Raw genomic sequence first — 57,074 nt, 5'->3', positions numbered from 1 at the left:
ATTGTCCCTGGTGGTGATGCTGGCCGTATTTCTCGGCAAGACCCTGGCCACGTCCATCACCTTGGGTTCGGGCATGAGCGGCGGGATGTTCGCCCCGGCCCTGTTCGTGGGTGGGATGTGCGGCGGGGTGGTGGGGCAGGTCGGCCATTTCCTGCTTCCAGGCGTGGTCACGCAGCCCGGAGGCTACGTCCTAGTGGGCATGGCCGCGTTTTTCGCCGGGGTGGCCAACGCCGCGGTGGGCCCGCTGATCATGGTCTGCGAGATCACCCAAAGCTACGGCCTGCTGGCCCCGCTGATGCTGGCCTCGGCCCTGTGCCTGGTCATCAACCGCGACGTCTCGCTCTACGAGCACCAGGCCGAGAACAAGTTCGACTCCCCCGCGCACCGGGAGGACGCCACCATCAACGTCCTGGAGGAACTGCGCGTTCAGGACCATTTCCGGCCCGGCCGGGTGATCATTCTGGAGGAAGGGACGACCTGGAGGGTCTTGATGGACGTCATCGCCAACACCAGCCAGTTCAACTTTCCAGTGCGCGGCCGCGACGACCGCATCACCGGCATCTTGTCCATCCAGGACGTGCGAACGATCCTTTACGAACAGGATCTGTGCGATCTGCTGGTGGTCAAGGACGTGGCCCGCAAACCCGTGCTGCTCCGGCCCGAGGACTCTTTGTATACGGCCCTGATGGCCTTCGTGGAGGCGGACGTGGACCAGATTCCCGTGGTCCGGGACGAAATCAGGCCCGAAACGCCGGAGGACGCCGCCCATCACGTGCTGGGCCTGATCAACCGCGAGGACGTCTTTCAGGCCTACGCCCAGGCCATTCCGGAGGAAAAGCGCCGTGGATGCTCACTTTGGCGACCATAGACATCGTCCGCCCTTGACCGTGGCCCAGCCCAGGGGCAAACCGCGCCAGTACAGCCCGATCCGTCCCCCGAAAGATCTCCCGGCACGTTTCGAAAGTCCGGTCGCGGCTTCCGAGGGCAAGTCCAGGCTCTGGCCCTGCAGCAGCTTTCTCAGGTCGCGAACGTCGTCCAGGCTCATCCCTTGACCGGACCGGTATTCCGGCAACAGCAGCCGTAACCGGGGATTGAGCCGCAAGGTTCCACCAGTCAGTCGGCCCATGTCGAATCCTCGCCAACCCAGAGAAAGCGGCAATGCCAAGCCTTGAGACAAGGCCCGTTCCGGCAAGAAGACCACTCGTCCGTTGAAGTCCCGAAGTTCTCCCGGAGGCAGATGTTCCCAGGCCGCGTCTTCCAGGCCGGAAAACTCGCCGGGTCGGATCACCGCTCCGAAGGAGTTGTCCTTTTTCCGCCCTCTGCCCCCATGGGGCCGTCCGACCGATTCCAACGAAGCGGATCGTTCCTGTCGTACTCCTTCGGAGGTTGCCGGAGGGGTATTGGAACGGGCTTCGGAACATGTCAGGGCGGCGAAAAAAAAGCCCTGGCCTTCGCCTGCCTCGGTATGAACATATAAGCAGCCGTCGTCCTCACCCAGGGCATCGGACCGGGCATGGGACAAGTCGAAGCCCGGCAGGGGATGCAACGGGACGGACGTCAGGCCGAGGTGTTCCTCGGCCCAACGGACCTGCTCCCGGTTCTCCGCCGGATTGGTGGTGCAGGTGGAGTAGAGCAGCCGCCCTCCGGGAGCCAGCAGGGCCGCGGCCCTGCGCAACAGCTCGCGTTGCAGGGCGACCAGCGGTCCGAGTTTGTGCTCCGGCCACATTTCCAGAACCCGGGGGTTGCGCTCCACGGTCCCCCATCCACTGCACGGAGGGTCCAACTGGATATGGGTGAACGAGGCTTCGGGCAAAGGCAATTCCTGTCCGGGGCGGCCGCAGGTGGTCACCTGGATCAGGTTCAGGGCCGTCAGGTTCTGGCGCAACGTAGCCAGTCGCCGCGGATTGGGCTCGTTGGCCAGCACCATGCCCGCGGGGCCAACGAGTTGGGCCAACAGGCCGGTTTTGCTGCCCGGACTGGCGCACATGTCCAGGACCGTTCCGCCTTGAGGCGGTTGCAGCAAGAGCGGTGCGAGCATGGAGGAACGGTCCTGGATGTAGATCAGACCGAATGCCGCCGCGGCGGATGCGCCCAGCGGGGTCGGTTCCTCCTCCACCCGGTGGGCCAGGGGGAAAAAAGGCTCCGGGGTGAAGACATGGCCTTCGGCCCGCAGCAGTTCTTCCACCAGCCCGACGTGCTCAGGTTGGCAGACGATGCGAAAACTTCTCGGCATGAGACCCGTTCGCTCCCGTATGCGCGCAAATCATCATTTGCGTTGGTGAATGAAAGCGTCTAAAATGAACTTTTCGACTTTCAGACAACAATGGACCGTTGCCGTTGATCGACCCATTATCCGAGACGTTACCCGATCCTCTTGTCGGCATGCCTTCCGATTCGCCTTCCACTTGTTCAGACCGTCCCCTGACGGTTTCCGGAAACGATTCGCGAGACATTTCGGCCGCGTTGTTCGCCGCTCTGTTCCAAGCCTTGAGGCACTGTCCCCCGAGCCGGCGCTCCGCCGTACTCGACGCTCTGGAGTCCAGGCTGGGCGAGGTGGTGGACGATCTCTCCGCGAAGCTGGAATCGTTGCTGGCGCCCGGAACGCCTGAGCGTGACCGGATCCAGGGCTTGTGGCTGCTGTATCTTTCGCTTGTATCCCAATCCCAGGGAGACGTGCAAATGTGGATCGGACCGGATTTGTTCAGCGACGACGCTGAAAGCCATCTCCGACTGCACCTTCCGGAGGGCGGAGCCTCCGCCTTCCGGCCCAGACTTCCCGAGGAACTGGAAATCCTGGCTCAAACTGTCAACAACGCCGCCCGGGTCACGCTGAATCGTCCCGGTCCCGGACAACTCGTCGTGGTTTTGCGCGACGCGACCAGCCCGACATGATGTCCCTCCCCGCCAATGTCAAGGAGACCCCCATGCGTCATTTCTTTCGTTTTGTGCTAATGGCCGTTATTTTGTTCACCTGCGCTACCCCGCCCAGTGCGGCCCTGGCCGAGGACGCGCTGAAGCGCTTCGCCGTGCTGCCCTTCACCGTGCACGGTCCGGACCAGTACGCCTACCTTGGGCAGGGCGTGCAGACCATGCTGGCCTCGCGGCTGAAGTGGGTCGGCCGCTTCGAAGACGTGGACAGGCCCGTCATCACCCGGACTGTGCCCACGACTCCGGCCTCATTGGACCAGGCTCAGGAGGCGTTGAACGCTCTGGGCACGGACTACCTGATCTTCGGCAGCGTAACCATTCTCGGCGACCAGGCCAGCCTGGACGCTCATGTTCTGGACGCTCAGGGCAACGATTTCCCGTACTCCGCCCAGGTTCCGCTCAACGACTTGATTCCCGCGTTGGAAGGTGTGGCCCGGGAAATCAACGCCCAGGTCTTCGGCAGGCGCCAGGAACAGGCCGACCAGCCCCAAACGGGCCGACCGGCCCGGGCCGCCGTTCCGAGCCATCCGGACCTGATTTACAACGAGTACGGTCCGGAGCGCACCCCGTACCATCTGAACCCGGAAATACTCTACACCGGTTCGGCTGACGCGCCCGGCCGCTGGCGCAGCCAGGCCCTGCCCTTCCCCTCCCTGGGCATGGTGGTCGGCGACGCAAACGGCGACGGCAAAAACGAGATATTCATCCTTACTGACAACAAAATCCTGGCCTACCACGTAATGGACAACAGGCTGATGCCTCTGGCCGAATACGCGGCGCCAGCCCGGATTCAATGCCTGAACATCAATCTGCTGGACATCAACCGGGACGGATTTCAGGAAATTATCGTCTCGGCGATACTTGAGGAAGCACCCCGGTCGTTCATTTTGAATTTTATCGATGGCCGCTTCACACTTCTTGAGGATCGCATCCCCCTGTACATGAATGTGGTACGCCACCCCCCGGACTACCGTTCCGTCCTGATCGGCCAGCGCCAGGGCCGCAACCGGCTGTTTGATTCCAGCGTCCACGAGGTAGTGCGCATGGACGGACGTCTGGAGCCTGGCACGGCTCTGAACCTGCCCCGTGAAGCCAACGTCTTTAATTTCACCTTTCTGCCCCAGGACAACGACTTCAAGATCGTCATCGCTGACCATCGCGACAAACTGCGCGTCTTTTCCTCCACTAGCAGTTTTCAGTCGGTCACCGAGGAGTCCTATGGCGGTTCGGCTCTTGGCCTGGAGGTTGTCGATGGGTTGCCGGGCCTCGGCCAGGACAAGGACGAGGAGATGCGGGACTACTACTACATTCCCTCGCGTCTGGTTCCGGTCCGGCTGGGCAGGGACACGGCCTGGAACCTGTTGGTCAATCGAAACATCTCCGTTTCGGCCCAATTCTTCGCCCGCTATCGGTATTTCCCCCAGGGAGAAATTCACTCTCTTTTCTGGGACGGCATCAACCTGAACATCAACTGGAAGACCCGGCGCATTCGCGGCACGGTGGTGGATTACGGCCTGGAAGACGTGATGAACGACGGACGCACCGAGCTTTTCGTGCTGGTGAACACCCACCCCGGAGTGACCGGGTTCACCCAGCGCCGCACCGTGTTGCTGACCTACGCCCTGGACCTGGACACCGTGCCGGATGCCGGGACCACGCTGGACATCGGCCTGGAATAGTACCGAACTAGCCGTGCCGGGGGTCCAAGTCTGGACGGTGAGCGCGCCCGAGGCCGGGCAGAAGCTGCTTCAGTTCCTCCAGCGCCGCTTGGCTGGCGCGGTCCCGGCTTCGGCATTGCAGCGTTGGATCCGTACCGGCCAAGTTCGTGTGAACGGGTCCCGGGCCAAGCCCGGGACCCGTCTTGAAGCGAACCACCGCGTCCGTATCCCGCCCCACGATCTTCCTGAACCCGGGCCGCCCGCCGCACCGGCTCTCGACAGTCCCGAAGATCGCCTTCTCCATGTGGTGCATGAAGACTACGACCTGCTCGTGCTGGCCAAACCCAAGGGCCTTCCGGTCCACGCCGGGACCGGCCACCAGGACAGCGTTGCGGATCGTCTGCGTTCCCGTTTCGCGGACCACCCCTGGAAGCCCGCCCTGGTTCATCGCCTGGACCGGGATACCTCCGGCCTGTTGATTGTTGCCAAGACCTACGCCCGGCTCCAGGCCTTGCAATTTCTGTGGCGCAAGGGGGAGGTCCGCAAAACCTATCTGGTCTGGGTCCATGGACGCCCCCCATGGCGCGAGCCGGTGTTGTTGCGAGACGAGACGGCCAAGGTCCGGACGGACTTCGGTGAAAAAATGCGCGTCGGCGCGGGCAAGCCCTCCCGCACCTTGGTCCGAACCCTCTTTCAGTCCAAGGACGCCGCCCTGGTCCTGGTCGCGCCGCTGACCGGGCGCACCCACCAGATTAGAGTGCAGCTTGCCTCCCGCGGACATCCCCTGATCGGAGACGTTAAGTACGGCGGCCCGCCACGCCCCGGCGGAATGCTGCTCCATGCCTGGCACATCGCCTGGCCTGGTCAAGAATTTCATCTGCTCCCGAACTGGTCTCCCCCCGGGGCATTGCCGCCCGAACTCTCCATGAAGGCGCTGTCCGATGCGACCCGCGAGTTGGCTGGGGACCGGTCGGTCAACGACATTCCCGCTCTCTAAAATACTCTTCATGGATCACGATACGCCATGGATCTTTTTCTCTTAACGACGATCATCGCGGCGGCCCTGGTGGTGTTCATCGCCGGGTGGCTGCGGGTGGATCTGGTGGGGTTGCTGGTGCTGTCCGCCCTGGCCCTGACCGGCCTCGTCTCTCCGCAAGACGCTCTGGCCGGTTTTAGCAGCCCGGCAGTGGTCACGGTTTGGGCCATGTTCATCCTGTCCGCCGGACTGACCCGCACCGGCGTGGCCCACCAGCTTGGCCAACCGTTGCAACGCTTTGCCAAAGGCAGCGAGGCCGTTTTGATCATCGCCCTGATGGTGGCCGCGAGCTTGCTTTCCGCCCTGATCAACACGGTCACCGTGGCCGCGATTTTGTTGCCCGCAACCATGGAACTGGCCCGGCGCAGCGGTCGTCCTCCGTCAAGGCTGTTGATGCCTCTGGCCCTGGGCTGTCTGCTGGGCGGGCCGTTCACCGGGATATCCACCCCGCCCAACATTCTGGCAACGGACGCCCTGCGCAACGCCGGTTACGCACCCTTCGCCCTGCTGGACTTTACGCCCATCACCGCGGTCATCGTCGCGGCCGGGATCACCTTCGTGGTGCTTATCGGCCGCCGGATGCTGCCGACCCACAAACCCGGACCATCCGCGGCGGGACAACGGGAACGGTCTTCCGGGGCTTCCTATGAGATGGACTCCCATGTCTTCGCCATCACCATCCCGGCCGACTCCCCCCTGGATGGGCGCACCTTGGCCGAAAGCCGGATCGGCTCGGCCCTGTTTTTGACCGTGGTGGCCCTGCGACGCAAGGGCTTGCTAATGCTGGCCCCCAGGGCCACGGACGTGCTTGAGGCCGGAGACACCGTCATCGTCCATGGTCAACCGGAACAGCTTCAACGATTCCACGGCGACCAACATCTGCGAGTGGAGCCGCTTGGCCGCTTGGACGCCCTGTTTTGCGAGCGCACGGCCATTGTCGAGGCCCATGTCGGCGAGCAGTCCCCTCTGGTCGGAACGACCCTGGCCCAAAGCGGCCTGCGCCGGGAGCATCTGGTCCAGGTGCTGCGCGTCCGCACGGCCGAGGGCCGAACCCTCAAGCATCCGCAGTATCACCGATTCACTCCGGGAGACCGCCTCTTGCTCCAAGGGGAGCGGGAGCCTCTGAAGAAGCTGGTTCAAAGCGGGATCGTCACGGACCCGATTTCGATTCAGACCGGCCCATTGCAAAATTTGAGAGCAGCTTCCAAAGAAAAATCGGGCGCACTTCCGGGCGGCGACGTCCACTTTCTGGCCGTGCGGGTGCCGGAGGGCTCCGTACTGGCCGGACGCGACCTGATGGACAGCCGACTGGGCAACGCTTTCGGCCTGACCGTGGTCAGCATCCTGCGGGACGACGCCATGGTCTGCATGCCCGCGGCCAGTGAAATCGTCCGCTCCGGAGACCTGCTCGTGCTGCAGGGCACGGAACGAGATCTGGAACTGCTGAAGGGGTTGCAGGAACTGACCATCGCCGAGCAGGATCCGGAGTTGCTGGCCGAGCTGGAATCCCAACAGGTGGCCGTGACCGAAGTCCTGCTTTCCCCCCGGACCTCCTTGGCCGGAAAGACCCTGGCCGATTTGATGTTTCGGGATCAATACGGGGTCAGCGTCCTGGCCGTCTGGCGCAAGGGTCGGGCCCATCGGACCGGGTTGCAGGATTTGCCTCTTCAATTCGGAGACGCCCTGCTGGTCCACGGCCCCCGGCGCAGCCTGGAGGCCATTGCCCGCAATCCGGACTTTCTCGTGCTCGATCAGGCCGCGGCCCAGGCTCCGCGTATGGAAAAGGCTCCCGTCGCCGTGTTGATCATGCTTTGCGTGGTGCTCAGCGCCGTTTTCGGGCTGTTGCCCATTGCCATCGCCGCGCTGGTGGGCTCGACCCTGATGGTTCTCCTTAAATGCATCAGTATGGACGAGGCCTACCGGGCCATCGAGTGGAAAGTCGTCTTCCTGATCGCCTGCATGCTGCCCCTGGGCGTGGCCGTGGAGAACACCGGCGCGGCTCAAGTGGGAGCCCAAGCCCTGATCTCCGTGGTCGGAGACCTCGGCCCCCGCTGGGTGGTCGCGGCCCTGTTTCTGGTCACGGTGCTCGGCACCCAGGTCATCCCCACGGCGGCCCTGGTGGTCCTGATGGCCCCGGTGGCCTTGACCACCGCCGAGACAATGGCCATTTCCCCCCAACTCCTGATGATGACCGTGGCCATGTCCGCTTCGTCCAGTTATGCCAGTCCGTTGTCCCACCCAGCCCATCTGCTGGTGATGAGTCCCGGCGGATACCGTTTCGTGGACTACATGAAACTGGGCGTCCCCCTGACCATCATCTCCATGTTGGTCTGCGTCTGGCTGCTGCCGGTTCTCTTCCCGGCGTAGATTCCACTCAGGGCGCAAACTGTTGCGCCGCATGAAGGCAGGCAAACGGATTGACTCCGGGGTTCATGGAAAAAACCACCTTTGCCCATCAACTACTTGAGATCGTTGATGTCGATCTGTCTGCCGCAGTTGGGGCAATGCATCAGCTTGGTCATTCTGGCCCTGGGTTGATACAGATGCCGGACGCCCTTCTTCGTGATCACATACGCCACCATCACCGGATGGCCGCATTCGCAATAGCGTTGCTGCATGGGGTTCTCCTTGTGTTTACAAAAGTAAATCAGCGGGGCAAAAAAATATCAGGCGTAGTTCCGACTGCTCCACAACACCCGGCCAATGATTCGCAGGGTCTCGATCTCATCGCCCTGGAGGGTGACCGGTTCATAGCGCTGATTGGCGCTGTAGAGCGTGACCAGGCCGGAGCGGGCCTGGACCCTCTTGACCTGGAGCACGTCCGCCAGGCCGATGACGTAGAGTTTGTTGCTCTGGATCTCGGTCTGACTCTGGTCAAGCAAAATACTGTCGCCGGGTTCCAGTTCCGGAGACATGCTGTCGCCGACCACGTCCATGACCACCATGCTTTCCGGCCGGCCTAGCTGGCTGAGCCAGGAACGACCAAAGGGCATCTCGCCAATGATGTTGTCCCGCACGTCCAGCGAGCCGGAACCGGCACAGACTCTGGCGGAAACCTTGGGAATGAAGATGGTCCTGGCCTTGCTGGATTGATAAACCGGACCTGTACCTGTTTTCAGCCATTCCAGGCTTACCCCGAACATGTTGGAAATGGTCAGCGCCCAGTTCTTGGGAACGCCCCGTGTCTTGGCCAGGGTGATGGCCGGGGGTTCGATGCCCAGGAGATTGGCCAGGTCTTTCTGACTGCCGATCTCGGTGACCTGGGATGCGCGTTTGAAGAAGTCGTCGAATTTCATGGGGTGGCTCCGGGGCTGGACTGTTTACGAAAGTTAATCGATTGTCAAGCCCCTTGGAATTTTTCATATTCCTGTCATCTACCGGACAGCATATATCAGCCGGCAACCGGGGTGTTTTGTTGAAAAAGGAGGGACGCGCGTGGTGATTATTTCCAGGGGCAGGTTGGAGGCGATGAAGTTGTATTGGAAAAGCTACCTTTTTCAGTGTATAGCTGCATCAGCCACCATATTCGCCATTCTATTGCTGGTCAGCATTCACAGGAAGCCCATCATCATCGCGTCTCTCGCGGCTTCAACCTTTATCGTGTTCACGATCCCCACCTATCTCACCGCCCGACCAAGAAATCTGATTTGCGGGCACCTTGTGGGCCTGCTCTGCGGTATTTTCGTTGCCGAGTTGATTATGCCGTATTTCAGCCCGAGCATGATTGTCTCTGAATTTTGGTATGCCTTTGCCGTTGGGTTGTCCATTTTCATCATGGTCGCAACCGACACGGAGCATCCACCAGCAGCCGGGACGGCACTTGGCGTGGTGACTCTTGGGTTTTCCCTAAAACTGCTTTTCACAGTTTTGATCAGCATATCCTTTCTCGCCGGCGTACATTATTTTTTCAGAAACAGACTGCGAGACCTCACTTTGTGAGTATTCGATAACACTACAGCGAAACTTCTGCTTTGATCAGCAATACGCCTTGAGAATGGCCCACGGAACACGCGGAAAAGCACGGAAAACCATGGGCGAGGGCATCTTGCCCTCGGCGTTTTTTCGAGTTTCGGTGAAAGTTTCGCTGCAGTGATAATTGCCTTTCCTGGATATGCGTGGGGGACTTTTGCAGGCTCCCCCGCACTACGCGGAAACCATATCCGGAATTGCCGCAACTCATCGCCGCAACCGGCTCTCCGGTGCTTCGGACGCCAGGGCTTTCCAGATGTTGTAGCACATGAACAGCAGAATGAAATTGAACGGCAATGCCGCGGTGATGGCCATGCGCTGCAGGGCGGTCAGGCCTCCGGAAACGAGCAGGATGGCGGCAACGGAGGATTGCGTGATTCCCCATGTGATTTTCTTGGCCAGGGAGGGGTTGGGCGATCCTTTACTGGTCATGATGCCCAGGACAAAGGTGGCCGAGTCCGCCGAAGTCACGAAAAAGACGATCAGCAGCACCAAGGCGGCGTTGGACAGGATCAGCGCACCGGGAAAGTGGTCGAAGACCAGAAAGAGGCCCGTGGACACGTCGCTTTGGACCGCCAGGCCGATGTTCGTTCCTTGTTCCAGTTCCAGGAATAAAGAGGCGCCCCCGAACACGCTGAACCAGACAAAGGTCAGCAAGGTCGGCACAAGCAGGGCTCCGCTGATGAACTCCCGGATGGTCCGGCCACGGGAAATCCTGGCCACGAAGATGCCCACGAAGGGCGACCAGGCGATCCACCAAGCCCAGTAGAACAGGGTCCAGTTCTTGTACCATTCCTGTCCCAGGAACGGATTCACCGCCAGGCTCATTTCCAGCATGTTGCCCATGTATCCGCCGATGGTGTCGGTAAACACGTTGAGTATGTACGAGGTCGGCCCGGCGACCAGCATGAATAGGAGCAGGGCAAAGGCCAGGAGGATATTCGTCTTGCTCAGGGTCTGAATGCCCTTGTCCAGCCCCACCGCGGCGGAAATCATGAAGAGAAGCGTCGTCACCAGGATGATCAGCAGCGTGAAACCGGTGGAGGAAGGCAGGCCGTAGAGGTGCTCCAGGCCGCTGTTGATCTGGATCGCGCCGAGCCCCAGGGAGGTGGCGATTCCGAAAATGGTGGCGAAAACAGCCATGATGTCGATGAAATTGCCGATGGGGCCGTAGATGCGGTTGCCGAGCATGGGGTAGAAGCAGGAGCTGATCAGGGGCGGCATGCCGCGGCGGAAGGAAAAATAGGCGATGCCCAGGCTCATCACGATATAGATCGCCCAGGGGTGCAGCCCCCAATGGAAAAAGCTGTAGCGCATGGCGAACGTCGCCGCCTGTCCGGTTTCCGGCTGGATGAATTCCGGCGGGTCCATGTAGTGGCTGAGGGGTTCGGCCACGCCCCAGAAAATCAGGCCGATGCCCATTCCAGCGGCGAACAGCATGCTGAACCAGCCGAAGTAGGTGTACTCGGGCTTTTCATGATCCCGCCCCAGTTTGATCTCGCCGTATCTGCTCAAAGCCAGGACCAGGCAGAACACCAGGAAGAAAAAGCCGGAGAGCATGTAGGCCCAGCCGAAATGAGCGATGATCGCACCGTGAAGGACGGCGGAGGCGCGGTCCAGCAATTCCGGATCGATCACTCCGGCGAGGACGAACACGACGACAATGACCAACGAGGTCAGAAAGACCTTGTCTTGGAACATGCGATACTCCCATCTGTTGGGATGGTTGGCGGGCTTTGTCAATACAGTCAAGGAATCAGCAAAACCGAGCTGGATACCCCGGATGTGACCCGAGAGCAGGTGGAACCGAGCAGTTTGGAAGGAAACGGTTCATTGAGCCGTCCCAGGACGACCAGGTCGGCCTGGATCTGCTCGACGACGTCGATGATGTGTTTGGCGGGCGAGCCGATCCGGGAGATCAGGGCGACCTCCTGGAAGTCGTCCGTGAATTTCGCGCGCAGCTCCTGGAGCAACGTCTCGGCGTTTTCCCTGCGCAGTTGTTCCGTGTCCGGGTCGGAGGCCCGTTCTCCCACGTGGAGGATGGTCAGCTTGGAAACGAAGCGGCCCAGCATGCGCACATACAGCCAGACCCGGCTCGCCGCCTTGCCAAAGTCCGTGGCAAAGACGAGGTTGCGAACCTTCTCGGTACGGACCAGCTCTGGCCGCTGCTTGTGGATGAAGACCGGGATATCGGAGAGGCGGATGACGTCTTCGGTCGTGCTCCCCAAAAATGACGATACCAGGAAGTTCTTGCGGCTGGCGGGCAGATAGATCACGTCCGCGGCCGACTCCATGGCGGCCCGGGTGATCTGGGAGGCCACATGACCTTGCGTGACCACGGACTTGGCCTGGATGCCCACCTGGTTCAACTCGTCGACAAGATGCGCCAATCGCGCCCGCACCATGCCCTTGTCGCCGAGCCCGGGGTTCATGACATGGATCAGGACGATCTCCTGGCCGCCGAACCGGTCGATGAACGACGAGCGAATTTTTACATCCGCGAGGGATTCGCTCAGGTCCAACGGCTGGACAATTTTTTTCAGCATCGTGCTCCCCCGGCAGATGGTGTCATGTTGCTGAAAACGGGCGCGATAGCGCTCCCTTTCTCCACTAAGACTTTGATATCAGGAGAACATGGGCCATGTCCGACATGGAAGAATATTGCGCATGAAGGCGGCGAAAACGATTCCGCCCTGATTGCGCACCTCGGATCAAAGCACATTTCATGGCGTTGAGAGCAACCGTTCGGCCAGTTTCAGGGCGTCCACGGGCCAGTAGATTTCCGGGCGAGGCCGGCGCACTCCGGAAAGGCCGGTTTGGGGGCGACAGGCGAGGACGGTTTTGACCCATCTTTCCGGCACGGCGCCGAGGCCGTGGACCGCGCCCAGCAACGCGCCGCAGATGGCGGCGTTGGTGTCCGTGTCCCCGCCGCGCATGATCGTGTCCATGATCCCGTCTTCCAGGGTCGGGGCGTTGAGCAGCTGCCAGACGGCGTTGCCAAAGGCGATGAGCACCCAGCCCTGGTGCTGGAGATAATCTCTGGGCGGTTCGTTGATGCAGGCCTTGATCACGCGGAACAGGAGCGGGTCGGCGTCCATGTCCTGGGCCCATTCGAGCATGTCGACGACAAGCTCCTTGGGCTCGGCTCCGGTCGCAACGGCCTGGGCAACGGCCAGGGTGAAGAGGGCGTTGACTTGGAGACAAATCGGGTGGGGATGGGTCAATTCAGCGTCTTGGACGGCCCACCGGGCCACCTGGCTCAACTCGAATCGCGAACCGAAAATGCCCAGGGGGCTGATGCGCATCAGAGCCCCGTTGGCCTGGCTGTCCAGGTTCGGTTCACTGGTCAGTCCGGCGGTGATGGTCGCGCCGCAGGAGAAGGGCTCGGAGCGCAGCCAGTCGAGATAGGCCCGCTTTGCGGCTCCGGCGTCGTAGCTCCCGCGGAAAACGAGCGCCCTGGCCAGGGCCAGGGCCATTTCGGAATCATCCGTGGGTTGACCCGCGATGGTATCGTGCGCGCCGCCGTCGGCCATGTCGCGCACCCCGTCGGGATAGACCCGCCGGATTTGTTCCGGGGATTGAAACTCCACCAGGCTTCCCAGCGCGTCGCCGGCCAGTTGGCCCAGCAGGCATCCTTGGGCGCGTTCGATTTTTTTCATATCCATTTCATCCCTCAGTCATCTCTCAGATGTAGTTTTGCGTGACCACCAACAGGTTGGGGCTGTACCTGTTATTGCTAACGCCCCCCACCATACTGCTTGCGCCATTCGTCCAGAAACAGCAGGGCGGTTTCCAGCTCGCTGAGGGTGCCTTGGCGTTGGCGGATGGTCCAGATCAGGTCTTCGAAGCGGACCGTGGGACGCAGGTCCAGGTCGTGGAGCAGGGCATCCACCTGGGCGCGCAGGTCCGGAGAAAGGACGGCCAGGGGGGAGTCGTCCGGGAGCGGGGCGGAAACGCCGGGTTCGCCTTTGGTCCGGATTGCGCCCAGGCCGAGGCGTTGTTGGAGAAACTCCAGCAGGGTCGTCATGCGGTGCTGGTAGGTGTGTTCGCGCAGCACCCGCTCCCGGGCCAGGCGGCTCATGGCCAGGCGCTCTTCGGGGTGGGCCATGTAATGGCGGATGGCGTCGCGCAAACCCTCCATGTCCTCGAATACGGCCAGCTCCCGGTCCGTGAACAGCTCGGCCAGCAGGCCGCGGCGGTCCACCAGTTGAAAGGCCTGGCAGGAGGCCAGCTCGAAGGTTCGGGGGTTGACGAAGTCGCCGCCCGTGACCAGGGGCTCGGCTTTGACGCTGGAGTGCAGGTTCAGGTTGATCTTGGCGGCGTTGAAGATCTTGACCGCCTCCTCCGGGGTGATCCGTTCCCCGGGGCGTTGCAGCAGCGGGGTCAGGGGGCCGTGTGTGGGCCAGTCGTTGCCCCAGATTTTGAAGTCCAGGGACAGGAATTGGCGAAACGCGACCAGCCGGTTGGGGTATCCGGCGCCGAGAAAGGAGAGGTCCGATCCATAGCGGCGCTGGTCCACGGCGGACAGTTCCCGGGGGATATCCAGGGGGCGGTGAAAGTCCGGGTCCGCGGCCAGGGGCAGGTAGAGGGCGTTGCGCTGATCCAGCTCTTCCAGCAGCCCGAAAAACGGCTCCTTCTGGATCACCGCAAAGGCGTCGTAGAGCCGGGCAAAGGCTTTCCAGTAGGGGAAAACCTGGTAGTCCTCCACGAACCACATGGCCGTGGGCACCTTGTCCCGGCGCAGACGTTGCAGGGCCTGGCGGCTTAACGGAGCCTGGGCCAGGGCCAGGACCAGGTCCGGCTCGAAATGTTCCACTTTGGCCAGTACGGTCTGGGCCACGAGTTGGAGGAAGCCGTTTTCCAGGGCCACCAGCCGGTCCGCGGCAATTCGCTGTTCCTTGAGGGCCCGGAACGCGCCGTGAAATTCCGGGGCCTCGAAGCATTCCACCGTATGACCCAGGGCGCGCAGGGCCCGGACGCAGTAACGGCCAATGGGCAGGGACCCACCGTACAGAGGCAGGACCGTGAGTATCCGTAGGGGCGTTGAGGTCATGGCGTGTCGATCATCCAGTCGGGTTCATGGTACAGTGCCTCGGCCGCGGTCTGCTCCAGGCGGATCCGGCGCGGGCCGATCCGCAGCCGGTGAGAGCGCAGCAGTTCGCGGCGGGCCGCTCGGGCTTCCTGGTCCGGCAGTTCCCCGGCCAGGGGATGGAACTCCAGACCGAAGTCGTCCAGTCCGGTGCGCAGCAGGCAGAGAGATTCCGGCGGGTCGGGATGGTTGCTCCGCTCCGGTCCAGCCGATTGGGCCGACTGTACCGAATGAGCCGAACGGGCCAGCCGGGCCAGGACGGCTTTGTCCGCGAAGGCCTGGGCGCAGACCGCGGAGCGGGGACAGGGCGCGGCTTCCAGGCAGGGGGCGCAGGGCTCCACGGACTGCCAGACCTGATGGCCTTCGCCGTAGGGGCCGGTCTCAAAGGCCCAGGCCGAGGAGAGGAAAAAGGCCGTGACCGGGGCGCCCAGGTGCGCGGCCAGGTGCATGGTCCCGGTGTCCGGGGTGAGCAGCAGATCCAGCCCTTGAACCACGTCGCGCAGGCCGGTCCAGCCGGTGCGTCCGGTCAGATCCTTCAGCCTGCCCTGGATCGCGGCCGGGAGCAAGGGGCGCAGCGCCCTGGCCGCTTCGCGTTCCGCGGCCGTTCCCAGAAGAAGGATCTTGCCTTCAATCCGGGCCGCCGCGGCCTGGATCACCCGGGCCAGAATGGGAACCGGCAGGGTCCGCCGGGCATGGCGTCCGGCCAGAACCACGCCCAGCCCTCCGCCCTTGGGCGTGGCCGGGGGATTGACCAGGGCCGGGTCCAGGACCACGCCCTGGGTCAACCCCTGGGCCAAACCCTGGGTCTGTCCCAGGAAAAAGCCCCAGTAGTCCATCAGGTTCAGAGGATTGGCCGACCGGTGGGCACTGAGCCGAAAGACCGTTTCCGGCCACGACCCCCGAAGCGCTTGTCCCTGGTTCCACTGGTAGCCAACGACCTGCTCCGGTGCGAACAATCCGGCCAGGACGTGGTTGAACCCGGAATGGTTCAGGTTGTAGACCCGGGCGACGTCCGCGGCCTTCCAGGCGGAGAAGATTTCGGCGCAGGCGCGAATCAGGGTCGCGGGTTCCGAACGCGGATCATGGACCGGCAGGCCGTGGACCACCACGTCCGGATAGATCATCTCGGACAGCTCGACCAGCCCGGCGTCCACGGCCAGGTGGACCTGGTTGCCGGGATCGGCCAGCAGGCCGCGAATCAGCCGCTTGGTCTGGATGACGTCTCCGAAGCGGGCCAGTTGGATGACCAGATGCACGTTCATGGCGGTTGCTGGAGAGAACCTTCCGTAAAGTACCCTCCCGTCTTCCTTATTGCGACCCGGCTTTGTTGTATTCGATGGAGCTGATGCGCATCAGCTTGGCGAAGGAGTGCTGGGCCTCGATCCGGCGGAAGGTTCCGGTCCTGCCGCGCATGACCATGGAGTGGGTCACCGCGCCCTTGCCGGTGAACTCGACGCCTTTCAGAAATGTTCCCCCGGAAATGCCGGTGGCCGCGAAAAAGACGTCGTCGCTGCGGACCAAGTCGTCCACGGTCAGGACGCGGCTGAGGCTGTGCCCGGCCTCCTCCAGGGCCCGGCGCTCGTCCTCGGACTGCGGATCCAGCATGCACTGCATCTCCCCGCCCATAATCCGGATGGCCACCGCGGCCAGCACGCCTTCCGGCGTCCCGCCGGTACCGATCATCATGTCCACCTCGCCGCCCGGGGTCGTGGCCATCAGGGCCCCGGCCACGTCGCCGTCCGTATGCAGCTGGATGCGGGCCCCGGCTTCTCGGATTTCCTTGATCAGCTCCGCGTGCCGGGGCTTGTCCAGGATAAAGACCGACAGGTCGTCCACGGCCTTGCCCAGGGCCTTGGCCACCCGGCGCAGGTTTTCGGCCACCGGGGCCTTGATGTCCACCTGATACTTGGCCTCGTGGGGCACGGCCATCTTCTTCATGTAGAAAGCCGGGCCGGGATCATAGAGCGTTCCACGCGGGGCCAGGGCGACCACGGCGATGGCATTGGGCCGACCATAGGCCAGCAGGCTCGTCCCCTCCACCGGATCCACGGCCACGTCCACTTCCGGTCCGCGGCCCGTGCCGAGCTTCTCCCCATTGTAGAGCATCGGGGCTTCATCTTTTTCTCCCTCGCCGATGACCACCACGCCGTTGATGTCGATGGCGCTGAAGCTCAGGCGCATGGCCTCCACAGCGGCATGGTCGCCGCGTTCCTTGTCGCCCTTGCCCAGCCAGCGGGAAGAGGCCAGGGCCGCGGCCTCGGTCACCCGGGCCAGATCCAGGGCCAGATTGCGTTGCGGGGTTTCTTGGGACATGAACGGTTCCTCCGTGCGAAGTGATGTGCGAAGAGCTCCGGGGCCGACGTGTTATTCGAACAAGTCCGTCGCCTGCTCCACGGTTTGGACGTCGCCCAGGTTGCGGCGCATGACCTGGTGGGTCGGGGCGTAGGCGCCCGCGGCCCGGGTGGCGAGTTCGATCAGCTCCAGTTCGTCCCGGATGGCCTCCGGGTCGAAGTGTTGTTCCGGGATGCCCAGCATCCGCCGCGTTTCGAAGTTGTGCGCTTGCCGAACCCGTTCCATTTCCCCGGCCTGGTCCAGGTGGCGCAACAACGTCTCGCGCCGTCTGGCCAGGGCCGCGGGAACGTCCTCCCCGGAATGTTCGAGAAAGGACAGGGTCCACCGGACCATGTCCAGGGCGCGGCGCGGCGGCGTTTTCGGCGAAGGTTCGCTTTGGGCCGGCTCAGCGCCCGGCTCTTGATCCGGACCGGGGAGGCAGGCGCGCAGCAAGGTCAGGATAAAGGTCTCCTGGCTCGGGGTCCAGGGCAGTCGGGACTGTTTGCAGGCCAGGCTCAGGGCCGCCGCGAGTTCTCGATTCGCGGCAACGGGAGCGGTGAGAAGATCACGAACCGATTCGGGCAGGCGTTTGCCCAGGTGCAGGCGGCTCGCCAGCAGGCGGGCTTCGTCCTGGTCCAGGGTCAGCCATAATTCTGTCCGGTCCGGAAGGCGAACGCGCAGCATGGCCTGGGTCAGCAGAGCGGCCCCGGCGTCCTTGTCCGGCATGGCCGCCTTGTCGTCGCGCTGTTCCCGTTCCAGCAACCAGCTTTCCACGGCCAAGGCCAGGGGTTGGTCCGGAAACAAGACTAGGTCGCGCATGGACCAAGCCTCGGCGTCGTCCGGGTCGGTCAAGCGGGCGGCGAGTTCCTCCGCCTCAGCGCCTCCCAGAACCTGGGAAATGGTGGTCAGGGCCGCGCCGTCCAGGTCCATGCCCTTTTCCAGAAGGGAACGGATCAGGGCCGCGAGTTCGGTGTCCGGTCGTTCGTGCATGGCGGTGCGTCAAAACGGCGGCGAGGCGCTGGTGTAGAGATAGCGCTTGATTTTGTGGGTCGGGGTTTTCTCAAAGGCCTCGGTCTGCTCGATCATCTTGCTGACCCGGGCAAAGGAGGCCAGGCCGGCGTTGGTGCGGGTCCGGATGGTTTCCAGCAGGTCGGTGACGTACTTGCGGGCCTCGAATTCGCTCATCTTCCGCCAGGAAACCTCTTCGTCCAGCCGGTCGTAGTCCAGGAAGACCCGAGCCGCGACCTTGCCGTTCAGGTCGAAGGCCAGGGATTCCAGGACGTAATCCTGTTCGTTCAGGACGTTCTCGATCTCCTCCGGGTAGATGTTCTCTCCGCTGGGACCGAGAATCAGGTTCTTCAAGCGACCGCGGATGAACAGATAGCCGTCCTTGTCCAGCGTGCCCAGGTCCCCGGTGCGCAGCCAGCCGTCCTCGGTGAAGACTTCGGCGGTCAACTCCGGCTCCTGGTAATAACCTTGCATGACATTGGGACCGCGGACCTGGATTTCCCCGACAACCTCGCCGTCGGTTCGTCCTCGGGGCGGCGAATCGCTCTCCTGCTGCACGGCGATGCGGATCTCAACGCCGTGCAGAGCGCGACCAGAGGAACGCCGACGGACGCTCGCCGCGCCGGTCCCGGCCACCAGGGGCGATGCCTCGGTCAGTCCGTAGCCCATGGCATAGGGAAAACCGGCTTCGCGTAAAAAGGTTTCCGCTTCCACGGACAGGGGCGCTCCCCCGATACAGTAGCCGCGCAAGCTGCCGCCAAATGACTGGTACATCTTTTTCCCGGCGAGCTTGTGCAGCAGGCCTCGGCTCAGGTTGAAGCGATACAGGGTCCGGCCCACGGCGCTGCCGGTCAGTTTGGGCTGAATGCGGCGCTTGAAGATCTTCTCAATCACCAGCGGGACGCTGAGCATGAACGTGGGGCGGATCTTGGCCATGGCGTCCATCAGCATTTGCGGCGAGGGGACCCCGCCGAGGTACCGGACCTGGGTCCCGTGCAGCATGGGCAGCAGCAGCCCCAGGGTGAACTCCATGGTGTGGGCCAGGGGCAGGATGGAAAGCATCCGGTCCCGCGGCCCCAGGTCCACCAGCTCACGTGTCATCCAGGCGTCGGAAACCACGTTGCGGTGGGTGAGCATCACCCCTTTGGCCCGCCCCGTGGTCCCGGAGGTGTAGACGATGGAGGCCAGGTCGTCCTCCTTGGGTGTCGCCGGAGTGCCGTGGCCGGTCACATGCCGGGCCAGGGATTGCAGACGCTCCCGGTCCTTGAGGCTGGAGCGGATCACGTCCTTGACCCGACCGGCCCAGGATTCCGGGGGCAAAATCCGGAAGTCGTCCAGAACGATCACGGTCAAGTGCTGCTGGTTCAGATCTTCCAGCTTCGCCAGGCAGCGTTCCGAAGCCATCAACACCTTGGCCCCACTGTGCCGGAGAATATGCAGGACCGAGGACGGGTGAAAGTCCGGGAGAATCGGGACCAGCACGGCTCCCAGGGAGCTGGCGGCGAAATAGACCATGGGCCATTCCGGCCGGTTTTCACTGAAAATGGCCACTCTGTCTCCGTGACCCACTCCCAGGTGGGTCAGGGTTTCAGCATGTTCCCTGGCCTTGGTTCGGAACTCGGCATAGGTGACGGGGTCTCCCTCCACCAGGCCGAGGAGCGGGCGGTCGCCGAACAACGCGACTCCGCGGTCCAGGGTTTCGGGTACGGTCCGGGGAGGGGCTTGGGTGGTGAAGCCGTCGTCCGATTGCGTCGTGGTCATGGCGGCCCTCGAAATGAGTTGAGATGATGAATTGAAATAGAGCGGCGGAGTCGGACCGCGGTGCTCAAGCCAGATACGGATCCTCGGCCATCAGGTAGTTACGCACATAGTCGGCCACTCCGTCCTCCAGGGAGCTGAAGGCGGCGGGACAGCCCAGGGAGCGCAGCCGCTCCATCCCGGCCTTGGTGTAGTATTGATATTTTTCCCGGATGGCCTCCGGCATGTCGATGTATTCGATGTCCACGGGCCGATCCATGGCCGCGAAGACCGCCCGGGCCAACTCGTTCCAGGACTTGGCCTCTCCGCGTCCCAGGTTGAAGATTCCGTTCACGGCTCGGTTTTCCAGCAGCCACCAGACCACGTCGACGCAGTCCTTGATGTAGACGAAATCCCGGCGCTGCTCGCCGTCGGCGTAATCCGGGCGGTGGGATCTGAACAGACGCAGCCGTCCGGTCTCTCCGATCTGGCGAAAGGCCTTGCAGACCACGCTCATCATGTCGGCTTTGTGGTACTCGTTGGGTCCGAAAACATTGAAGAACTTCAGGCCGACCATCCGGTCGGCAACACCGGTGCGCAGCGCCCAGAGATCAAAAAGCTGCTTGGAATAGCCGTACATGTTCAGGGGCTTCAGTCCGTCCATGACGGCGGGGGCGTCGTCGAAGCCTCGGGAGCCATCCCCGTAGGTCGCGGCGCTGCTGGCATAGATGAAGCGGATGTCGTGCTGTAGGCAAATCCGGGCCAGTATTTGGGTGTACCGGTAATTGTTCTCCATCAGGTATTCGACGTCCGTCTCCGTGGTGGACGAACAGGCGCCCATGTGCAGGATCGCCTTGACCTCCGGCCCGAGCTTGCCTTGTTCCAGGAGCTGGAGAAACGCGGCTTTATGCAGGTAGTCGGCATAGCGGAGGTTGACCAGATTCTTCCATTTCTCACCCCGGCCCAGATCGTCCACGATCAGCACGTCCGTGACGCCTTGTTGATTCAGTTTCCAAACCAAGGCGCTGCCGATGAACCCCGCGCCCCCCGTAACCACGTACATGCTTGCCTCCTCCAATTGCGCTGTTCAAATAACCACGCGCTCCCGTCACGCGCTCTTGTCGGCTGTACCCCGGAGTCTTGTTCGCTGGCAAGCATCGCGGGGATATCGCGAGGAGAAAATGCTCTCATCGCCTTCCGTCGCGGTTCTGGCCGTTTTTGGGTGATCACCCAACGCCCTTGACGCTGAAGCGAGTCCCGGCGCTAGGACGTGTGTATCGTCTGATGTCGCCAATGCGATACGTTCCGTTCTCGTTCGAATACGAGTCGTATCGGGTCGATTGAAGCGAACGTATGTCCCGCGCAACGCTTTTGGATCAGAGGAGGAAGCGGGCCGGAGGACCGGATGTAAAAAACAAGCGGCCTGGGATGCATGCAGTCGTACTTGAAGCTGGCAAGGATGCTTTTTGAGGGATATTTGGATGCACTATGTATCTTTGATACTTGACTTGAACGGAGTTTTTGCTATGTGTACATCTGTTCGTTCGTCATTCATATTTTTTGAAAGGAGATTCACAATGGATGAATTCATCAAACAAGCGTTGGAAATCGTAAAGGCTCAAGCCGGAATCCGGCCCATGACTGAAGAAGAAATGATGTCCATGGTCACCAAAATCGCGGCTAGTCTGCGAGCCGTTACGGAAGGTGGAACTGCCGGGGACGCGGGAGCGGAAGCCGCCCCTGAGTTGAATATCGACCCTAAAAAGGCGATCAAGGAAAAATCCGTCACCTGTCTGGAATGCGGCAAGGTCTTCAAGGTTCTGACGAAAAAGCACCTTGCTTCTCATGGCCTGACCACCGAGGAATATCGCGACAAATACGGCTATAAGAAGGGTACGCCGTTGATCGCAAAAGCTCTTTCCAAGGCTCGGCGCAAGAAAATGCAGGAAATGCAGCTTTGGACCAAGAAAGGAATGAAGTCTGGGCAGGATTAAATCCATTCTTGCGGAGTCATTGAATCGGTCGAAAAAGCCCTCCTTGCCTGGAGGGCTTTTTTTATGACGATTTCAGGTGTTTTGTGGGAAACGTCCAGAGTGGTGAGAATCACTGCATGACCAAGCTTTTCGGTGTTGCGATCAAGGCCGGAAACATCTAAAAGGGCAAAAAAACGTCCCGGTTTTTTGGGCCTCCGGAAAACATCCCCGGCAAAACGCTTTCGGGCGTGGTCGGGCGAAATATCAGCCGACCGGCAATGGAGCGGAATCGAATGAGCACGTCAACGAATTCTCACGAGCATACCGAGGCCGAACAAGCGGCCTTGCGTCTTCTTCAGGCCGACATTCCGGATACGGAACGGCCTTACCTGGAAATCGCCGAACGGACAGGCCTGGCCGAGGAGACCGTTTTAGATCTGTTGCGTCGCCTGAAAGACCAGGGCGTGGTTCGTCGCTTCGGCGCGACCCTACGTCATCAGCAGGCCGGATACGGGGCCAACGCCATGGTCGCCTGGTTCGTGGAACAGGATCGAGACCTGGACGAGGTCGGCGCGATCATGGCCCAACGTCCGGAAATCACCCACTGTTACCAGCGCGTGAACTGTTACGCCTGGCCTTACAACCTCTACACCATGGTCCACGCCCGCAGTCGCGAGGAGTGTCTGGACGTGGTGGAACAGTTGGCCCGGATCGCCTTAGTGCCCCAATACGACATTCTTTTCAGTCGCAAGGAACTGAAAAAGACGTCTATGGCTTATTTCTAGTAGGGGCAGGCCCCCGTGCCTGCCCCTACTTGGGGAAACGCCTCGAAAAGGGTAACCACGGGGGATTGCTACACCGGATGACAATTTAATTACGAACCTATAGCGCATCGCGAGGAGAACCATGTCTGATTCGAAAACCTTGTTCGCCAAGGCCCAGGAATTGATTCCTGGCGGGGTGAACAGTCCGGTGCGGGCCTGTCTGAGCGTGCAGAGCGATCCTCTGTTCATCGCCAAGGCCCAAGGCTCGAAGATGTGGACCGTGGAGGGCCGCGAACTCATCGACTACGTCATGTCCTGGGGCCCGATGCTTCTCGGGCATTCCCATCCCGCCGTGGTGGAGGCCGTGCATAAGGCCGTGGACCAAGGTGCCAGCTTCGGCGCGCCCTGCCAGGCGGAGGTGGAACTGGCCGAACTGCTCACGGCCGCCTTGCCCGGCGTGGACATGGTCCGGATGGTCAATTCCGGAACCGAGGCGACCATGAGCGCCCTGCGCCTGGCTCGCGGGTTCACCGGGCGCAACAAGGTGGTCAAGTTCGTGGGCTGCTATCACGGTCACAGCGACGCCTTTCTGGCCAGCGCCGGTTCCGGGGTGGCCACCCTGTCCATCCCCGGCACGCCGGGCGTTCCCGAGGCCGTGGTCGCGGATACCCTGCTGGCCCCGTACAATGACCTGGACGCCGTGGAAGCGTTGTTCCGGGACCATGGAGACGAGATCGCCGCGGTGATCGTCGAGCCCGTGGCCGGGAACATGGGCATGGTTCTGCCCCAGCCCGGATTTTTACCCACTCTGCGCGTGCTGACCGATCGGCACGGCGCGTTGCTGATTTTCGACGAGGTGATCACCGGCTTTCGTCTGGCCTACGGAGGGGCTCAGAACGTCTTCGGCGTGATCCCGGATCTGACCTGCCTGGGCAAGATCATCGGCGGTGGGTTTCCGGTGGGCGCGTACGGCGGACGGCGGGAGATCATGTCCCGCATCGCGCCTTGCGGTGATGTCTACCAAGCCGGAACCCTCTCCGGAAATCCGGTGGCCATGGCCGCCGGGGTGGCGACCCTCAAGGAACTGGTCAAGGCCGACTACATGGACCTGACCATCCGGACCAAGGCCCTGGCCAGTGAACTGAAAAGCGTCCTGGAAGAACGCGGCGTGATTGTGCAGCTCAACTGCATGGCCTCAATGTTCACCTTGTACTTCGCCCCGGAGCCGGTCACGGATTTCGCCTCGGCCTCCAAGGCCGACGCAACGATTTACGCGTCCTTTTTCCGCCAGATGCGCGACGCCGGGGTGGCCCTGGCCCCCTCGGGCTACGAGTGCGCCTTCACCTCCTTCGCGCACACCGAAGAGGACTTCGAGCAAACCCTGGATGCCTGCCGGACCGTCCACTTCTAGCCGTTCCTTTTCCGTTGGGGCCCAGGCCGTTGTGCAGTTGCGCGACATCGCGGTCTGGGCCCTGACTTCCCGCGGCAGCGACCTGGCCCGGCGGATCGCCGCCGAGTTGGGCGCGACGCTGTTCCTTCCCGAAAAATACGCCGCCCCTTCCGATGAACAACCGTTTCAGCATTTTTCTTCTGCCTTTCCGAAGAATTTCTTTCGCTTCCGCCATCACGTCTGCGTCGCGGCCTCCGGCATCGTGGTCCGGTGCGTCGGCCCGTTATTACGAGACAAGACCACGGACCCGGGAGTGGTGGTTCTGGATCAGGAGGGACGCCACGCCGTCAGTCTGGTGGGCGGCCACCTGGGCGGGGCCAACGATATGGCCAGAAAAGTGGCCCGGTTAACCGGGGGCCAGGCCGTGATCACCACGGCCACGGACACGGCCGGGCTGCCGGCCTTGGATCTCCTGGCCCGGGAACTGGGTCTTGTCGCGGACCGTCCGGAGCGCTTCGCTCCCCTGGCCGCGGCCTTGCTGGCCGGAGAAATCGTCCAGGTGCTGGATACGGAAGACTACCTTTGGACGCGACTACGCGAAATGGGGCACGGGGATCTGTTCGAGCGGGTTCCGGACGTCGAGGCGTGGCGGGACGACCGGCCCGGGGTCTGGGTTTCCTGGAAGCGCCCGTTGACTCGACATTTTGGTGAACCGGCCAGAGAATCGGCAGGTGAGCCAGCAATTCTCGGTTTGCACCCGCGTCGGCTCGTGGCCGGGCTGGGCTGCCACCGGGGCGTGAGTGAGGCGTCGATCATCACCTTCGTCCGCGAGGTGTTCGACAAAAACGATTTGGCCCTGCCCAGCCTGTCCGCGTTGGGCACGGTTCAGGCCAGGATCGCGGAACCGGGACTCCATTCGGCCGCCGCGGCCCTGGGCGCGGACGTGACGTTTTTTTCCCCGGAACAACTGCAAGCCGTCCGGACGCCGAATCCATCCGAGACCGCGGCCCGGCTGGTCGGCACCAAAAGCGTCTGCGAGGCCGCGGCTTTGCTGCTGGCCCGCACCGACACGCTGGTGGTGACCAAGACCAAGGGCGTGGAACTGACGCTGGCCGTGGCCTTGCCAGCCCGCTGAAAAACTCCCAATTGCTGCGTCGCTGCAAAAAGTTCAAACTCTCACGTATGAATAGATACGCTTCGACCTTGAACTTTTTTTGCTCCTTGCACTTGGGGTTTTTGAGCGGGCTGTGAATGGGGACTTTTTCACCATTCAGTTACGCCATGATCCGAACGGAATACGCGAATAAGAACGAACGGAAAGGATAAAGCGAGACCATGAGCAATGTCGCCCATGACGACGATTCGGCGCCCTCCCCAGGTCGTTTGGCCGTGGTTGGTCTGGGGCCGGGGAGTCCAGAACTGCTGACGCCCCAGGCTCGGGACATTTTGGAGCGGTCCCGGGCCATCCTGGGATACGGCGTATATATCGATCTGATCCCCAAGGAACTTCTGGCAGGAAAGCAGGTTCTGGCCTCGGGCATGCGCCGGGAGGTGGAGCGTTGCAACCAGGCCGTGGACCTGGCGCTGGCTGGGGTGGATACGGCCCTGGTCAGCAGCGGAGACGCCGGTATTTACGGCATGGCCGGACCGTGCCTGGAAATCCTGGAACAGCGCGGGGCATTGGACCGTGTGGATGTGGAGATCATCCCCGGCATTCCTGCCCTGGCCGCGGCCGCGGCCCTGCTGGGCGCTCCGCTGATGCACGATTTCGCGGTGATCAGCCTGAGCGATTTGCTCACCCCCTGGGAGTGTATCCTGCGGCGCATCGACCACGCCAGTCGCGCCGATTTCGTGATGGTCCTGTACAATCCACGTTCCAGAGGGCGGGACTGGCAACTGGCCAAGGCCCTGGAAACGGCGGCCGGGATCCTGCCGCCCGAAGCCCCGGTGGGGCTGGTCCGCAACGCCTTCCGTCCGGGGCAGGAGGTCTCGGTGTGGACCCTGGCCACGCTCCCCGTGGACCGGGTGGACATGTTGAGCATCCTATTCATCGGCAACAGCCAAACCCGCCCCCTGGGCCCGAGGCTGCTCACGCCCAGGGGGTATCCCCTGGGCTGAATGTCGCTGGAGTCGACCGGAGACATAAAAGAAAACCGCCCAGGCCGGGATACGGCCTGGGCGGTTTTCTTTTGATTGCAAGTTGAAAGGTCGGGGTCTACCAGTCGCGCTGCCTGCCGCCGCCCCCACCGGAGCGCCGGCCCTTGTTGCCGCCGCCACCGCCACCGTCAAACCGAGGACGATCTTCTCGAGGGCGAGCCACGTTCACCGTCAGAGGGCGTCCTTGGTAATCAGTTCCGTGTAACAGATCAATGGCCTTCTGAGCGTCGTCGTCGGAACTCATTTCCACGAAGCCGAAGCCTTTGGAACGTCCAGAGTCGCGGTCCTTGATGACGGCGACTGATTGTACCGAGCCTGCATCCGAGAATAGAGTGTGCAGATCGTCTTCGGTTGTCGAATAGGAAAGGTTGCCGACGTACAGTTTGTTGTCCATGCGAGAATCTCCAGTTTACGTTAGACCGCGTGCAAGCAAGCAAGACCGGTCGCCCGACAGCGGGCCGCTTTTCAATGTTGTCCTCTCCGCCAAGCCTCAAACCTCAGGAGCAGCCGTTTATTCGGCCCGACTCCGGCAACGTCAGGAAGTCTCGGGCCGGGAAGATCGGGCGTGGCTCCCGATCTTCGCACTCCTGATTCCCCGGCTACTTGAAAACAAGCAAAGGCACAAGGGGCAAAGCCGCGCGGAGGTCGAAAAAATGTGTTCCGAGGAATGAAAAGAGCGGGTAAGGAGGCGCGCCAACAAAAAAGGCCGGGAGAAAACTCCCGGCCTTTAGCGCAAGCCCTTTCGGGCTTTGAATTCTGGCGGGGCCGACGGGACTTGAACCCGCGCCCTCCGACGTGACAGGCCGGCGTTATAACCAGCTTAACTACGGCCCCGCATTTGTTTGGTGGGCGGAACAGGGATCGAACCTGTGACCCTCGGCTTGTAAGGCCGATGCTCTCCCAGCTGAGCTATCCGCCCATCCCGCCCTGAAGAAACCGGTGTTTATGCGGGAAGCAAAAAAATGTCAATGGTCTTTGATGGGTTTTGTTTCTGAAAACTGAAATAACGCACAACGACTGATCCTCATCGTCCATCCTAACCGATGCCCTCGAACAGCACGGTGGACAGATACCGCTCCCCGGCATCGGGCAGGATGACCACCATGGTCTTGCCTTCGAAATCAGGCTGGGTGGACAGGCGGGCGGCGGCGGCGACGGCGGCGCCGCAGGAGATGCCGCAGAGCAGGCCTTCTTCCAGGGCCAGGCGGCGGGCGAACTCCACGGCTTCCATGCTTTCGACCGTTTCGACCCTGTCCACCACGGACAGGTCCAGGGTTTTGGGGATGAACCCCGCGCCGATACCCTGGATCTTGTGCGGTGCGGGCTTGAGTTCCTCTCCGGCCAGGGTCTGGGAGATCACCGGGCTTTCCTTGGGTTCCACGGCCACGGACAGGATTTGCTTGCCCTTCTGGTGCTTGATGAACCGGGAGATCCCGCTGATGGTTCCGCCGGTACCCACGCCGGAAACCAGGACGTCGATTTCGCCGTCAGTGTCGTTCCAGATCTCCGGCCCGGTGGTGACCTCGTGAATGGCCGGATTGGCCGGGTTCATGAACTGTTGGGGCAGAAACCAGCGCTTGGGATCTTCCGCGGCCAGGGCTTCGGCCCGGGCCACGGCCCCTTTCATGCCCTCCGGCCCAGGGGTCAGGATCAGCTTCGCGCCGAACGCGGCCAGAACCCGCCGCCGCTCCACGCTCATGGTCTCGGGCATGGTCAGGGTCAATTTATAGCCCTTGGCCGCGCAGACGTAGGCCAGGGCGATGCCGGTGTTGCCGCTGGTGGGCTCGATGATTTCCGTGTCCGGTCCCAGCAGGCCGCGCTTCTCCGCGTCCCAGATCATGGATGCGCCGATACGGCATTTGACCGAATAAGCCGGGTTGCGACCCTCGACCTTGGCCAGAACCGTGACCTTCTTGTTGGGGATGATCCGTTGCAGCCGGACCAGGGGCGTATTGCCGATGGATAGGGAATTGTCTTCATAAATGCGGGCCATGAGGGTTCCTCCGTGAGGATGTTTCAATTGGTAGCCTTACGCAGGGCCTGATCCATGTCCGCCTTCAGGTCGTCCATGTGCTCCAGCCCCACGGAAAGTCGGATGTAGTCCTGGGTCACGCCGGTGGCGGCCTGCTCTTCGGCGGTGAGTTGCTGGTGGGTGGTGGAGGCCGGGTGGATGACCAGGGTCTTGGCGTCGCCGATGTTGGCCAGGTGCGAGAGCAGCCTGACCGAGTCGATGAACCGCGTCGCGGCCTGCGCGCCGCCCTTGATCCCGAAGCCGAGGATGCCGCCGAAGCCGTTCTTGAGATACCTGGCGGCCATGGCGTGGTTCGGGCTGTCCGGCAGACCGGGATAATTAACCCAGGCCACGGCGGGGTGGGCGGCCAGCCAACGGGCCATTTCCAGGGCGTTCTGGCAGTGCCGCTGCTGACGCAGGGTCAGGGTTTCCAGGCCGATCAGGAACTGGTGGGCGTTGAAGGGACTCAGCGCCGCCCCGGTATCCCGCAGCCAACTGACCCGGGCCTTGAGGATGAAGGCCACGTTGCCCATGCCCGGAACGTCGCCCAGGGCGTCCCAGTAGACCAGGCCGTGATAGCCGGGGTCCGGCTCGGTGAATTCCGGAAACTTGCCGTTGTTCCAGGCGAACTTGCCGGAATCCACGATCACCCCGCCGATGGAGGTCCCGTGGCCGCCGATGTACTTGGTGGCCGAGGACACGACGATGTCCGCGCCGTGGTCAAAGGGCCGGAACAGGCCGACCCCCACGGTGTTGTCCACGATCAGCGGGATTCCGGCGTCGTGGGCCACCTGGGCCAGGGCCTCGAAATCCGGCACGTCCAGCTTGGGATTGCCGATGGTCTCGATGTACAGGGCCCGGGTCTTCTCGGTGATCGCCGCGCGAAACGCATCCACGTCGTCGGCGTCCACGAAGCGCACGGTCCTGCCAAGCTTGGGCATGGTATGGTGGAAGAGCTGGTAGGTGCCGCCGTAAAGGTTGTCCCCGGCCACGATTTCGTCGCCGACTTGGGTGATGGTCAGCAGGGCGTAGGTGATGGCCGCCATGCCCGAGGCCAAGGCCAGGGCCCCGGTGCCGCCCTCGATGGCCACGACGCGCTTCTCGAACACGTCCGTGGTGGGGTTCATGATCCGGGTGTAGATGTTGCCGAACTCCTTGAGCGCGAACAGGTTCGCCGCGTGGGCGCTGTCCCGGAACACGTAGGAGGTGGTTTGGTAAATCGGTACGGCCCGTGCCCCGGTGGTCGGGTCCGGTACCTGCCCGGCGTGCAGGGCGATGGTTTCCAGTCCGTTCATGACGATGCTCCCGTGAGGTTGATGGTGACGCGGCCTCCTTCCGCTCATTGGCGGGCTCAGATGCTGTAATCCGGTCCCTGGGCGGTTCGCCGCTTGCTTTCCCGCTCCAGAATCTGCTCCAGGGTGAACTCTTGCATCAGTTTCCCCAGGCCTTGGCTGATTTCATCCCAGACATCGCGGACTTCGCAGTGTTCGTGGCGCGGACAGGTCGCGGGCCGGGACAGGCACCCCACCAAGGCACAGCCTCCCTCGATGGCCGTGTACACGTCCCGGATCGTCACGTCGCCGGGTTCGCGGGCCAGCCGGAACCCTCCGTCCTTGCCGCGTTCGGAAGTGATCAATCCGGCGGACTTCAAGGGCGCCACCACCTGCCAGAGATACTTCTGGGAAATGCCCTGCCGCAGCGACGCCTCGCGCAAGGTGACCACGCCCTGGTCGCCGTGCTCGGCCACGTCCAGCAGGAAGCGCAGCCCGTAACGAATTTTCGTGGGGATTTTCATGGAGTCGGCTCAATGTCTATGAATGCGATAGACATAGTTGACAAAAAAAAACGCGTCAAGTCCTGGTTTGAATGGTTGTGGTTGGCCAGCAGGTGCTCGCGCAGGGCCGACAATTCGTTCATGAAGGATTCCAAAGACTCCTTCGATGCGGTCGCTGGGGCCGTTTCGGGCTAATCGGAAGCCGGATCGCCGGGCAACTCGGAGAGACGCTTGACCGCGTCCAGGGCGAGGTTCAACTCGGCTTCCATCGGTCGCAGCAACTCTTCCAGACCGTCTATCTGGTAGGCCCGCAAGGCCATTTCCACGGCCTTGGACGCCTCCGACAGGTCAGCGGGCCTCCAGTGTCGCGGCCACGGCCACTGCTCCGGCTTCGGAGTCCGTGTCCGGAAGGATGCACACGCGAACTCCTCCCCCCGTAGCGGGCCGCCAGGTCCGTGGCCCGGTGCAAGGCCGCCTTGAGCACCCCGGCCACGGACCGCAGGCATTCGTCGCCCCGGACATGGCCGTAGGTGTCGTTGAACAGCTTGAAGTGATCGATGTCCAGCATGATCAGGGTCACCCTCTCCCTGGAGCGGACATGTCGGGCGTTTTCCTGGGCCAGGGTCTCGTCGAAGCGCCGACGATTGGCCAGCCCGGTCAGGCCGTCGGTGGAGGCCAGCCGGGCCAGTTGGTCTCGGGCGCGTTTCAGTTCGATCTGGTTGCCCACGCGCATCCGGACCACCGGGGGATTGATGGGCTTGGCAATGTAGTCCATGGCCCCCAGTTCCAGGCCCTTGGTTTCGGCCGCGGTATCGCCCAGGCCGGTGATGAAGATGACGGGGATGTCCCGGGTCAGAGCATCGGCCTTGAGCCGAGCGCAAACTTCGAAACCGTCCATCCCTGGCAGCATCACGTCCAGCAAAATGACGTCCGGAATGGACGCAGCGGCCACCTTCAAGGCCTGCTCGCCATTCACCGCGAACAGAATCTCATGATCCCGGTCAAAAATATCCGCGATCAGCTCGATATTCACGGGCTCGTCGTCAACGACCAGAATCCTGGCAGACGGTTTACCGGTTATGATGGCTTTCTCCTTGACCCGTTTTGGTCGAGGCAACGTATTCCCGCGGGTTCATTCCCAGCAGACAGAAAACTTCGTAGGGAATGGTCCCCCACCAGGAAGACAGGTCTTCCGGGGTGATGGAGGCCTCCCCGTCCGAACCCAGCAGCACGGCCTGGTCGCCGGGCGCGACGCCGGGAACGTGGGTCACGTCCACGGCGGTCATCTGCATGCACACCCGGCCAAGAATCTTGGCCCGTTGGCCGCGCAGCAGTATCCAGCCCGTGTTGGACAGCCCTCGTGAAAAGGCGTCCGCGTACCCGGCCGCGACCACGGCCACGGTCTTGTCCTGGTCCGCGACATAGGTTCGTCCGTAGGAGATGGACGCGCCCTTGGCCAACGGATGCACGGCCAGCACCGGGGCCTGGACGCGCATGGCCGGACGCAAATCCCGACCCAGATGAGCCAATTCGGTGCTGTGGAAAGGATTGGCCCCGTACAGGGCGATGCCCGGCCGCTGTCGGTCCCAGGTCAGGTCCGGAAAGGCCAGCAGTCCGGCGGAATTGACCAGGGAGCAGCGCAGGCCCGGCCAGGCGGCGGTGAAATGGTCGCGGACGCGCCGGAACCGGGCCGCCTGTTCCCGCGTGAAATCGGCCTGGCCCGGGTCGTCCGCCGTTGCCAGGTGGCTGAGCAGCCACTGGGGTCGCAGCAGCGGGCATTGGGAAAGGACTTCCAGAACCCGGCCCGCGTCGTCCGGGCCAAAGCCCAGCCGGGCCATGCCCGTGTCGAACTTCAGGGCAATGGGCGTGGGCCGCTCCGCGTGCCGCGCCGCTTCCTGAAGGTCCCGCAGCTGATCCAGCCGGGCCGTCACGGGCAGGATGTTTTCCTCCACCGCGATCCGGCAATCCTCGGAAGACTGGGGACCCAGCAGGGCCAACACGGTCCCCCGGACTTCCCGCCCCGCCTCCTGGCGCAACCGGGCCGCCTCGCCCACCGTGCCCACGGCGAAACAGTCCGCCCCGCACTCCTCCAAGGCCTTGGCAACGGGAATCAGGCCGTGGCCGTAGGCGTCGGACTTGATCACGGGAATCAGGGCCGTGCCCCGGGAACACAGAAAGCGGTAGTTGTCCCGGATGGCCTCCAGGTCGATGGTGACGCGCAACAGGTTATAGCCGATGGGCATGGTGATCTTCAGGTGTGCAATCGTCCTGAATAGTCGGGCAGTTATTGCAATATCTCTTCCAGTGCCTGTTCCGCGATGTCCACGTCCACGGCCAGCCAGATAAGTTCAATGTCCCTGACGAAGAAATAATGGGCCTGTCCCTGGCCCAAGGCCATGTAAAAGGGGATTTCCTCTCTGGTTCTCCGCATCAGGTGGGAAAAACCGTGGCCCTCCTTGCCCATGATCCGGCCCATTTCCTCCATGTCCTTCATGGCCCGCTGGGGGTCGTCGTACAGGGAAACGTAGTACGTGGCCGATCCCGGGGCGCCCTGGTACTTGGCGATGAAATTGGCTTGGGTGGCCACGTCGCCGTGATGCATCCGGTCGATGATTTTGGCGGCCTCGGCCCCGTCGAGCAGATTGATCAGCGTCATCCCGGCGATGCTTAGGGGGATAAATTCAGGGGCGACGACCTTTGGATCGTCGGTTTGGTTCGCCGATGTCGGGGCCGATATGAAGGCAGTGATCAGGGCGAGCAGGACGAGAGCGGCGGGAGCCGGGTGCAAAAGGAATTTGATGGAAAAACGTGGATGGAACCGCATGGCGAATTTCCTTGTTGGTTGGTGGATTGATTGGTGGTGCCACGAAGAGGCCGAAGTTCGGGCCTCTTGGCGGGAACGTCAGTTCTTGACCGTCACGTCCACGACGTTCTGGCGGGCGATGCTGATTTCCCGCCCCCCCTCCTGCTTCACGAAGACATGCATGAAGCCCATGACTTCATACTCCCCGTCTTCCAGGGCGGTGGTGTCCCAGCGGACCGGAAAGAACGCCTCCTGATCCTCGGACTCCCCGATCTTAACCCAGGTGCCTTCACCTTTTTTCCGGTAATACCAAGGGTTGGTAATCCTGCTTACCGGGCCCTTGATGTTCAGTTTCGTCAGTTGCTTGGCCAGCAATTCCCTGTCCAGATCCTCACGCAGCAGGATCGTGCCGGAGTAGATCTGAGACAGCTCGGTGGGCACGATGAATAATGGTCCCCAATTGTACGACATGATGGGCCTCCTTCGTTCTGAATGATGGGATAGGTCGTCGCGAATCGACCGATTGCTCGGAAGACCATGACGAACATCTTTTTGTTATCCAACTCTTTCCGGCAAGGCAACAGATCTCGCTACTGCTCAGCGGCAGGCGGAGAGAAGCAAAAATACCGGCCTTCGGCGATATGAAAGGAACGACAGGTCGTACTTGCGAAGGCGGGGAAAACTCCAGACTGAAGGGCGGACTACCGCTGTTTCAAAGCGGAAAGCACGGTTTCCCGTACGCGGCGGATTATCGGCAGGTCCGGGAGTTCGTCCAAGAGTTCGTTCAGATAGCCGCGCTCTTGGACGGCCTGCCTGGAGGCGGAAAAGTTCAGGTCGTAGACCCAGCTGCACAGCAGCAGTCGGAAGTCGTTGAGCGTGCGCATCCTGGCATAGTCGCCCTGTTTTCCGGCCAGGATTTGTGACACCAGCGCATCCGTGCAGACGCCGGGATCGTCGCGCAACCCCATGGTGACCACCGGGTTGGTCCGTGAGCCGGGACGCAGATGATTGAGAACCACCTGGAAGATGTCCAGTTTGTCCGCGTCCCGGACGACCCTGGCTGGGACCGCGGCCCAATCAGGGAGGGAGGAGGGGAGGAAGCGCTTGTTGTGCAGGATCACCGCCGTCAGCACGGCCTTGCGGTCCTGTTCGTTCAGGGGCTTCAGCAGGCAGCGCCGTTTCAGGGTCCGGACCCCGAGGCGGCCGTGATCCGTGGATTTGCGGTCGTCGAAGGTTTTATGGGCCGCATATTGCGGAAACCTTCCCACATCGTGAAACAGGGCGGCCCACAGGGATCGGCGGGTCGTATTCGGGGGAAGGCATTCCCGGGTCGTGATCGTCTCGGCCTCTTGAAAAACCCGCAGGCAGTGGTCCAGCTTGAGGCTCATGTTGGACCGGTCTTGCGCATCAGCGGAAAAATGTTCCCGGGCGAAGCCCACCAAGGCGAGCACGGGGGCCTCCATGTCCATGCCGGTCATTGCTCCAGGAGTTTCCTGGCCCGCTCGAAGTCCTCTGGTTCGATGCGGCCCTCCACCATCCGCTTGCGCAACACGGCCAGAGCCTGCTCAAGAACCTGCTCATCGGATGGTGCGTCCAGGGTGTCCTCCCGCATTGGACCGCCGGGTCCGAACAAATACCGCAGTAGGTACATCATCGCGGCCAGCACAAGGCCGATGAAGACGAATTTCGTGAGCATGTTCAGCCAGCTTCCGACAAACGACGGCCCAAAGGGCCAGTGAGCCCATTCGGACGGGCCTTGGGCCGTGAAGAGCAGTTCAACGACGGACGATATTTCCATTTACGGCATTCTCCTCAAGATTATCCACGGCTGTTCGGCCGTGAGTTTCGACTTTGATTCGTCGGGGCATTTACTTACCATCCGCTGACCAAGCGCACTTGGGCCATGTCCGTGAAGCCCTGGAGCACCTTGAGCAGGGCGTCCTGCTTCAGGGCCAGCATGCCATCGGCCACGGCCTGGTCCCGGATTTCCTCCGTGTGGCTGCGGCGCTTGATCAGGTTTTTGATCTGCGTGGAGCTGGTCATCAGCTCATGTACCCCCGTTCTACCGCGGTACCCATGGTTGCACTGCCCGCAGCCCTTGGCCCGGTACAGGGAAATATCCCGGGACATGGGAATGTACTGGTCAAAGCCCGGTCCAAATTCCCTGGCCAGGTCGTCCACCTCCTGCTGGTCCGGACCATAGGCCTCCTTACAGTGGGAGCACAGGGTTTTGATCAGGCGCTGAGCCACGACGCAGAGCAGAGAGTCCGCGAAATTGAAGGGGTCCAGGTCCATGTCCAACAGACGGGTAATAGTTTCCGGCGCGGAATTGGTGTGCAGGGTGGAAAAGACCAAGTGACCGGTCAGCGAAGCCTGGACTCCGATGTGCGCGGTCTCCGCGTCGCGCATCTCTCCGATCATGATCACGTCCGGGTCAGCCCGAAGAAAGGAGCGCAGGGTGGTGGCGAAATCCAGGCCGATCTTCGGGTTGATCTGGACCTGACGCAGCCCTTCCTGGGTGATTTCCACGGGATCTTCGGCGGTCCAGATCTTGCGTTCCGGGGTGTTGATGTAGCTGATGGCCGAATGCAGGGTCGTGGTTTTTCCGGAACCGGTTGGCCCGACCACGATGATCAGCCCATAGGGCTTGTAGACCGAGGATTTGAACTTGGCCAGATTCTCGTCGGACATGCCCAGCCGCTCCAGGGGAAGTGGCTTGCCCGAGGCCAATACGCGCAGAACCACGTCTTCGTGATTCTCGATGGTCGGCAGGATGGCCACCCGGAATTCAACGATTTTGCCCAGCTCCGGCAGGCGCATTTTGATCTTGCCGTCTTGGGGCAGCCGGCGCTCGGCGATGTTCAAATGGGCCATGATCTTGATCCGGGAAATCAGCGGCTTGGCCATCCCGGCGCGGATCTTGCGGAACTCGTGGCAACTGCCGTCGATGCGGAAGCGTACCGTGCAAAAACGATTCTGGGGGTCGGGCTCGATGTGGATATCCGAGGCGTTGCGTCGCCAGGCCTCCACCAGCAATGCATTGACCAGCCGGACGACCTCGGAGTCCGAGACCCCGGTTTCCTCGTCCAGGCCCGCTTCAGCCTCATCGTCGGTCTGGGCCTCCATCGAGTCCCCGAGTTCCATCAGTTCCTCGGACCCCAGGCTGCGGTAGAACAAGTCGATGAAGCCCTGGATGTCCAAGGCTAGGGCCACCTTGGGCTCGATCCGGCTGGTGCCGAAAATGAACCGGATCTCGTCCAGCCGGGCATGGTCGAAGGGATTGGCCATCAGCACGATGATAGAGTTGCCGTCCACGGCCAGAGGGGTCCAGCCGGATCGCTTTAGATAGTCCGGGTCCAGCTTGCGTTTTTCCAGCAGTTCGAAAGGCGCGTCTATGTTCGGATCAAAAGCCACGAAGGGCACTTCGTAGAACGCGGCCAGGGACTCGCCCAGCACGGCCTTGTCCAGCTTCAGTCCCCGGAGCAGATACTGATCCAGGTCTTCGCTGGCTTCCTTGGCGGCCTGGGTCATTTCCGCGAGCTGGTCCTCGGTTAGCAGATTCCGGGACACCAGCAGACTGTACCTGTGTTGCGGACGAAGTTCCCGTTGGCCGATGACCTTCAATTTTTCGGCCAGCCCGGGATGATTCGGGTTCAGCCGATGGGCCTGCCAGAAGGCCTGCTTGGCCTGGGTCATGTCCTTGGCCTGGAACAATGATTGGCCTAGCTGGTAGTAGAGCGCGGCCTGCTCGGGCATGGAAAGCGAGGATTCCATCACCGCCTTGGCCAGAAAATCGGCCATTTCCCGATGCTGCCCCAAGGCGCGCATGGACTGGATCAGCAGGGTGATCACCGCAAAGGTCTTTCTGCCGCCGCGATATTCGTCCTGTAGGGACTGGACCGCGTCCTGAAAGCGGCCCTGGCGAAAAAGTGTTTCGCCTTGGAGTTGGGAGGTCGGTGCGACGGTCATGGGCGATGCAAAAGGCTCATGCGGACGGACTCGGCATTTCCTGGTCCACGGAGATGTCGCCGCTGGGAGAAAGACCGGATAAGAGATGATCCAGGGCGACTTTCGGGGTCAGAGCGATTTCGAAAAAATTGGCACGGGCGATGTCCACGTGACCTTCACGCCGCTGAACCCAGTCCCAAAGCAACGTCACGGCCTTGGTCAGGTGCGGCTGGTCAAATCGCGGTAAAACGGTCAGAGGGCGAATTTTGGGCTCCAGGGGCGTGCGGATATGAGAATTACTGATCACGGACTCGTTCCAATCCCTGACTTGCCTGGCCAGTCGATTGATCAGCAATTGCAGATGGTCCCGGTCCAGGTCCGGGGCCAGCAGACAGTACCTTCCAAAATCGATCTTGCCCAGACGGTCGTAACTGCGCAGAGAGAGCCGGACCTTCACGGAGACGTCCCGTTCCATCCATTCGGCCATCATCAGTCCGTAATTCAGGTGGACGTCTTCCAGACGATGGAACGCGATCACCGTCAGGGAAAAGCAGGCCTGTTTCCGAAACGACTTGTTCAATTCCTCGTGGATGGCGCGCTTCAAGCCGGCAGTGGTCAGGATACCGGAGGACGTGTCCATGTACTCCAGGGTGGCCAATTGCCGACGCTTCTCCAGAACCTTCCAGGCTTTGCTCACCCTCCAGGCCAGCTCTCCGGGAAAGTATGGCCGCAGGAGGAAGTCGTCAATTCCACTGTCGTCATTGCGAGCAATCCTGGCGAAATTGTCGCCGGAGCCGATCATGATGATCGGCAGCGACTGACTCAGGAAGCGGTTGCGGTGCCGGAGCAGGTGAACGAAATCAAACCCGTCGATGTCCGTGGCCTCGGCCGGGACGAGTACCACGTGCGGCTCCCGCAGGTCCTCGATAATCCCCAGAGCCCCGAGGTGACTCCGGACCACGCGGACGGCGAAATGATCCCTGGACAATTCGGAGTCCATGGCCCGAGCCATGCCCGCATCGGGTTCGATCAGCAGAACGGAAGCGACGTGTTCGCCCTTGCTGTCCTCCGCGATTTTTGATTCCATCTCAACTCCATCCGTTCCATCCAGCGTTGCCGGGTAATCGTCCAAAAGTCCACATCTTGAGAAAAGCAGCCTGACATGACCCCGACGCATATCCCCGGACATGAAGAAATGCAACAAAATTGACTTGCACCATGGGGCCAATTATTGCTTGGCGATTCGAGGCGGCTTGCGACCCGAAGCGCTTCCTTACGCACCATGGCCGCGCCATGACCGTTCACTGGGTAGGCCGCCTTATCCGCGTAAACCAACCAACACCATAAAGGAGGCAACCATGTCTTGGGTAGCCATCAGACGGTTCAATGTCGGGGATCCCGATATCGCTAAGATGAAAAAGCACTGGGAAGACGTGGCCGAGGATCTGGGCTTGCTGGCCGAGTCGAACGTTCTGCTGGAGGAAGGCGAGAAAGAAGTCAAAATCTACGTCAGCCAAGCGGTCAATGAGTTCTTCCAGGGGCAGCCGGGGAGGCAGTACGGCTGACAAAGGACTTTTCCAACACAGCTAGACCTTGAACACCTCGAACCGACTAAACGCCGCGCCGGCTTTTTGGCGCGGCGTTTGTTTTGCGGCTCTTCTTGGCTACAACAGCGGCGGGCTGTGATGGATAAACAGCCGTAGCGGCTCCCGTCCGACATTGCGCACCCCATGCTCCACGCCCATCGGAGCCAGAAGATAATCCTCCGGGCCGACCCGCCGCCATTCTCCGTTAATGAACATCTCTCCCTCGCCGGACAGCACGAAAATGGAGTCCAGTTGCGGATCATGCGTATGAATCGGCACCTCGACTCCGGGCGCGATTTCCAACTGCGACACGCTGACCCTGTCCGAATCCACCCCCCGCACCAAAACCGCGATCCTGACCCCGGCGAACTTGGGATGATCCGCAAAGACCCGCTCCGCCCGAGGCAAAAACATTCCGTGCATACGTCCTCCTATTGCTGGGAAGTGATGAAAAACTTGGCCTATTCCAGTCAGTCGCGAATTTATGACTGGAGCATCTGATCATACAGCTTGTCGCTGATGCGAAAGCAGACTTGGCGCAACATATCGAGATCATGTTGCGTTTGAACACCCGCCCACCGACTACATATCCTGCAAGTAGGAGGAGCCGAGATTGCTCATCTGTCTTTCGATCTGGCTGGCTCTTTGCTGGATGTACCTGGAAGGCACCCTGACGTCGGATCTCTTTGGATGGGGCAGCACAGCGGCCATCAGCGCGGCTTCTCTCCCGGTCAACCGGGTGGGTTCCTTGTCGAAGAAGATCGTTGCCGCCGCATGTACCCCGTATATCCCGTCCCCGAATTCGACGATGTTCAGATACACTTCCAGAATCCTCCTCTTCGGCCAGAACGTCTCCATCAAGAGTGTAAACCAAGCCTCGAAGCCCTTGCGCACATAACTCCTGCCCTCCCACAAGAATAGATTCTTGACGGTCTGCTGCGAGATGGTACTGGCCCCTCGGATTCTTCCCTTGGTCCGCCGTTCCTCGATGGCCTCCGCCATGGACTGGAAATCAAATCCCCAATGGCTTGGAAACATCTGGTCTTCGGAGGCCACGACGGCCAGGGCCATGTGCGGAGAGATGAACTCCCAGTCCACCCACTGATAGTGGATCCTCGGGGATTTGTCCTCATGGAGCAGGCCGTCCAACTGCCTTTTGATCATGAATGCACTGGTGGGTGGCGGGACAAAGCGAAGAGACATCACCAGAAGCATCGAAAGGCTTGCAAAGGCCACGACCGTAAAGAACATAATCCTCACGGCAGCCCAGGCGAGGTTCGGTGGCCTTCTTTTAGGCTTGCTTCGGCCCTTTTGAGACTCATTTTTCTTGCCCAGAGTCGACTCCCGCGGTTTTCGTGATGATCACGCGCCCGCTTAACCATGTCACCCGGCGCGCTCTCGCCGCATCATCAACTATCCAGAGGAAGACGTCCATGGACCACCTACCCATCCCGGGGCGTCAAATCAACCCGGGCTCTTTGTTTGCGCAATCGCTCCGGCCCAAGTAAGGTCGCGAAGGCGAGACACGACAACCGATGGCCCGACGGTTGGCGGGCCTTGCCGCGAAGCTGGGCTTTCCCGTGGGGGATTTTCGTGAAACACGCAACCGACCACCCAACCTAAAACCACAAAGGGGCAATGAGCATGAGCGATCTGGACGCCTGCAAGACGTGGCTAAACGAAGTCAACTGGGACATGATCCACGAGGACGCGGTGACCATGTTCCTGGAATGGGGCAATAACAACTGGCACGACGCAATGCGTCAGCCCGTGCGAAGCGCGGACGAGTACTCGATCTACTTCGTTATCGACACCTGGGAGGAGCCCAAGGTGGTCCTGATGAAGATGACCAACTACGGCTCCACGACCCTGTGCGAGAAACGGTTGCCAGAGGATCTGGCCAAGCGTTACCTAAAGTCCATCGGCGGGCTGAAGGGGATTCACGAACTCAGCCCGGAAATCAAGGAATGGCTGACCGCGGAGCTGGAGAAGAAATAGCGTTCAAAGAAAAGAGCCCGAGCGTCACGGTCCGAGCTGCTTTTCCTCCTCCAGGGCAATCCGAAACAGTCCCTCAAGGGACTCGCCGAGGCTCTCCGGTGTCGCGGCCTTTTCCAGCGCCTGATCCAAAGCCTGACCCGCGGCCCGGAGGTCCTCGACGCTTCGGGCCCGCAAACGCAGTTCCACGGTGTCGGACTCAAAGTTCGGGCTGGGTATGACGTCCCAGCGGGACGAGCCGAAAAGTCGTTTGACCAGATCCGCGAAACGGTGTTCCATCTGGTCCAGATGGGGATGGCGGATCGCCCCGGCCTGGGTGGTCAGCGCTTGCAGGGCGTCCTGGGGAGCGAGGCCGCTTTCCAGCACCCGACGGGCGCTGACGGCTTCCAGGGTTTGGACCAAGGACCATCCGCGGCCCAGGGCCGTTTCCTTGAGCAGGGTCAGCCACTGAACGGCCCGGCCCTGGGACCATTTCCAGGCAGCGAAATAGGGTCGTAACGCTTCCAGTTCGTCTTGGCGGAGTTGGGCCAGGATCGTTCCCGCGGCCAGGGGGACCTTGCCGACGCCAAGCAGATCGTCCCAGGACGCGGGTAGTTCGAGCCAGGCCAGGTACTTTCGCCACATCCCGGAGCGGGGCGGGACGCCCAGCAGGGGGGCGACGCGCCGGGTCAGTTCTTCCGGGACCAGCAACGACTGGAAATACCGCAGTGCTTGAATGCGCATGGAATCGTCCAGGGGCCGGTGAACATTGGCGTGCAGATAGAGCAGGCCGTCTTCCAGCGGAGACCCCGGACCAGGCAAACACCGCGCGGTGATTTCCCGATCCTCCCGAGCCAGAAAGTCTGCCCTGCGGTATCCGGACAACAGCCTGTACCCTTCGCCCTGGGCGCGGACCAGAACCGGGTCCAATTGCCCCACGGCCAGCAACGACCGGCACAGTTCCTCCGGAGAAGGGCCGGCCCAGAACAAATTGGTCCCGGAACAATCCAACCGGGGCGCATAAACCCTTATCCAGCCTGCCATTCGAGCGCCTCCCTTGACATTCTCCCAACCCCGTCTCTATAGGTGCAAAGCCTACAACAGCGCAGCATATTCGCCTGACGGCGCCAACCCTTACCAACACAATCCCTGAAGGAGGCCGAATGCAGGATAAGCTCAGCACCCAACGCACATACGCCCTGGTCGGACATGGAGGCAGCGGGAAAACATCCGTGGCCGAAATGTTGCTGTTCAACACCTCGGTGATCAACCGCCTGGGCAAGATCGACGAAGGCACCACCTGCCTGGATTACGAACCCGAGGAAGTCAAGCGACGGGGCGGCATTCAGCCCGGATTCGGCCATTACTCCTGGAAAAAGAATCAGCATTTTCTCATCGACGCGCCGGGGGACAACAATTTCTGCGGCGACCTGCCCTACCTCCTGAGTGCCGCGGACGGAGCGGTCTTCGTGATCGACGCGGTGGACGGCGTCAAGCCCCTGACCAAGCGCTTCTGGGCCGAAGTGAAGAAGGCCGGCCTGCCGGCCATGGTGGTCATCAACAAAATGGACCGGGACCGGGCCGATTTCGAGATGGCTTTTGGCGGATTGCAGGAAATCCTGGGCATCAAGCCGGTCCTGCTGTACCTGCCCCTGGGCTCGGAGGCCGACTTCAAGGGCGTGGTGGACGTGTTGGCCCAGCAGGCCTTGCTGTTCGACGACGCCGGCAACCTCAAGCCCGGCGAGATGCCCTTGGACGTGGCCGACCAGGTGGGCACCCTCCGGGAGACCATGATGGAAAACATCGCTGAGAGCGATGAGGAATTGATGGAGAAGTACCTGGAGGAGGGTGAGCTGACCCTGCCGGAAATGCAGGCAGCCCTGCGCAAGGGCGTACTCTCCTGCGAGCTGGTGCCGGTGACGGTCTGCGCGGCCCTGACCAACCGGGGCGGTCCGCTGATCCTGGACGTGATCCAGGACCTGCTGCCCTCCCCCCTGGACCATGCGAACTGGGCCGACTCGGACGGCGAGGAACGCCCCTCCAGCCCCGACGCTCCGACGGCCTGCTTCGTCTTCAAGACCATCGCCGACCCCTTCACCGGCCAACTTAGCGTACTGCGCGTGCTCTCCGGCGTGCTCACCCCGGACATGGCCCTGTTCAACCCCGGCAAGGACGCCAAGGAGCGCATGGGGCAGCTCTTGCTGCTCCAGGGCAAGACCACCACGCCATGCAAGGAACCGCTGGGACCGGGGGCCATTGTCGCCGTGGCCAAACTCAAAAGCACCACCACCGCGGACACCCTGTGCGACGAAAAAAAGCCCTTCCAACTGGCTGCCCCGCAACTGCCCACGAGCATGATTACCTACGCTCTGGGTGCGGAGGAAAAGGGCGAGGAGGACAAGGTCTACGCCGCTGTGCAGAAGCTTCTGGATGAAGACGTGACTCTGAGCCTGTCCCGAGGCGAGGAAACCGGTGATATGCTGCTGTCCGGCATGGGCCAGATGCACATCGAGACCGCGGTGGAGAAGTGCCGCCGGCGCTATAAGGTGAACATCGTGCTCAAGCCGCCCAAGGTTCCCTATCGGGAGACCATCAAAGGCCGGGCCGAGGTCCAGGGCCGGCACAAGAAACAGTCCGGCGGCCGGGGTCAGTTCGGGGACTGCTGGATCCGGATGGAGCCTCTGCCCCGGGGCGCGGGCTACGAATTCGTGGACGCCATTGTCGGCGGAGCCATTCCCCGGCAGTACATCCCAGCCGTGGACAAGGGCATCCAGGAGTCCTCCCTGCGCGGGGTCCTGGCCGGGTATCCCCTGGTGGACTTCAAGGTCACTTTGTTCGATGGCTCCTTCCACACCGTGGACTCTTCGGAAATGGCCTTCAAGGTGGCGGGCTCCTTGGCCTTCAAGAAAGGAGCGGAAGAAGCCAAGATCAAGCTTTTGGAGCCCATCGTGCTGATGACCGTGTACACCCCGGACGAATTCATGGGCGACATCATTGGCGACCTGTCCAGCCGCCGGGGCAAGGTCCTGGGCACGGACTCCCACGCCGGGGTGACCGAAATCCGCGCCCACGTGCCCATGTCCGAAGTTCTGGAGTACGCTCCGACCCTGCGTTCCATGACCGGAGGCCAGGGCACCTTTGTCATGGAGTTCGATCACTACGAGGAATGCCCGCCGCCAGTGGCGGAAAAGGTAGTGGCCGAGTCCAAGGTCAAGGACGAGTAGGGCTTTGCCCGGGTCAAGGACCGGGGCTTGACCGGGCCGATTGAGGCATTATCTCTTCACAAAAGCTGCCGGAACAGGGGGAGAACTCCCCGACTTCGGTTGCAAAGGGGCGGCTTTGTGCCGCCCCTTTGCATTTGGCCCAATTGACCAATGAACCTCTGAACCCAACTCAGGGTGAGCAAAGAAGGAGATTGTGAGCGGACTTGGTGAACACAGTTTGACGACGTTGGAACTGGTCCTGGAATGGCAAAGCCCGGAAGCCCGGCATCTGGAGAGGTATCTGGCTCGGCGCGTGAACCTCTGGCGCGATGTGTTTCCGCCCGGACTCAAGGAAGTCCTGCTGGGCAAGTCCGTGGGCGACACGGTGGAGCGGATCTATCAACCCGGAGATGCCGTCCCGAAGCATGACCCGAAACTTATCCATAATGTACCCCGATCCCGATTTCAGCGCCGGACGGTGGGCGGAAGGGCCATAGAACCCGCCCGGGGACGATTTTATCCGCGAGGAATGCTGGGGGACATGCTCGGGGTGTATCCGCAGGATTCACGCCCCGGACGGATCATCGAACTGGATGAATCGTCCATGGTCGTGGACCTCAACCACCCCTTGGCCGGACGACCGTTGACCCTGCGGGCCACGGTTAAGGACACGGCGGACAAGGTCACGGAAACCGGGGGACGATTGACCTGCTGGCTGGAGGAAATCGCGGACAGCGGGCCGGGAATGCAGTGCCGCGGTGGCGGGCACCCGACCAGCTTTGACCTGCAAGACGGACTACACCGCCTGGACGAGACCGAGGACTCGCGGTTTTACGCTTCGCCCCGGATCATCGGCCATGTTGACGCCCAGGCCGGGGAGTTTCTGAAAGAGACTTACGCGGCGGCCCTGTCCACCCTGCCCGCGAAGGCGAAGGTTCTGGATCTGATGAGTAGCGTGCAGTCCCATCTCCCTGATCACCTCGACCTGCACGTCACCGGGTTGGGCTTGAATCTGGAGGAAATGGAGGCCAACCCCCGCCTGGCTGAGCGGGTGGTCCACGATCTGAACGCGGCCCCCAAACTGCCCTTTCCGGACAAAAGCTTCGACGTCGTGGCGTGCAGTCTGTCCATCGAGTACCTGACCCCCCCCCGGGCGGTCATCGCCGAGTGTGCCCGGTTATTGCGCCCCGGCGGGGCGCTTATGGTGGGGATTTCCAATCGCTGGTTTCCGACCAAGGCCGTCCGGATATGGATGGACCTGCACGAATTCGAACGCGTCGGCTTGGTCCTGGAGTATTTTCAGACCGTCCCGACCCTGACGGACTTGCGAACCGTAAGCATTCGCAACTGGTGGCGGCCCGAGGACGACCCGCACATCGACCAGACCCTGACCAGCGATCCGGTCTATGTGGTCATGGGGACGGTTCAGGGCTGATTTGATCGGTAATATCGAAAACATGGCCCCCTGGTTCGGCATCCCAATCGATGCAAGCTGAACCAGGGGGCTTTTTATCGGCGGTCGGTTTTCATCCGGCCCGGTCGATGCCCTTGGCCCCGATGTCCCGGCGCAGGTATTTGCCGTCAAAGTCGATCAAATCCGCGGCCTGGTAGGCGGCGGATCGAGCGGAGACAAGGTCCGGAGCCAGGGCGGTGACGCCCAGAACCCGGCCTCCGGACGTCACCAAGCAACCCTCTTTCAGGGTCGTGCCGGCTTGAAACACGGTGACTCCGGGCACGGCTTCGGCCCTGTCCAGGCCGGAGATGGCCATACCCTTGGGATACGAACCAGGATACCCCGGCGCGGTCAGCACCACGCACAGTCCCGTCTTCTCTGACCACCGCACCGGAACCTGGGCCAACCGCTTTTCGCAGCAGGCGGACATGATTTCAGCCAAATCGGACTCCAGGCGGACCATCAGCGGCTGACATTCCGGGTCTCCGAAGCGGACGTTGTATTCCAATACGTACGGCCCCTTGGCCGTGAACATCAGTCCGGCATAGATGACCCCCTGAAAAGGCTGCCCTTTTTCGGCCAGTAATCGGATTAGAGGGGTGATGGTCGTCTCGGTCAGCTCGGCAAGCTTGTCCTCGGGCAGGATCGGGGCCGGGCTGTAAGCGCCCATGCCGCCTGTGTTCGGACCGGTGTCGTTCTCGCCCACGGGCTTATGGTCCTGGGCCGAGGGCAGGGGGACCACGGTCTTTCCGTCGCAAAAGGCCAACAGCGAAGCCTCTTCGCCCACCAGAGCCTCCTCGATGATCAGTCGCTCTCCGGCCGCGTCGAAAATTCGCCGGACCATGATCGCGTCAATAGCCTCCAAGGCCTCTTCCCGTGTCTTGGCGATGATCACTCCCTTACCCGCGGCCAACCCGTCCGCCTTGATCACCATGGGCAAGGGGTGCTTTTTGGCATACTCCCTGGCCTCGTGGGCTTCCTCGAAAACCTGGAAGTCCGCCGTGGGGATCCCGGCCTTGCGCATCATGTTCTTGGCGAAGACCTTGCTCCCCTCCAGCCGGGAGCAGAAGGCGCTGGGTCCGAAACAGGCGATTCGTTCGTTGGCCAGGGCGTCCTTAAGCCCAAGGACAAGAGGCAGTTCCGGGCCGGGGATCACCATATCCACTTTGTGTTCCCGGGCGGCGCGGACCAGAGCGGGAATGTCGTCGTCCGTGATCGGCAGGTTTTTTCCCAACCCGGACGTGCCGGGATTGCCTGTTGCGATGAGCAGGGTTTCGACCAGAGGACTTTGATTGAGTTTCCAGGCCAAGGCATGTTCACGTCCGCCGGATCCGACGAGCAGGATGCGCATGATGCAACTCCAGGTGATAGGCTTGAGATTCAAGGCGGGAATTTTTCTGCAGGGAGTTATGTGGGTGACGGATGATCTGTCAAGCAGGGTGGACAAACGCTTGGTTCACTCCTAGAACTTCGGGCTGGTACATTACGCGAACCAAATCCCGGCCCGCGCGAGATGTTCGCGACGAAGCCGGGACGAGGTTCGACGTCCCGATTGACTCTCAAGGAGGACTATCATGGCCAGAAAGGTGTTCATAGACCAGGACGAGTGCATCGGATGCGGAGTTTGCGAGGAAATGTGTCCGGAAGTGTTCCACCTGGACGTCGGAGCGGGGAAGGCGGAGGTCGTTCAGGAAGAGGGCGGCCCAGAGGATCAGATTCAGGAGGCCGTGGAAAACTGCCCGGTGGAGTGCATTCACTGGGAAGGATAGGGGCAGTGGCCTGCCGCGGCGCTTTCACGTCGGATCGAAACCCCCAACAAGCGCTTTTCGCGGCCCATTGCTGGCCCGAGGGAGAAGTGCGCTGCCCCCGCTGCGGACAGCGATCCGTCTATACGCTCAAGGACGGCCGCTACCGCTGCGGGGCATGTGTGTACACCTTTCACGACTTCACCGGCCGCTGGCTGAATCGGTGCGCGCTCTCACGAGCCCAATGGATGGCCGTGATGCGCCTGTTCGTGGAAGGCGTGCCGGTCACGGAAATGGCCGGGGAAGTCCTGGCTTCCTACGAAACCACGCTCAAGGCGGTGAACACGCTGCGGCTCAGCCTCCTGGCCGGAGACCCGTCCTTCGCGCCGCTGTTCAACGAACAGGGCGAACTGCGCAAGCACTGCCGTAAAAACAGCGCCGCCGGAGAGAATCACTGCCTGGGCAAGGGAGCCCCGGTGTTCACGTTGCAACGTTCGCCCGGGACCATTCGCTTCGAGCTGCTCCCCAAGCTGGATGTCCATGACATCCTGGGCCGTCCGCTCCGCAAACGCATCTGGCGCACCCTTGTCTACACCGAACCTGCCGAGGGCCGCGAGGCCCTGTTGTTCGCCTGCTGCGGCAACCTACGCAAGCTTTTCTCCAAGAAATGGGACCAGGAATCCATCCCATTGGACTCGGATCGGACCTTTTGGCGGTTCGCGGGGGACTGGCTGACCCGCTACCGTTGCTTTACCCCGGAATGCTGTCCGTTGTACCTCAAAGAACTTGAGTTCCGCTTCAACACACCGCAAAAGGACTGGCTTTCCCTGCTCCTGAAGCACCTTTGCCGGCCGGTGTCGTCAAACTGAGCCGGACGGACGGACGACGGCAGCACCTTCTCCCAGTACCGCCAGTCTGAACGCCTCCGCCCCGACGCGCTCCATGAACCTAGCCGTCCGTTCACGGGGCTTGGCTTTGGCGGCGTAGCAACTCAGGCAGACCTGAGTCAGCTCTACTGCTTGGTCGTCGGTCAGGTCCCGGGCTATCACGTCGCCGATCCGGGGGCGTCCGCCGCCGTTGCCGCCGAAGATCAGGGTCCAGCCTTTTTTCTTGCCGAACAGCCCCACGTCCCGGATATAACTCTCGCAACAGTTCATCCCGCACCCGGAGAGTCCGAACTTCGTCTTGGCCGGCAACGCGGCATCCATGACCGCCTTGTCCAGCTTGCGGCCCAGTTCCAGGGAGTCTAGTTGGCCGTACTTGCACCAGCGTGAGCCCGGACAAGCCTGGATGTAATGCACGCCGACGGGCCTTTTCGGACCGTCCGGAAAACCCAAGGCCCGCCAGATGTCCGCCGCGGCCTCCGGCCCGTGCCCGCCTATGGCCAGACGTTGGGCCGAGGTGATCTTGAGCAGGGGGATGCCGTGCTTGCGCACCGCCGCGGCCACGGATTCCAGATACTCCGGAGTGACCAGACCCATTTTGGGACCGGGCAGGATGTTGTAGGATTTCAAAGGGGGAACGGAATCGGACATGATGGTCTCCTCGTCGTTGATGGTTTCAGTCGACCCTACCCCCTGCGCCGAACACAATCCTTGACCTGCATCAATTCCGGACCACCCAACCCAAGGCCGATGCATCCAACGAAATGCAAGCTGTATCCGCTGAACACGCGACGCGCCTGAGCCCGCTGCTTGAATCCCGAACCGACCCTTTTTCCTGAGAACCACTGAAAAGAAAAATGTCAGTTGCAAACCTGTTCATACGTATGTATGAATTCTCCGTTCGTCGTCGCCACAAAAGGATCATCTCATGAGCCCGAACACCGTGGACCGCATTCTGGACACGGCCGAACGCCTTTTCGCCCGGGACGGCTACCATGCCACCTCCCTGCGCAAAATCACCGGAGCGGCCGGCGTTAACCTGGGTTCGGTCAACTATCACTTCAACTCCAAGAACGGCCTGATGGAAGCGGTGCTCCGGCGACGTCTGGCCGCGCTCAACGAGCAGCGGCTGAACATGCTGGACGCTGCATTGGCCTTTGCCGAAGCGGCGGGGCGACCACCCACGGTCCGGGAGGTCCTGCGGGCCTTTCTGGAACCGACCCTGCGCCTGCTGGGTGAAGACCCCGGCAACGCCCACTTCATCATGCTCATCGGTCGTGTGTTTTACGAATCCGACGACACGGTGCGCAAATTGTTCCTGAAGGCCATGTCCCCGGTCATCGGCCGTTTTTTCGAGGCCCTGGGCCGGGCCTTGCCGGATATCCCCAGACCGGTCCTGCTGCGGCGGCTGCTCTTTACCTTCGGGGCCATGGGCAGCACCCTGAGTCTGACAGGCCGAAAAGCCGACCTTGCTTTTCCGGGCACGCCCCTTGACTGGGACGCCGACCATCTCCTGCAGCAACTCCTGGCCTTTGCCCAGGCCGGCATGGAGGCCCCGTGTCCCGCGTAACCGCTTTCTCGCTTGTTCCATCCCTGGCCCTGGTTGCCTTTCTGGTCTTGACCGGTTGCGCCGCGCACGCGCCCCGTACCACGCAGCCCCCGCCTGACATGCCCGCCACGTTTGCCGGAGAAGAGGCGTTTGGGGAGCATGTTTCCCGACCGGATGTCAGCCCGGGCGTCAGTGAGTGGTGGCAGGTCTTCGACGACGACCGGCTCAACACCCTGATGCGGGAGCTGTTCTCGGAAAACCTGAACCTCAGGGCCGCCACGGCCCGCCTGGATCGTGCCATGGCCGCCGTGGACGCGGCCACGGCGGCCCGCTCGCCAAGCCTGAACCTGGAAGCGTCGGGCGGCAGACAGCGTCAATCGTCGCCCCAATCCCCGCTACCAGCCCCGCGAACAGCGGACGCCTACCGTCTCAGCGCTGCGGCCGCCTATGAAATCGACCTCTGGGGCAAACTCTCCGCGCGGGAGCAGGCCGCCATGGAGGACGCCGAGGCCGTCGGCGAAGACCTGCGCGCCCTGCGGGTCAGCCTGAGCGCAACCCTGGCCGACGTGTACCATTTGGCCGCCGAAGCCCAGGCCCAGATTGACCTGAACGACAGGGCCGCGATCCACGCGGCCCATACCCTGGACCTGACCCGGCGCCGATACAGGGAAGGACTCGTTCCCCTGCTGGACGTGCACCAAGCCCGCCAGAACTTGGCCCGGATCAAGGCCCAACGCCCCATCCACGAGACCCGGCTGACCCAGTCCCTCAACGCCCTGGCCGTGCTCCTGGGACGCTATCCCGGCGACCAGACGTCTGTTTTCGCCCTTCCGGCCCTGCCTCCGGACATTTTTGCCGCGGGCCTGCCCTCGCGACTCCTGATCAACCGCCCCGACATCCGCGCGGCCCAGCGCCGTTTGCAGGCCGCGGACGCCCGCGTGGCAGCGGCCGTGGCCGACCGCTTCCCGTCCTTTTCCCTGGTCGCGGCCTATGGCGGGGCCAGCGCGGACCTGGGCTCGCTGCTGGCCTCGGGCAACATTTTCTGGAATCTGCTGGTGAGCGCGGCCCAGCCCCTGCTGGACGGTGGTCGACGCGAGGCCCAGATTCGGGTTTCCGAGGCCGAATTCCAAGAGCTGCTGGCCCGGTACCACCAGGCCGTGCTCCAGGCCTTCACCGAAGTGGAGGACGCCCTGGCCGCCAACGAGGCCGCGGCTCGGCGCATTCTGCTGCTGGAAGACCAACGCGCGGCCGCGGAGAGAACCTTGGCCACGGCCTTGTGGCGCTACGAGCACGGCCTGAACGACTACCTGCCCGTGCTCCAGGCCCAGACCGCCCTGACGGACACGGACTCGGCCCTGCTTACAGCCCGTCGTCAGATCCTGGCCGACCGCGTCCAGCTGGCCCGGGCTCTGGGCGGGGGGTTTTAAAGGACGGGATTAAGAGTTCAGGAGTCATTCCACTTTGCTATCAAAATGACACTGCCCAGAGAAACTCGAATTGGAGTCATGATCGAAATCGCAATCGAAATCGGTATCGAAATCGAAACAACCAAATGCCTTCCTGAATGACTGCGATTTCGATCTCGAGCTGTCTATATGCGTCATGTTGAATGCAAATCGGAATCAGGAGCGGGAAAGCAGGGCACCCTCTTCGCCTTTTCACAGCCTGGCGCGGAAGTGCCGGGTCATCCGCATTCGTTCACCCATCCGAGGCAGTCATGAACATTCGCACCCTCTTCAAAATTGTCCTCCCCTTGCTCATTCTGGCCTTGGCCGTGCTCGTCGCAGCCAGGTTCATCGCCGCTCGGCCCCAACCCGAGCCCCTGACCCGGGAAGTTCCGGCGGTGCTCGTGGAAACCATGACCACGACCCGCGAGGACAGAACCGTGATCATCCGGGCCACGGGTACGGTCCGGGCCGCACGGGAGTCCACCATCGTCCCCCAGGTGGCCGGCAAGGTCGTCTGGGCGGCCGAGCAGTTCACGGCCGGGGGCTTCTTTCGCCAAGGCGAGCCCATGCTGGTCCTGGAAGACGCGGACTACCGCCTGGCCCTGGAGCGGGCCGAAGCCGACGTGGTCCGGGCCGAGGTGGAATTGACCAAGGTCGAGGGCGCGGCCCGGGTGGCCAGGCAGGAGTGGGAGCATTTCGGGTTGGATCTGGGCGAGAACGACGCCCAACCCGGCCAGGAACCCAATCCCCTGGTTCTTTTTGAGCCGCAGCTGCGCCAGGCCCAGGCCGCGCTGCGCGCCGCCCGGGCGGCCCGGGATCAGGCCCGGTTGAACCTGGAACGGACCCGGATCACCGCGCCGTACAACTGTCGAGTGCGCACGGAAAACGCGGCCCTGGGCCAGTTCGTGCATTCCGGCGCCCCAGTGGCCGTGGTCGCGGACACGGACGAGGTCGATATCCGTCTGCCCGTGAGGGTGGAGGATCTGGATTGGCTGGAGATTCCCGGCGCCAAGGCCCAGGTCCGCGTGTCGGACCGGGCCGAGGCCGTCTGGCACGGCCGGGTGGTCCGCTCCCTGGGCGAGGTGGACCCGAACACCAGAATGACGACCCTCGTTGTCTCCGTAGCCGATCCCTATAACCTGCATCCGACTGAAAACGCCGGACAAGGGCATCTACCCCCCGGTCTGTTCGTGGAAGTGGACCTCAAGGGCGTCGAGCTTTCCGGAATAGTCGTCGTCCCCCGACGGGCCCTGCGCGAACACTCCACGATCTGGCTGGCCGAAGAAGGGACCTTGCGCATCCGCGAGGTCCAGGTGGTTCGCGCCCAGGGCGAGGAACTGTTCCTCGCGACGGGAATCGAGTCTGATCAACGGGTTGTCCTGACCTCGCTCACCGGCGTGGCCGAGGGCATGGCCGTGCGCGTCGCCGCGGACAAGGCCAGGGACGAGGCCAGAGATGAGGTCAGGCACGAGGCCCGACCATGAACGCCATGATCCGCTGGATGGCCCATCACGGCGTGGCCGCCAATCTGTTGATGCTTCTGTTCATGGTCGGCGGGCTGGTTGTCGGCCTGAACATCAAGCAGGAAGTCTTTCCGGAGATCGCTCTGGACAAAATCCAGGTCAGCGTGGCCTACCCCGGGGCCGCGCCCGAGGAGGTGGAGGAGGGCGTGCTCCTGATCATCGAGGAGAACGTCAGCGGGCTGGAAGGCATCAAAAAAATGACCTCCCTGGCCGTGGAAGGCCGGGGCACGGTCACGGTGGAACTGTTGCCCGGCGTGAACCCGGACGTGGCCCTGCAGGACGTCAAGGCCGAGGTGGACCGCATCGACACCCTGCCCGAAGAGGCCGAAAAGCCGGTGATCACCAAGCTGGTCAACCGGGTCGAGGTCATTTCCCTGGTGGTCTACGGCCAAGCCTCGGAACGCGGTTTGCGGGAGACCGCGGAAACCGTGCGCGACGAACTCCTGGCCCTGCCCGGGATCACTCAGGCCGAACTAGGCGGGGTGCGGCCGCATGAAATCGCCGTCGAAATCACCGAGGAAAACCTGCGCCGTTTCGGGCTGACCCTGGAAGGCGTGGCCCAGCGGATCCGACGCGCGGCCCTGGACCTGCCCGGCGGGGAGATCCGCGCCCAGGGCGGGGAAATCCTCCTGCGGCTCAAGGAGCGCCGCGACCATGGCCGCGATTTCGAGGACATCGTCGTCCTGCGCACTCCGGAAGGGGCTCAGGTCCGCCTGGGCGACGTGGCCACGATCCGGGACGGATTCGAGCAGACCGACGAGTCCGCGCTGTTCGACGGCCTGCCCGCGGCCATGATCACCATCTATCGGGTCGGGGACCAGAAGCCCGGGGAAATCGCCAAGACCGTCCTGGACTACGTGGCCGCCAAGGGCCCTGCCCTGCCTCCGTCCATCCGTCTAGCCACCTGGAACGATACCTCGGAACTGCTGCAAAGCCGGATCGACCTGCTTCTGAAAAACGCCCTGCTCGGTCTGACCCTGGTTCTTTTGGGTCTGAGCCTCTTTCTGGCCATGCGTCTGGCCCTGCTGGTGATGCTCTGCATCCCCGTGGCCTTTCTGGGCGCGCTGTTCCTCATGCCCGGCCTGGGCGTGACCATCAACATGATTTCGCTCTTCGCCTTCATCCTGGCCCTGGGCATCGTGGTGGACAACGCCATCGTGGTTGGGGAGAACGCCTTCGGTCACCGCTTGCGCGGCCTCTCGCCGGACCAGGCCGCGGTTCTGGGAGCCTCGGAGGTGGCCGGGCCGATCATCTTCTCCGCCCTGACCACCGTGGCCGCGTTTCTACCCCTGCTCTTCGTGGCCGGGACCATGGGCAAATTCATCGGCGCCATCCCCCTGGTGGTCATTCCGGTACTGACCATCTCCCTGATCCAATCCCTGTTCATCCTGCCCGCCCATCTGCGCAAGGGCCTGGCAAAGCAAAAAAAGCGGGAATACGTCGTCAAGCGCTGGCAAGACCGCTTCGGCGCGGGCCTGGAACGCTTCATAGCCGGGCCCTATGTCCGGCTGCTGGGTCTGGCCCTGGAGCACCGCTACACCACCGTGGCCCTGGCCTTGGCCGCGCTGATCCTCAGCGTGGGTCTGGTGGGCGGGGGCAAGGTCCAGTTCCGGTTCATGCCCGAGGTGGAGGCCGACGTGATCACCGCCACCCTGCAAATGCCCCACGGTACGCCGGTGGAGCAGACCACGGCCGTGGTGGAGCACCTGGTGCGCCAGGCCGGCCTGACCGTGGCTGAATTCGACCGGGATTTGCCGGAGGACCGAACCGTGATGCGCCACATCTACGCCCTGGTGGGCGCGCACCTGCTTCCCGGCGGCGGGCCCCAGGGCGCGAGCAAGACCAGCGGCGGACACCTGGCCAACGTGGCCCTGCAACTCAAGCCGGGGGAGGAACGGGACGCGTCCTCGGACGCCGTGGCTCGGCGCTGGCGGGAGCTGACCGGAGACGTGGCCGGGGTGGAATCCCTGACCTTCAAGGCCGACCTGATGCGTTTCGGCGCGAACATCGACGTACAACTCTCCCACGCCGACTTCGACGTGCTCATCCCGGCTGCGGAGCGCCTCAAGGCGGCCCTGGCCGACTATCCCGGAGTGAGCGACATCGCGGACACCCACGCCGCGGGCAAGGAGGAGATCACCATCCGGCTGCGGCCCGAGGCCGCCACCCTGGGCCTGACCGAGGAGGATCTGGGCCGCCAGGTGCGCGCCGCCTTCCACGGGGCCGAGGCCCTGCGCCTGCAGCGCGGGCGCAACGAGGTCAAGGTCATGGTCCGCTATCCCGAAGACCGGCGCGTTTCCCTGGCCGACCTGGAGAACCTGCGCGTGCGCGCCCCCGGAAACACCCCCGGAAGCACCCCCGGAAGCGCCCTCGGAAGCGCCCTCGGAAGCGCCCTCGGAAGCGCCCTCGGAAGCGTGGAACTGCCCCTGGACATGGCTGCCCGCCTGCACCGGGACCGGGGATACAGCGCCATCAACCGCACGGACCGCAAGCGGGTGATCAACGTCACGGCCACGGTGGACGCTCGCACCGGCAATGTTCAGGACATCCTTCAGGACCTGCGCCGGACCGTGCTCGCGGACCTGACCGCGGATCACCCCGGCCTGGGCTTTGATCTGGAGGGCGAGGAGCGGGAGCGCCGGGAGTCCTTCAGCAGCATGGGCCAGGGCTTCCTGATGGCCCTGTTTTTGATCTTCGCCCTGCTGGCCATCCCTTTCCGCAGCTATTCCCAACCGCTGATCGTCATGGCGGCCATCCCCTTCGGCATCGTCGGCGCGATCTGGGGTCACATGATCATGGGCATCAACCTGAGCATGCTCAGCATTTTCGGCATCGTGGCCCTGTCCGGAGTGGTGGTGAACAGCTCGCTGCTGCTCATCGACTTCATCAACTCCGGCCGCCGCGACGGCATGAACGTTCGCGAGGCCGTCCTGGCCTCGGGCCAGCGCCGCTTCCGGCCCATCCTGCTCACCTCCCTGACCACCTTCTTCGGTCTGATGCCCATGATCCTGGAACGCAGCGTCCAGGCCCAGTTCCTGATCCCCATGGCCGTGAGCCTGGGCTTCGGCGTCCTCTTCGCCACGGCCATCACCCTGGTGCTCATCCCGGCCTTGTACATGGTTTTGGAGGACGGACGCCGGATGCTGGGGCTGGACGGCGGGGAAGGAGCTATCTAAGATACCAAGATTGGGCCTGTTGTTGTCAATAACATGCTGAAATAGCTGTTAATCCAGCAGGCGGATACGATGAGGACGCCCTTCCCGTGAAATCCGGATAAAAGGTTTGGCGAACTGGCAGATAGAACAACTTCATGAGCATCGCCCTTAGAGCTTCGAGCTTGGTTGAGTTTGTCGGTAGCTGGGAGCCAAAGTCCGGTTTATATGGAGGAAATGCGATGAAAGCAAAAATTGTTGCTGTTTTTTATGCCTGCATTATAAATATGATGACCCTTTCGAATGTTTTTGCAGGGGAAGTTCTTGTTTATGGGCTAAATGCCATGCCTTTTTGCGGAGTTGTTGACGGTAAACCGGTCGGTATTGCCGTTGAGATTTTGAATGAAGCCACCAATTATGGGGCTCCGGTGTTTGTTTTTGATATGAATGTCCCCTGGACCAGAGCGCAGATGCAGTTGCAACAACCGGGAAATGAGATGCATGCTATTATCCCTTTTTCCAGGACCACGCAAAGGGAAGAAAATTTTAAGTGGATTGGAGAGCTGATCAGAACACAGTATCATATCTACTCATACGGCAGACCAGAACCTATAAAAACTATGGAAGAAGCTCAACAATTGGCTGTCGGTGTTGTTCGGGCACATGCTATCATCCCTATTTTGGAACGAGCAGGGATAACCAATCTTGATATGGCGCATGATGCAGAAATTAATGCACTAAAATTGCAGGCTGGAAGGTTTGATACCATCGCTGATTCAGATTTTATAGCTTTATATAACTGGAAGAAGATAGGTCAGGATACACGTGAATTACTAGTAGGGCCAGCAATAGGGGAGTATACCCGTGTGTATATTGCTGCAAGCTTAAACTTTCCTGATGAAATAGCCAAACGTATCGCTGATGCACTCGAAAAAATGCATTCAGACGGAAAGATGCAGGAGATAATCAACAGGTGGAGGTAAATAAGACTTCAATCTGGAGATAACTATTTCAATTCGTCGTTCGGAATGAGAATGAGAGCAAGTTCAAGTTTGCTCTTGTCTTTTATAGGCCTATTCACGTAGTCTGAACAGATGGAAAAACCATTACGGATTGAATATCCCGGAGCCTGGTATTACGTCATGAACCGGGGCAGGCGGCGGGAATGATCTTTTCTCGAGGATACGGATTTTGAGGACTTTGGCGGTCTTCAGCCGTGGCACCAAGCGTGAGTTGGGGCTGGAGTTCGGCCTGATCATCCTTTAAATCATGGCCGGGACTGATACAAGGTCCGCTGTTGAAGAGGTTGAGACGGATGCTCACATTCATCAGAAAACACCTTGTCTGGAAAACAGTCGTGCTGATCACGGCATCCATCGCCGTCATCAGCACGATTTCCGCGACGTATTTTTACAATAACTACAAAAAACAAATGATTTCTCAGTTCTACAGGGAAATTGAAGACATAAAGAATATCATTGAAGGAGGATATCCGGTTCATATCTGGAATATCCAACATGAAGTCATAAAGCATCTCAACGAAACAATTCTTTCAGGTATGCCGTATGTTGCTATTTTTATTTACGAAATGTCGATCGATGGAGAATATGTCCTGAATTTGTCAACAACAAAAAGAGAATTTGAAAATAGAAACGAATATATTCACGAAAAGAGCGACTTGAAAATTGAAGAAAAGCACGTTGAAAGAACGCATGGCTTTATTGCGTACAACGATAAAACAATCGGGAAGTATGAACTCTACCAGGAGTTTAACAGATTGAACGTCATTTTTTTTGAAAACGCAAGTGATTTCGGTGTGTTAAGTCGCCAATTCCTGTAAGACCCCACTGCTCACTCCGTAGCCCATGGCCTTCAGTATCTGGGCCTGGGCGTCGCTTGGTTCCTCAAGCTTGCGGGTCGCTTTTCGTGCCCCGGCATTCCAACAAAGACATGAATGGAGTGTGCGCATCTGCTGCATTGT

53 protein-coding genes and 2 tRNA genes (1 of these 55 running past the window's edge) are annotated in these 57,074 nt (G+C 61.7%); 23 read left to right on the top strand and 32 right to left on the bottom strand.

The window, feature by feature from the left end; genetic code table 11:
• Positions 1-868, top strand: partial view of a chloride channel protein gene (locus tag C6366_RS13840; protein WP_107738879.1) — the 3' end only. Its footprint begins 986 nt before the window's first position; 868 of the gene's 1,854 nt are visible here — the last part of the coding sequence; its start codon lies off the left edge, out of view; the stop codon is at positions 866-868.
• Here the strand turns inward: C6366_RS13840 and C6366_RS13835 are convergent.
• A complete protein-coding gene (locus C6366_RS13835) occupies positions 851-2,233 on the bottom strand; it encodes an RsmB/NOP family class I SAM-dependent RNA methyltransferase (RefSeq protein WP_107738877.1) in 1,383 nt (460 codons plus the stop codon). The genes C6366_RS13840 and C6366_RS13835 overlap by 18 nt on opposite strands.
• Positions 2,234-2,382: 149 nt before the next feature.
• On the opposite strand from C6366_RS13835, the gene C6366_RS13830 reads away from it, so the two are divergent.
• From C6366_RS13830 to C6366_RS13815, 4 genes are read left to right on the top strand one after another with little or no spacing between them, the layout of a single operon-like run.
• Positions 2,383-2,892, top strand: coding sequence for a hypothetical protein (locus C6366_RS13830; protein WP_146164858.1), 510 nt, complete (start codon positions 2,383-2,385; stop codon positions 2,890-2,892).
• A 32-nt stretch (positions 2,893-2,924) separates the two neighbouring features.
• Positions 2,925-4,607 carry an FG-GAP-like repeat-containing protein gene (locus tag C6366_RS13825; protein ID WP_158269788.1) on the top strand — a complete coding sequence of 561 codons (1,683 nt, stop codon included), beginning with the start codon at positions 2,925-2,927 and terminating at the stop codon, positions 4,605-4,607.
• Positions 4,573-5,583 (top strand): RluA family pseudouridine synthase, encoded by a 1,011-nt coding sequence (locus C6366_RS13820; RefSeq protein ID WP_107738871.1) that lies wholly within the window; start codon positions 4,573-4,575, stop codon positions 5,581-5,583. The genes C6366_RS13825 and C6366_RS13820 overlap by 35 nt, the downstream gene beginning before the upstream one ends.
• A gap of 27 nt (positions 5,584-5,610) precedes the next feature.
• Positions 5,611-7,989 (top strand): SLC13 family permease, encoded by a 2,379-nt coding sequence (locus C6366_RS13815; protein ID WP_107738869.1) that lies wholly within the window; start codon positions 5,611-5,613, stop codon positions 7,987-7,989.
• 92 nt (positions 7,990-8,081) lie between these two features.
• Here the strand turns inward: C6366_RS13815 and C6366_RS20100 are convergent, their stop codons facing one another.
• Positions 8,082-8,240: a hypothetical protein gene (locus tag C6366_RS20100; protein WP_199221516.1), complete on the bottom strand. Its 159-nt coding sequence runs from the start codon at positions 8,238-8,240 to the stop codon at positions 8,082-8,084.
• Positions 8,241-8,288: 48 nt separating this feature from the next.
• Complete coding sequence (locus C6366_RS13810) at positions 8,289-8,918, bottom strand: S24 family peptidase (RefSeq protein WP_107738867.1); 630 nt, start codon at positions 8,916-8,918, stop codon at positions 8,289-8,291.
• 139 nt (positions 8,919-9,057) lie between these two features.
• On the opposite strand from C6366_RS13810, the gene C6366_RS13805 reads away from it, so the two are divergent.
• A complete protein-coding gene (locus C6366_RS13805) occupies positions 9,058-9,561 on the top strand; it encodes an HPP family protein (protein WP_233248500.1) in 504 nt (167 codons plus the stop codon).
• A gap of 237 nt (positions 9,562-9,798) precedes the next feature.
• Here the strand turns inward: C6366_RS13805 and C6366_RS13800 are convergent, their stop codons facing one another.
• The 9 genes from C6366_RS13800 to rfaD form a co-directional block, all read right to left on the bottom strand.
• Entirely contained in the window at positions 9,799-11,292 is a 1,494-nt protein-coding gene (locus tag C6366_RS13800) for a BCCT family transporter (RefSeq protein WP_107738864.1), read from the bottom strand.
• A 47-nt stretch (positions 11,293-11,339) separates the two neighbouring features.
• Positions 11,340-12,137: a universal stress protein gene (locus C6366_RS13795; protein WP_031387129.1), complete on the bottom strand. Its 798-nt coding sequence runs from the start codon at positions 12,135-12,137 to the stop codon at positions 11,340-11,342.
• Between the two features lie 177 nt (positions 12,138-12,314).
• Positions 12,315-13,250, bottom strand: coding sequence for an ADP-ribosylglycohydrolase family protein (locus tag C6366_RS13790; protein WP_107738896.1), 936 nt, complete (start codon positions 13,248-13,250; stop codon positions 12,315-12,317).
• A 77-nt stretch (positions 13,251-13,327) separates the two neighbouring features.
• On the bottom strand, positions 13,328-14,644 hold the full coding sequence (locus tag C6366_RS13785) for a glycosyltransferase (RefSeq protein ID WP_107738861.1): 1,317 nt from the start codon (positions 14,642-14,644) through the stop codon (positions 13,328-13,330).
• Complete coding sequence (locus tag C6366_RS13780; RefSeq protein WP_107738859.1) at positions 14,641-15,942, bottom strand: glycosyltransferase family 9 protein; 1,302 nt, start codon at positions 15,940-15,942, stop codon at positions 14,641-14,643. Before C6366_RS13780 ends, C6366_RS13785 begins: the two co-directional genes overlap by 4 nt.
• A gap of 46 nt (positions 15,943-15,988) precedes the next feature.
• Positions 15,989-16,993: a class II fructose-bisphosphatase gene (gene glpX / locus C6366_RS13775; protein WP_107738857.1), complete on the bottom strand. Its 1,005-nt coding sequence runs from the start codon at positions 16,991-16,993 to the stop codon at positions 15,989-15,991.
• Between the two features lie 51 nt (positions 16,994-17,044).
• Positions 17,045-18,001: a hypothetical protein gene (locus C6366_RS13770; protein WP_107738855.1), complete on the bottom strand. Its 957-nt coding sequence runs from the start codon at positions 17,999-18,001 to the stop codon at positions 17,045-17,047.
• Between the two features lie 9 nt (positions 18,002-18,010).
• The gene (locus C6366_RS13765) at positions 18,011-19,780 is read right to left on the bottom strand and encodes an AMP-binding protein (protein ID WP_107738853.1); all 1,770 of its coding nucleotides are present in this window, start codon (positions 19,778-19,780) and stop codon (positions 18,011-18,013) included.
• Between the two features lie 64 nt (positions 19,781-19,844).
• Positions 19,845-20,819 carry an ADP-glyceromanno-heptose 6-epimerase gene (gene rfaD / locus C6366_RS13760; protein ID WP_107738851.1) on the bottom strand — a complete coding sequence of 325 codons (975 nt, stop codon included), beginning with the start codon at positions 20,817-20,819 and terminating at the stop codon, positions 19,845-19,847.
• A gap of 514 nt (positions 20,820-21,333) precedes the next feature.
• Between rfaD and C6366_RS13755 the strand changes: the two genes are divergently transcribed.
• The 5 genes from C6366_RS13755 (at position 21,334) to cobJ (ending at position 26,001) form a co-directional block, all read left to right on the top strand.
• Positions 21,334-21,750, top strand: coding sequence for a MucR family transcriptional regulator (locus C6366_RS13755; RefSeq protein ID WP_107738849.1), 417 nt, complete (start codon positions 21,334-21,336; stop codon positions 21,748-21,750).
• 272 nt (positions 21,751-22,022) lie between these two features.
• Entirely contained in the window at positions 22,023-22,514 is a 492-nt protein-coding gene (locus C6366_RS13750) for a winged helix-turn-helix transcriptional regulator (RefSeq protein WP_107738847.1), read from the top strand.
• 121 nt (positions 22,515-22,635) lie between these two features.
• Complete coding sequence (gene hemL, locus C6366_RS13745) at positions 22,636-23,904, top strand: glutamate-1-semialdehyde 2,1-aminomutase (RefSeq protein WP_107738845.1); 1,269 nt, start codon at positions 22,636-22,638, stop codon at positions 23,902-23,904.
• A complete protein-coding gene (locus C6366_RS13740; protein ID WP_107738843.1) occupies positions 23,879-25,018 on the top strand; it encodes a cobalt-precorrin 5A hydrolase in 1,140 nt (379 codons plus the stop codon). The genes hemL and C6366_RS13740 overlap by 26 nt, the downstream gene beginning before the upstream one ends.
• 200 nt (positions 25,019-25,218) lie before the next feature.
• Positions 25,219-26,001 (top strand): precorrin-3B C(17)-methyltransferase, encoded by a 783-nt coding sequence (cobJ, locus tag C6366_RS13735; RefSeq protein WP_107738841.1) that lies wholly within the window; start codon positions 25,219-25,221, stop codon positions 25,999-26,001.
• 97 nt (positions 26,002-26,098) lie between these two features.
• Here cobJ and C6366_RS13730 read toward each other — a convergent pair whose 3' ends face one another.
• The 15 genes from C6366_RS13730 to C6366_RS13665 form a co-directional block, all read right to left on the bottom strand.
• Positions 26,099-26,434: an RNA-binding protein gene (locus C6366_RS13730; RefSeq protein WP_107738839.1), complete on the bottom strand. Its 336-nt coding sequence runs from the start codon at positions 26,432-26,434 to the stop codon at positions 26,099-26,101.
• 363 nt (positions 26,435-26,797) lie between these two features.
• A tRNA-Asp gene (locus C6366_RS13725) sits at positions 26,798-26,874 on the bottom strand.
• Positions 26,875-26,883: 9 nt separating this feature from the next.
• A tRNA-Val gene (locus C6366_RS13720) sits at positions 26,884-26,959 on the bottom strand.
• 117 nt (positions 26,960-27,076) lie between these two features.
• Positions 27,077-28,033 carry a cysteine synthase A gene (gene cysK, locus C6366_RS13715; RefSeq protein ID WP_107738837.1) on the bottom strand — a complete coding sequence of 319 codons (957 nt, stop codon included), beginning with the start codon at positions 28,031-28,033 and terminating at the stop codon, positions 27,077-27,079.
• A gap of 23 nt (positions 28,034-28,056) precedes the next feature.
• Positions 28,057-29,346: an O-acetylhomoserine aminocarboxypropyltransferase/cysteine synthase family protein gene (locus C6366_RS13710; protein ID WP_107738836.1), complete on the bottom strand. Its 1,290-nt coding sequence runs from the start codon at positions 29,344-29,346 to the stop codon at positions 28,057-28,059.
• A 56-nt stretch (positions 29,347-29,402) separates the two neighbouring features.
• Positions 29,403-29,846, bottom strand: coding sequence for an Rrf2 family transcriptional regulator (locus C6366_RS13705; RefSeq protein ID WP_107738834.1), 444 nt, complete (start codon positions 29,844-29,846; stop codon positions 29,403-29,405).
• 170 nt (positions 29,847-30,016) lie between these two features.
• Positions 30,017-30,151: a hypothetical protein gene (locus tag C6366_RS20510; protein ID WP_255412102.1), complete on the bottom strand. Its 135-nt coding sequence runs from the start codon at positions 30,149-30,151 to the stop codon at positions 30,017-30,019.
• A complete protein-coding gene (locus tag C6366_RS13700; protein WP_255412101.1) occupies positions 30,121-30,942 on the bottom strand; it encodes a diguanylate cyclase in 822 nt (273 codons plus the stop codon). The genes C6366_RS20510 and C6366_RS13700 overlap by 31 nt, the downstream gene beginning before the upstream one ends.
• Positions 30,896-32,068, bottom strand: a complete 1,173-nt coding sequence (gene alr / locus C6366_RS13695) for an alanine racemase (RefSeq protein WP_107738832.1) — start codon at positions 32,066-32,068, stop codon at positions 30,896-30,898. The genes C6366_RS13700 and alr overlap by 47 nt, the downstream gene beginning before the upstream one ends.
• A 41-nt stretch (positions 32,069-32,109) precedes the next feature.
• A complete protein-coding gene (locus tag C6366_RS13690) occupies positions 32,110-32,649 on the bottom strand; it encodes a hypothetical protein (RefSeq protein ID WP_107738830.1) in 540 nt (179 codons plus the stop codon).
• A gap of 78 nt (positions 32,650-32,727) precedes the next feature.
• The gene (locus C6366_RS13685) at positions 32,728-33,099 is read right to left on the bottom strand and encodes a hypothetical protein (RefSeq protein WP_107738828.1); all 372 of its coding nucleotides are present in this window, start codon (positions 33,097-33,099) and stop codon (positions 32,728-32,730) included.
• A gap of 230 nt (positions 33,100-33,329) precedes the next feature.
• Entirely contained in the window at positions 33,330-34,106 is a 777-nt protein-coding gene (locus tag C6366_RS13680; RefSeq protein ID WP_107738826.1) for an HD domain-containing protein, read from the bottom strand.
• Complete coding sequence (locus C6366_RS13675) at positions 34,103-34,426, bottom strand: hypothetical protein (protein ID WP_107738824.1); 324 nt, start codon at positions 34,424-34,426, stop codon at positions 34,103-34,105. The genes C6366_RS13680 and C6366_RS13675 overlap by 4 nt, the downstream gene beginning before the upstream one ends.
• 74 nt (positions 34,427-34,500) lie before the next feature.
• Positions 34,501-36,597 (bottom strand): GspE/PulE family protein, encoded by a 2,097-nt coding sequence (locus C6366_RS13670; RefSeq protein WP_107738822.1) that lies wholly within the window; start codon positions 36,595-36,597, stop codon positions 34,501-34,503.
• A gap of 16 nt (positions 36,598-36,613) precedes the next feature.
• The gene (locus C6366_RS13665) at positions 36,614-37,663 is read right to left on the bottom strand and encodes a two-component system response regulator (protein WP_158269787.1); all 1,050 of its coding nucleotides are present in this window, start codon (positions 37,661-37,663) and stop codon (positions 36,614-36,616) included.
• Between the two features lie 271 nt (positions 37,664-37,934).
• On the opposite strand from C6366_RS13665, the gene C6366_RS13660 reads away from it, so the two are divergent.
• A complete protein-coding gene (locus C6366_RS13660; RefSeq protein ID WP_107738818.1) occupies positions 37,935-38,141 on the top strand; it encodes a hypothetical protein in 207 nt (68 codons plus the stop codon).
• A gap of 99 nt (positions 38,142-38,240) precedes the next feature.
• Here C6366_RS13660 and C6366_RS13655 read toward each other — a convergent pair whose 3' ends face one another.
• Together C6366_RS13655 and mtgA are read right to left on the bottom strand one after the other, a co-directional pair.
• Entirely contained in the window at positions 38,241-38,585 is a 345-nt protein-coding gene (locus C6366_RS13655) for a cupin domain-containing protein (protein WP_199221514.1), read from the bottom strand.
• A gap of 159 nt (positions 38,586-38,744) precedes the next feature.
• Positions 38,745-39,413, bottom strand: coding sequence for a monofunctional biosynthetic peptidoglycan transglycosylase (mtgA, locus tag C6366_RS13650; protein WP_107738816.1), 669 nt, complete (start codon positions 39,411-39,413; stop codon positions 38,745-38,747).
• A gap of 393 nt (positions 39,414-39,806) precedes the next feature.
• Here mtgA and C6366_RS13645 point away from each other — a divergent pair, with 393 nt between their 5' ends.
• Positions 39,807-40,160 carry a DVU0772 family protein gene (locus C6366_RS13645; RefSeq protein ID WP_107738814.1) on the top strand — a complete coding sequence of 118 codons (354 nt, stop codon included), beginning with the start codon at positions 39,807-39,809 and terminating at the stop codon, positions 40,158-40,160.
• 24 nt (positions 40,161-40,184) lie between these two features.
• On the opposite strand, the gene C6366_RS13640 is transcribed toward C6366_RS13645, so the two are convergent.
• A complete protein-coding gene (locus C6366_RS13640) occupies positions 40,185-41,180 on the bottom strand; it encodes a ParB/RepB/Spo0J family partition protein (protein ID WP_107738812.1) in 996 nt (331 codons plus the stop codon).
• Between the two features lie 119 nt (positions 41,181-41,299).
• Here C6366_RS13640 and fusA point away from each other — a divergent pair, with 119 nt between their 5' ends.
• Positions 41,300-43,360, top strand: coding sequence for an elongation factor G (gene fusA, locus C6366_RS13635; protein WP_107738810.1), 2,061 nt, complete (start codon positions 41,300-41,302; stop codon positions 43,358-43,360).
• A 193-nt stretch (positions 43,361-43,553) separates the two neighbouring features.
• Positions 43,554-44,774: a methyltransferase domain-containing protein gene (locus tag C6366_RS13630; RefSeq protein WP_146164856.1), complete on the top strand. Its 1,221-nt coding sequence runs from the start codon at positions 43,554-43,556 to the stop codon at positions 44,772-44,774.
• Positions 44,775-44,865: 91 nt separating this feature from the next.
• On the opposite strand, the gene purD is transcribed toward C6366_RS13630, so the two are convergent.
• On the bottom strand, positions 44,866-46,143 hold the full coding sequence (gene purD, locus C6366_RS13625; protein WP_107738806.1) for a phosphoribosylamine--glycine ligase: 1,278 nt from the start codon (positions 46,141-46,143) through the stop codon (positions 44,866-44,868).
• 223 nt (positions 46,144-46,366) lie between these two features.
• On the opposite strand from purD, the gene C6366_RS13620 reads away from it, so the two are divergent.
• On the top strand, positions 46,367-46,561 hold the full coding sequence (locus C6366_RS13620; RefSeq protein ID WP_107738804.1) for a ferredoxin: 195 nt from the start codon (positions 46,367-46,369) through the stop codon (positions 46,559-46,561).
• A 5-nt stretch (positions 46,562-46,566) separates the two neighbouring features.
• Entirely contained in the window at positions 46,567-47,406 is an 840-nt protein-coding gene (locus tag C6366_RS13615) for a transposase (protein WP_158269786.1), read from the top strand.
• Here C6366_RS13615 and C6366_RS13610 read toward each other — a convergent pair.
• Positions 47,398-48,072 carry a sulfite reductase, assimilatory-type gene (locus C6366_RS13610; protein ID WP_107738800.1) on the bottom strand — a complete coding sequence of 225 codons (675 nt, stop codon included), beginning with the start codon at positions 48,070-48,072 and terminating at the stop codon, positions 47,398-47,400. The two genes, C6366_RS13615 and C6366_RS13610, sit on opposite strands and share 9 nt — an antisense overlap.
• Before the next feature lie 277 nt (positions 48,073-48,349).
• Between C6366_RS13610 and C6366_RS13605 the strand changes: the two genes are divergently transcribed.
• The 6 genes from C6366_RS13605 (at position 48,350) to C6366_RS13580 (ending at position 56,933) form a co-directional block, all read left to right on the top strand.
• Complete coding sequence (locus C6366_RS13605) at positions 48,350-48,991, top strand: TetR/AcrR family transcriptional regulator (protein WP_107738798.1); 642 nt, start codon at positions 48,350-48,352, stop codon at positions 48,989-48,991.
• Entirely contained in the window at positions 48,979-50,397 is a 1,419-nt protein-coding gene (locus C6366_RS13600) for an efflux transporter outer membrane subunit (RefSeq protein ID WP_158269785.1), read from the top strand. Before C6366_RS13605 ends, C6366_RS13600 begins: the two co-directional genes overlap by 13 nt.
• 290 nt (positions 50,398-50,687) lie before the next feature.
• Positions 50,688-51,902: an efflux RND transporter periplasmic adaptor subunit gene (locus tag C6366_RS13595; RefSeq protein WP_158269784.1), complete on the top strand. Its 1,215-nt coding sequence runs from the start codon at positions 50,688-50,690 to the stop codon at positions 51,900-51,902.
• The gene (locus tag C6366_RS13590) at positions 51,899-55,117 is read left to right on the top strand and encodes an efflux RND transporter permease subunit (RefSeq protein ID WP_107738792.1); all 3,219 of its coding nucleotides are present in this window, start codon (positions 51,899-51,901) and stop codon (positions 55,115-55,117) included. Before C6366_RS13595 ends, C6366_RS13590 begins: the two co-directional genes overlap by 4 nt.
• 134 nt (positions 55,118-55,251) lie before the next feature.
• On the top strand, positions 55,252-56,076 hold the full coding sequence (locus tag C6366_RS13585) for an ABC transporter substrate-binding protein (protein ID WP_107738790.1): 825 nt from the start codon (positions 55,252-55,254) through the stop codon (positions 56,074-56,076).
• A 332-nt stretch (positions 56,077-56,408) separates the two neighbouring features.
• Entirely contained in the window at positions 56,409-56,933 is a 525-nt protein-coding gene (locus C6366_RS13580; protein WP_107738788.1) for a hypothetical protein, read from the top strand.
• The last annotated feature ends 141 nt before the right edge of the window (positions 56,934-57,074 follow it).

Origin of the sequence: Desulfonatronum sp. SC1 (genome assembly GCF_003046795.1) — a bacterium.
In the GTDB taxonomy this organism is placed as follows: Bacteria; Desulfobacterota; Desulfovibrionia; order Desulfovibrionales; family Desulfonatronaceae; genus Desulfonatronum.
The sequence above is the reverse complement of the archived record's forward strand: the minus strand, read 5'-3'. Positions and strand labels throughout refer to the sequence as shown.

Bases quoted from the DNA above. Each gene is read 5' to 3' on its own strand.
- C6366_RS13680 (WP_107738826.1), bottom strand. From the start codon at position 34,106: ATGACCGGCATGGACATGGAGGCCCCCGTGCTCGCCTTGGTGGGCTTC.
- C6366_RS13815 (WP_107738869.1), top strand. From the start codon at position 5,611: ATGGATCTTTTTCTCTTAACGACGATCATCGCGGCGGCCCTGGTGGTG.
- glpX (WP_107738857.1), bottom strand. From the start codon at position 16,993: ATGTCCCAAGAAACCCCGCAACGCAATCTGGCCCTGGATCTGGCCCGG.
- C6366_RS13785 (WP_107738861.1), bottom strand. From the start codon at position 14,644: ATGACCTCAACGCCCCTACGGATACTCACGGTCCTGCCTCTGTACGGT.
- C6366_RS13665 (WP_158269787.1), bottom strand. From the start codon at position 37,663: ATGGAATCAAAAATCGCGGAGGACAGCAAGGGCGAACACGTCGCTTCC.
- cysK (WP_107738837.1), bottom strand. From the start codon at position 28,033: ATGGCCCGCATTTATGAAGACAATTCCCTATCCATCGGCAATACGCCC.
- C6366_RS13660 (WP_107738818.1), top strand. From the start codon at position 37,935: ATGTCTTGGGTAGCCATCAGACGGTTCAATGTCGGGGATCCCGATATC.
- C6366_RS13675 (WP_107738824.1), bottom strand. From the start codon at position 34,426: ATGGAAATATCGTCCGTCGTTGAACTGCTCTTCACGGCCCAAGGCCCG.
- alr (WP_107738832.1), bottom strand. From the start codon at position 32,068: ATGCCCATCGGCTATAACCTGTTGCGCGTCACCATCGACCTGGAGGCC.
- C6366_RS13645 (WP_107738814.1), top strand. From the start codon at position 39,807: ATGAGCGATCTGGACGCCTGCAAGACGTGGCTAAACGAAGTCAACTGG.
- hemL (WP_107738845.1), top strand. From the start codon at position 22,636: ATGTCTGATTCGAAAACCTTGTTCGCCAAGGCCCAGGAATTGATTCCT.
- C6366_RS13825 (WP_158269788.1), top strand. From the start codon at position 2,925: ATGCGTCATTTCTTTCGTTTTGTGCTAATGGCCGTTATTTTGTTCACC.
- C6366_RS13620 (WP_107738804.1), top strand. From the start codon at position 46,367: ATGGCCAGAAAGGTGTTCATAGACCAGGACGAGTGCATCGGATGCGGA.
- C6366_RS13765 (WP_107738853.1), bottom strand. From the start codon at position 19,780: ATGACCACGACGCAATCGGACGACGGCTTCACCACCCAAGCCCCTCCC.
- C6366_RS13710 (WP_107738836.1), bottom strand. From the start codon at position 29,346: ATGAACGGACTGGAAACCATCGCCCTGCACGCCGGGCAGGTACCGGAC.
- C6366_RS13640 (WP_107738812.1), bottom strand. From the start codon at position 41,180: ATGGCAGGCTGGATAAGGGTTTATGCGCCCCGGTTGGATTGTTCCGGG.
- C6366_RS13705 (WP_107738834.1), bottom strand. From the start codon at position 29,846: ATGAAAATCCCCACGAAAATTCGTTACGGGCTGCGCTTCCTGCTGGAC.
- C6366_RS13670 (WP_107738822.1), bottom strand. From the start codon at position 36,597: ATGACCGTCGCACCGACCTCCCAACTCCAAGGCGAAACACTTTTTCGC.
- rfaD (WP_107738851.1), bottom strand. From the start codon at position 20,819: ATGTACGTGGTTACGGGGGGCGCGGGGTTCATCGGCAGCGCCTTGGTT.
- purD (WP_107738806.1), bottom strand. From the start codon at position 46,143: ATGCGCATCCTGCTCGTCGGATCCGGCGGACGTGAACATGCCTTGGCC.
- C6366_RS13800 (WP_107738864.1), bottom strand. From the start codon at position 11,292: ATGTTCCAAGACAAGGTCTTTCTGACCTCGTTGGTCATTGTCGTCGTG.
- C6366_RS13830 (WP_146164858.1), top strand. From the start codon at position 2,383: ATGCCTTCCGATTCGCCTTCCACTTGTTCAGACCGTCCCCTGACGGTT.
- C6366_RS13740 (WP_107738843.1), top strand. From the start codon at position 23,879: ATGCCTGCCGGACCGTCCACTTCTAGCCGTTCCTTTTCCGTTGGGGCC.
- C6366_RS13590 (WP_107738792.1), top strand. From the start codon at position 51,899: ATGAACGCCATGATCCGCTGGATGGCCCATCACGGCGTGGCCGCCAAT.
- C6366_RS13820 (WP_107738871.1), top strand. From the start codon at position 4,573: ATGCCGGGACCACGCTGGACATCGGCCTGGAATAGTACCGAACTAGCC.
- C6366_RS13610 (WP_107738800.1), bottom strand. From the start codon at position 48,072: ATGTCCGATTCCGTTCCCCCTTTGAAATCCTACAACATCCTGCCCGGT.
- C6366_RS13655 (WP_199221514.1), bottom strand. From the start codon at position 38,585: ATGCACGGAATGTTTTTGCCTCGGGCGGAGCGGGTCTTTGCGGATCAT.
- C6366_RS13795 (WP_031387129.1), bottom strand. From the start codon at position 12,137: ATGCTGAAAAAAATTGTCCAGCCGTTGGACCTGAGCGAATCCCTCGCG.
- C6366_RS13770 (WP_107738855.1), bottom strand. From the start codon at position 18,001: ATGCACGAACGACCGGACACCGAACTCGCGGCCCTGATCCGTTCCCTT.
- mtgA (WP_107738816.1), bottom strand. From the start codon at position 39,413: ATGTTCTTTACGGTCGTGGCCTTTGCAAGCCTTTCGATGCTTCTGGTG.
- C6366_RS13585 (WP_107738790.1), top strand. From the start codon at position 55,252: ATGAGCATCGCCCTTAGAGCTTCGAGCTTGGTTGAGTTTGTCGGTAGC.
- cobJ (WP_107738841.1), top strand. From the start codon at position 25,219: ATGAGCAATGTCGCCCATGACGACGATTCGGCGCCCTCCCCAGGTCGT.
- C6366_RS13605 (WP_107738798.1), top strand. From the start codon at position 48,350: ATGAGCCCGAACACCGTGGACCGCATTCTGGACACGGCCGAACGCCTT.
- C6366_RS13755 (WP_107738849.1), top strand. From the start codon at position 21,334: ATGGATGAATTCATCAAACAAGCGTTGGAAATCGTAAAGGCTCAAGCC.
- fusA (WP_107738810.1), top strand. From the start codon at position 41,300: ATGCAGGATAAGCTCAGCACCCAACGCACATACGCCCTGGTCGGACAT.
- C6366_RS13835 (WP_107738877.1), bottom strand. From the start codon at position 2,233: ATGCCGAGAAGTTTTCGCATCGTCTGCCAACCTGAGCACGTCGGGCTG.
- C6366_RS13810 (WP_107738867.1), bottom strand. From the start codon at position 8,918: ATGAAATTCGACGACTTCTTCAAACGCGCATCCCAGGTCACCGAGATC.
- C6366_RS13595 (WP_158269784.1), top strand. From the start codon at position 50,688: ATGAACATTCGCACCCTCTTCAAAATTGTCCTCCCCTTGCTCATTCTG.
- C6366_RS13685 (WP_107738828.1), bottom strand. From the start codon at position 33,099: ATGTCGTACAATTGGGGACCATTATTCATCGTGCCCACCGAGCTGTCT.
- C6366_RS13690 (WP_107738830.1), bottom strand. From the start codon at position 32,649: ATGCGGTTCCATCCACGTTTTTCCATCAAATTCCTTTTGCACCCGGCT.
- C6366_RS20100 (WP_199221516.1), bottom strand. From the start codon at position 8,240: ATGCAGCAACGCTATTGCGAATGCGGCCATCCGGTGATGGTGGCGTAT.
- C6366_RS13790 (WP_107738896.1), bottom strand. From the start codon at position 13,250: ATGAAAAAAATCGAACGCGCCCAAGGATGCCTGCTGGGCCAACTGGCC.
- C6366_RS13780 (WP_107738859.1), bottom strand. From the start codon at position 15,942: ATGAACGTGCATCTGGTCATCCAACTGGCCCGCTTCGGAGACGTCATC.
- C6366_RS13750 (WP_107738847.1), top strand. From the start codon at position 22,023: ATGAGCACGTCAACGAATTCTCACGAGCATACCGAGGCCGAACAAGCG.
- C6366_RS13730 (WP_107738839.1), bottom strand. From the start codon at position 26,434: ATGGACAACAAACTGTACGTCGGCAACCTTTCCTATTCGACAACCGAA.
- C6366_RS13580 (WP_107738788.1), top strand. From the start codon at position 56,409: ATGCTCACATTCATCAGAAAACACCTTGTCTGGAAAACAGTCGTGCTG.